Source organism: Lysinibacillus sp. NPDC056232 (assembly GCF_042267565.1).
Lineage (GTDB): Bacteria > Bacillota > Bacilli > Bacillales_A > Planococcaceae > Lysinibacillus.
The window spans coordinates 1-49,643 of record NZ_JBHJTF010000037.1 but is presented as its reverse complement, the minus strand read 5'-3'; the positions used below and the strand labels follow the sequence as shown (position 1 = coordinate 49,643).

General features: G+C 37.2%; 55 protein-coding genes, 16 tRNA genes and 1 rRNA gene. 17 read left to right on the top strand and 55 right to left on the bottom strand.

Features of this window, described 5'->3' with window-relative positions; translation table 11 throughout:
* From ACFCYJ_RS21730 to ACFCYJ_RS21720, 3 genes are all read left to right on the top strand, one after another.
* On the top strand, positions 1 to 207 hold a 207-nt coding region (locus ACFCYJ_RS21730), incomplete at its 5' end, for a hypothetical protein (protein WP_376076914.1).
* Positions 208 to 551: 344 nt separating this feature from the next.
* Positions 552 to 1,889: a hemolysin family protein gene (locus ACFCYJ_RS21725; protein WP_376076913.1), complete on the top strand. Its 1,338-nt coding sequence runs from the start codon at positions 552 to 554 to the stop codon at positions 1,887 to 1,889.
* A 302-nt stretch (positions 1,890 to 2,191) separates the two neighbouring features.
* Positions 2,192 to 3,100 carry a cation diffusion facilitator family transporter gene (locus tag ACFCYJ_RS21720; protein ID WP_376076911.1) on the top strand — a complete coding sequence of 303 codons (909 nt, stop codon included), beginning with the start codon at positions 2,192 to 2,194 and terminating at the stop codon, positions 3,098 to 3,100.
* A gap of 303 nt (positions 3,101 to 3,403) precedes the next feature.
* Here ACFCYJ_RS21720 and ACFCYJ_RS21715 read toward each other — a convergent pair whose 3' ends face one another.
* Entirely contained in the window at positions 3,404 to 4,144 is a 741-nt protein-coding gene (locus ACFCYJ_RS21715) for a zinc ribbon domain-containing protein (RefSeq protein WP_376076908.1), read from the bottom strand.
* A 79-nt stretch (positions 4,145 to 4,223) separates the two neighbouring features.
* Positions 4,224 to 5,144 (bottom strand): helix-turn-helix transcriptional regulator, encoded by a 921-nt coding sequence (locus ACFCYJ_RS21710; RefSeq protein WP_376076906.1) that lies wholly within the window; start codon positions 5,142 to 5,144, stop codon positions 4,224 to 4,226.
* A 620-nt stretch (positions 5,145 to 5,764) separates the two neighbouring features.
* Here ACFCYJ_RS21710 and ACFCYJ_RS21705 point away from each other — a divergent pair.
* Complete coding sequence (locus ACFCYJ_RS21705) at positions 5,765 to 6,883, top strand: response regulator (RefSeq protein WP_376076903.1); 1,119 nt, start codon at positions 5,765 to 5,767, stop codon at positions 6,881 to 6,883.
* A 137-nt stretch (positions 6,884 to 7,020) separates the two neighbouring features.
* Here ACFCYJ_RS21705 and ACFCYJ_RS21700 read toward each other — a convergent pair whose 3' ends face one another.
* Both ACFCYJ_RS21700 and ACFCYJ_RS21695 read right to left on the bottom strand, forming a co-directional pair.
* The gene (locus tag ACFCYJ_RS21700; protein WP_376076900.1) at positions 7,021 to 7,668 is read right to left on the bottom strand and encodes a response regulator; all 648 of its coding nucleotides are present in this window, start codon (positions 7,666 to 7,668) and stop codon (positions 7,021 to 7,023) included.
* Positions 7,669 to 7,679: 11 nt separating this feature from the next.
* Positions 7,680 to 8,795 (bottom strand): GAF domain-containing sensor histidine kinase, encoded by a 1,116-nt coding sequence (locus ACFCYJ_RS21695; protein ID WP_376076898.1) that lies wholly within the window; start codon positions 8,793 to 8,795, stop codon positions 7,680 to 7,682.
* A gap of 201 nt (positions 8,796 to 8,996) precedes the next feature.
* Between ACFCYJ_RS21695 and ACFCYJ_RS21690 the strand changes: the two genes are divergently transcribed.
* The 3 genes from ACFCYJ_RS21690 (at position 8,997) to ACFCYJ_RS21680 (ending at position 10,559) form a co-directional block, all read left to right on the top strand.
* The gene (locus ACFCYJ_RS21690; protein ID WP_376076895.1) at positions 8,997 to 9,173 is read left to right on the top strand and encodes a hypothetical protein; all 177 of its coding nucleotides are present in this window, start codon (positions 8,997 to 8,999) and stop codon (positions 9,171 to 9,173) included.
* Between the two features lie 66 nt (positions 9,174 to 9,239).
* Positions 9,240 to 9,665, top strand: a complete 426-nt coding sequence (locus tag ACFCYJ_RS21685; protein ID WP_376076892.1) for a disulfide oxidoreductase — start codon at positions 9,240 to 9,242, stop codon at positions 9,663 to 9,665.
* Positions 9,666 to 9,719: 54 nt separating this feature from the next.
* The gene (locus ACFCYJ_RS21680; RefSeq protein WP_376076890.1) at positions 9,720 to 10,559 is read left to right on the top strand and encodes an RluA family pseudouridine synthase; all 840 of its coding nucleotides are present in this window, start codon (positions 9,720 to 9,722) and stop codon (positions 10,557 to 10,559) included.
* Here the strand turns inward: ACFCYJ_RS21680 and ACFCYJ_RS21675 are convergent, their stop codons facing one another.
* Positions 10,560 to 10,793, bottom strand: coding sequence for a hypothetical protein (locus ACFCYJ_RS21675; protein ID WP_376076887.1), 234 nt, complete (start codon positions 10,791 to 10,793; stop codon positions 10,560 to 10,562).
* Between the two features lie 591 nt (positions 10,794 to 11,384).
* On the opposite strand from ACFCYJ_RS21675, the gene ACFCYJ_RS21670 reads away from it, so the two are divergent.
* Positions 11,385 to 13,562, top strand: coding sequence for a 5'-nucleotidase C-terminal domain-containing protein (locus tag ACFCYJ_RS21670; protein WP_376076884.1), 2,178 nt, complete (start codon positions 11,385 to 11,387; stop codon positions 13,560 to 13,562).
* Between the two features lie 42 nt (positions 13,563 to 13,604).
* Here the strand turns inward: ACFCYJ_RS21670 and ACFCYJ_RS21665 are convergent, their stop codons facing one another.
* Together ACFCYJ_RS21665 and ACFCYJ_RS21660 are read right to left on the bottom strand one after the other, a co-directional pair.
* Positions 13,605 to 14,435, bottom strand: a complete 831-nt coding sequence (locus tag ACFCYJ_RS21665; RefSeq protein ID WP_376076882.1) for an aldo/keto reductase — start codon at positions 14,433 to 14,435, stop codon at positions 13,605 to 13,607.
* A gap of 83 nt (positions 14,436 to 14,518) precedes the next feature.
* Positions 14,519 to 14,695: a hypothetical protein gene (locus tag ACFCYJ_RS21660; RefSeq protein WP_370046307.1), complete on the bottom strand. Its 177-nt coding sequence runs from the start codon at positions 14,693 to 14,695 to the stop codon at positions 14,519 to 14,521.
* A gap of 521 nt (positions 14,696 to 15,216) precedes the next feature.
* Between ACFCYJ_RS21660 and ACFCYJ_RS21655 the strand changes: the two genes are divergently transcribed.
* Positions 15,217 to 16,062 (top strand): VOC family protein, encoded by an 846-nt coding sequence (locus tag ACFCYJ_RS21655; RefSeq protein WP_376076880.1) that lies wholly within the window; start codon positions 15,217 to 15,219, stop codon positions 16,060 to 16,062.
* Between the two features lie 57 nt (positions 16,063 to 16,119).
* Here the strand turns inward: ACFCYJ_RS21655 and ACFCYJ_RS21650 are convergent, their stop codons facing one another.
* The 3 genes from ACFCYJ_RS21650 to queG form a co-directional block, all read right to left on the bottom strand.
* Entirely contained in the window at positions 16,120 to 16,368 is a 249-nt protein-coding gene (locus ACFCYJ_RS21650) for a hypothetical protein (protein WP_376076877.1), read from the bottom strand.
* A 111-nt stretch (positions 16,369 to 16,479) separates the two neighbouring features.
* Positions 16,480 to 16,953, bottom strand: coding sequence for a tRNA (uridine(34)/cytosine(34)/5-carboxymethylaminomethyluridine(34)-2'-O)-methyltransferase TrmL (gene trmL / locus ACFCYJ_RS21645; protein WP_053485736.1), 474 nt, complete (start codon positions 16,951 to 16,953; stop codon positions 16,480 to 16,482).
* Positions 16,954 to 16,967: 14 nt separating this feature from the next.
* Positions 16,968 to 18,098, bottom strand: coding sequence for a tRNA epoxyqueuosine(34) reductase QueG (gene queG / locus ACFCYJ_RS21640; protein WP_376076875.1), 1,131 nt, complete (start codon positions 18,096 to 18,098; stop codon positions 16,968 to 16,970).
* A gap of 59 nt (positions 18,099 to 18,157) precedes the next feature.
* On the opposite strand from queG, the gene ACFCYJ_RS21635 reads away from it, so the two are divergent.
* Positions 18,158 to 18,847: a B3/B4 domain-containing protein gene (locus ACFCYJ_RS21635; protein WP_376076872.1), complete on the top strand. Its 690-nt coding sequence runs from the start codon at positions 18,158 to 18,160 to the stop codon at positions 18,845 to 18,847.
* A 14-nt stretch (positions 18,848 to 18,861) separates the two neighbouring features.
* Positions 18,862 to 19,371, top strand: coding sequence for a hypothetical protein (locus tag ACFCYJ_RS21630; RefSeq protein WP_376076869.1), 510 nt, complete (start codon positions 18,862 to 18,864; stop codon positions 19,369 to 19,371).
* A gap of 101 nt (positions 19,372 to 19,472) precedes the next feature.
* Here the strand turns inward: ACFCYJ_RS21630 and ACFCYJ_RS21625 are convergent, their stop codons facing one another.
* Both ACFCYJ_RS21625 and ACFCYJ_RS21620 read right to left on the bottom strand, forming a co-directional pair.
* Positions 19,473 to 20,114, bottom strand: coding sequence for a hypothetical protein (locus ACFCYJ_RS21625; protein ID WP_376076867.1), 642 nt, complete (start codon positions 20,112 to 20,114; stop codon positions 19,473 to 19,475).
* Between the two features lie 746 nt (positions 20,115 to 20,860).
* The gene (locus ACFCYJ_RS21620) at positions 20,861 to 21,028 is read right to left on the bottom strand and encodes a hypothetical protein (RefSeq protein ID WP_376076864.1); all 168 of its coding nucleotides are present in this window, start codon (positions 21,026 to 21,028) and stop codon (positions 20,861 to 20,863) included.
* 287 nt (positions 21,029 to 21,315) lie between these two features.
* Between ACFCYJ_RS21620 and ACFCYJ_RS21615 the strand changes: the two genes are divergently transcribed.
* Positions 21,316 to 22,902, top strand: coding sequence for a catalase (locus tag ACFCYJ_RS21615; RefSeq protein ID WP_376076862.1), 1,587 nt, complete (start codon positions 21,316 to 21,318; stop codon positions 22,900 to 22,902).
* Positions 22,903 to 22,963: 61 nt separating this feature from the next.
* Here the strand turns inward: ACFCYJ_RS21615 and ACFCYJ_RS21610 are convergent, their stop codons facing one another.
* From ACFCYJ_RS21610 to nagB, 3 genes are all read right to left on the bottom strand, one after another.
* Positions 22,964 to 23,866: a S66 peptidase family protein gene (locus tag ACFCYJ_RS21610; protein WP_376076860.1), complete on the bottom strand. Its 903-nt coding sequence runs from the start codon at positions 23,864 to 23,866 to the stop codon at positions 22,964 to 22,966.
* A 389-nt stretch (positions 23,867 to 24,255) separates the two neighbouring features.
* Positions 24,256 to 24,378: a hypothetical protein gene (locus ACFCYJ_RS21605; RefSeq protein ID WP_376076858.1), complete on the bottom strand. Its 123-nt coding sequence runs from the start codon at positions 24,376 to 24,378 to the stop codon at positions 24,256 to 24,258.
* Between the two features lie 190 nt (positions 24,379 to 24,568).
* Positions 24,569 to 25,282, bottom strand: a complete 714-nt coding sequence (gene nagB, locus ACFCYJ_RS21600; RefSeq protein ID WP_376076917.1) for a glucosamine-6-phosphate deaminase — start codon at positions 25,280 to 25,282, stop codon at positions 24,569 to 24,571.
* 205 nt (positions 25,283 to 25,487) lie between these two features.
* Between nagB and ACFCYJ_RS21595 the strand changes: the two genes are divergently transcribed.
* Positions 25,488 to 26,231: an arylamine N-acetyltransferase family protein gene (locus ACFCYJ_RS21595; RefSeq protein ID WP_376076855.1), complete on the top strand. Its 744-nt coding sequence runs from the start codon at positions 25,488 to 25,490 to the stop codon at positions 26,229 to 26,231.
* A 64-nt stretch (positions 26,232 to 26,295) separates the two neighbouring features.
* Here ACFCYJ_RS21595 and ACFCYJ_RS21590 read toward each other — a convergent pair whose 3' ends face one another.
* Positions 26,296 to 27,387, bottom strand: a complete 1,092-nt coding sequence (locus ACFCYJ_RS21590) for an S-layer homology domain-containing protein (protein WP_376076852.1) — start codon at positions 27,385 to 27,387, stop codon at positions 26,296 to 26,298.
* A 107-nt stretch (positions 27,388 to 27,494) separates the two neighbouring features.
* Entirely contained in the window at positions 27,495 to 27,848 is a 354-nt protein-coding gene (locus tag ACFCYJ_RS21585; RefSeq protein WP_376076850.1) for a VOC family protein, read from the bottom strand.
* 259 nt (positions 27,849 to 28,107) lie between these two features.
* On the opposite strand from ACFCYJ_RS21585, the gene ACFCYJ_RS21580 reads away from it, so the two are divergent.
* The 3 genes from ACFCYJ_RS21580 to ACFCYJ_RS21570 are packed head-to-tail and all read left to right on the top strand — an operon-like array spanning position 28,108 to position 30,234.
* Positions 28,108 to 28,704, top strand: a complete 597-nt coding sequence (locus ACFCYJ_RS21580; RefSeq protein WP_376076847.1) for a TetR/AcrR family transcriptional regulator — start codon at positions 28,108 to 28,110, stop codon at positions 28,702 to 28,704.
* Positions 28,705 to 29,400 (top strand): SGNH/GDSL hydrolase family protein, encoded by a 696-nt coding sequence (locus tag ACFCYJ_RS21575; protein WP_376076845.1) that lies wholly within the window; start codon positions 28,705 to 28,707, stop codon positions 29,398 to 29,400.
* Between the two features lie 18 nt (positions 29,401 to 29,418).
* Positions 29,419 to 30,234, top strand: a complete 816-nt coding sequence (locus ACFCYJ_RS21570; RefSeq protein ID WP_376076842.1) for an SDR family NAD(P)-dependent oxidoreductase — start codon at positions 29,419 to 29,421, stop codon at positions 30,232 to 30,234.
* A gap of 225 nt (positions 30,235 to 30,459) precedes the next feature.
* On the opposite strand, the gene ACFCYJ_RS21565 is transcribed toward ACFCYJ_RS21570, so the two are convergent.
* The 19 genes from ACFCYJ_RS21565 to ACFCYJ_RS21475 form a co-directional block, all read right to left on the bottom strand.
* On the bottom strand, positions 30,460 to 30,744 hold the full coding sequence (locus tag ACFCYJ_RS21565; RefSeq protein WP_376076840.1) for a hypothetical protein: 285 nt from the start codon (positions 30,742 to 30,744) through the stop codon (positions 30,460 to 30,462).
* A 179-nt stretch (positions 30,745 to 30,923) separates the two neighbouring features.
* Positions 30,924 to 31,610, bottom strand: coding sequence for an ABC transporter ATP-binding protein (locus ACFCYJ_RS21560; protein ID WP_376076837.1), 687 nt, complete (start codon positions 31,608 to 31,610; stop codon positions 30,924 to 30,926).
* Between the two features lies 1 nt (position 31,611).
* Positions 31,612 to 32,646, bottom strand: a complete 1,035-nt coding sequence (locus ACFCYJ_RS21555) for an ABC transporter permease (RefSeq protein WP_376076834.1) — start codon at positions 32,644 to 32,646, stop codon at positions 31,612 to 31,614.
* Between the two features lie 138 nt (positions 32,647 to 32,784).
* On the bottom strand, positions 32,785 to 33,345 hold the full coding sequence (thpR, locus tag ACFCYJ_RS21550; RefSeq protein WP_376076833.1) for an RNA 2',3'-cyclic phosphodiesterase: 561 nt from the start codon (positions 33,343 to 33,345) through the stop codon (positions 32,785 to 32,787).
* A gap of 469 nt (positions 33,346 to 33,814) precedes the next feature.
* Entirely contained in the window at positions 33,815 to 34,150 is a 336-nt protein-coding gene (locus ACFCYJ_RS21545) for a hypothetical protein (RefSeq protein WP_376076830.1), read from the bottom strand.
* Between the two features lie 123 nt (positions 34,151 to 34,273).
* Positions 34,274 to 34,873, bottom strand: coding sequence for a hypothetical protein (locus ACFCYJ_RS21540; RefSeq protein WP_376076829.1), 600 nt, complete (start codon positions 34,871 to 34,873; stop codon positions 34,274 to 34,276).
* A gap of 11 nt (positions 34,874 to 34,884) precedes the next feature.
* Positions 34,885 to 35,217 (bottom strand): hypothetical protein, encoded by a 333-nt coding sequence (locus ACFCYJ_RS21535; RefSeq protein WP_376076828.1) that lies wholly within the window; start codon positions 35,215 to 35,217, stop codon positions 34,885 to 34,887.
* 235 nt (positions 35,218 to 35,452) lie between these two features.
* The gene (locus ACFCYJ_RS21530) at positions 35,453 to 35,863 is read right to left on the bottom strand and encodes a phage holin family protein (protein ID WP_376076825.1); all 411 of its coding nucleotides are present in this window, start codon (positions 35,861 to 35,863) and stop codon (positions 35,453 to 35,455) included.
* A gap of 180 nt (positions 35,864 to 36,043) precedes the next feature.
* Positions 36,044 to 37,387, bottom strand: coding sequence for a phage portal protein (locus ACFCYJ_RS21525; RefSeq protein ID WP_376076822.1), 1,344 nt, complete (start codon positions 37,385 to 37,387; stop codon positions 36,044 to 36,046).
* A gap of 16 nt (positions 37,388 to 37,403) precedes the next feature.
* The gene (locus ACFCYJ_RS21520; RefSeq protein WP_376076819.1) at positions 37,404 to 37,598 is read right to left on the bottom strand and encodes a hypothetical protein; all 195 of its coding nucleotides are present in this window, start codon (positions 37,596 to 37,598) and stop codon (positions 37,404 to 37,406) included.
* Positions 37,599 to 37,658: 60 nt separating this feature from the next.
* Entirely contained in the window at positions 37,659 to 39,248 is a 1,590-nt protein-coding gene (locus tag ACFCYJ_RS21515; protein WP_376076817.1) for a terminase large subunit domain-containing protein, read from the bottom strand.
* A gap of 2 nt (positions 39,249 to 39,250) precedes the next feature.
* Positions 39,251 to 39,646 carry a hypothetical protein gene (locus ACFCYJ_RS21510; protein WP_376076814.1) on the bottom strand — a complete coding sequence of 132 codons (396 nt, stop codon included), beginning with the start codon at positions 39,644 to 39,646 and terminating at the stop codon, positions 39,251 to 39,253.
* Positions 39,647 to 39,662: 16 nt separating this feature from the next.
* Complete coding sequence (locus tag ACFCYJ_RS21505) at positions 39,663 to 40,268, bottom strand: hypothetical protein (protein WP_376076811.1); 606 nt, start codon at positions 40,266 to 40,268, stop codon at positions 39,663 to 39,665.
* An 89-nt stretch (positions 40,269 to 40,357) separates the two neighbouring features.
* On the bottom strand, positions 40,358 to 40,642 hold the full coding sequence (locus tag ACFCYJ_RS21500) for a hypothetical protein (RefSeq protein ID WP_376076808.1): 285 nt from the start codon (positions 40,640 to 40,642) through the stop codon (positions 40,358 to 40,360).
* 86 nt (positions 40,643 to 40,728) lie between these two features.
* Positions 40,729 to 40,914, bottom strand: a complete 186-nt coding sequence (locus ACFCYJ_RS21495; RefSeq protein ID WP_376076805.1) for a DUF5659 domain-containing protein — start codon at positions 40,912 to 40,914, stop codon at positions 40,729 to 40,731.
* 61 nt (positions 40,915 to 40,975) lie between these two features.
* Positions 40,976 to 41,146 (bottom strand): helix-turn-helix domain-containing protein, encoded by a 171-nt coding sequence (locus ACFCYJ_RS21490; protein ID WP_376076802.1) that lies wholly within the window; start codon positions 41,144 to 41,146, stop codon positions 40,976 to 40,978.
* An 84-nt stretch (positions 41,147 to 41,230) separates the two neighbouring features.
* Positions 41,231 to 42,094 carry an SU10 major capsid protein gene (locus ACFCYJ_RS21485; RefSeq protein WP_376076799.1) on the bottom strand — a complete coding sequence of 288 codons (864 nt, stop codon included), beginning with the start codon at positions 42,092 to 42,094 and terminating at the stop codon, positions 41,231 to 41,233.
* Positions 42,095 to 42,125: 31 nt separating this feature from the next.
* Positions 42,126 to 42,548, bottom strand: a complete 423-nt coding sequence (locus tag ACFCYJ_RS21480) for a hypothetical protein (RefSeq protein WP_376076797.1) — start codon at positions 42,546 to 42,548, stop codon at positions 42,126 to 42,128.
* Between the two features lie 495 nt (positions 42,549 to 43,043).
* Positions 43,044 to 43,991: a hypothetical protein gene (locus tag ACFCYJ_RS21475; RefSeq protein WP_376076795.1), complete on the bottom strand. Its 948-nt coding sequence runs from the start codon at positions 43,989 to 43,991 to the stop codon at positions 43,044 to 43,046.
* A gap of 750 nt (positions 43,992 to 44,741) precedes the next feature.
* Here ACFCYJ_RS21475 and ACFCYJ_RS21470 point away from each other — a divergent pair.
* Positions 44,742 to 45,305, top strand: coding sequence for a GNAT family N-acetyltransferase (locus ACFCYJ_RS21470; protein ID WP_376076793.1), 564 nt, complete (start codon positions 44,742 to 44,744; stop codon positions 45,303 to 45,305).
* 1,425 nt (positions 45,306 to 46,730) lie between these two features.
* Here the strand turns inward: ACFCYJ_RS21470 and ACFCYJ_RS21465 are convergent.
* The 19 genes from ACFCYJ_RS21465 to rrf all read right to left on the bottom strand — a co-directional run.
* On the bottom strand, positions 46,731 to 46,925 hold the full coding sequence (locus ACFCYJ_RS21465; RefSeq protein WP_376076791.1) for a hypothetical protein: 195 nt from the start codon (positions 46,923 to 46,925) through the stop codon (positions 46,731 to 46,733).
* A gap of 13 nt (positions 46,926 to 46,938) precedes the next feature.
* Complete coding sequence (locus tag ACFCYJ_RS21460; protein ID WP_376076789.1) at positions 46,939 to 47,904, bottom strand: tyrosine-type recombinase/integrase; 966 nt, start codon at positions 47,902 to 47,904, stop codon at positions 46,939 to 46,941.
* Positions 47,905 to 48,018: 114 nt separating this feature from the next.
* A tRNA-Leu gene (locus ACFCYJ_RS21455) sits at positions 48,019 to 48,099 on the bottom strand.
* Positions 48,100 to 48,146: 47 nt separating this feature from the next.
* A tRNA-Cys gene (locus ACFCYJ_RS21450) sits at positions 48,147 to 48,220 on the bottom strand.
* Positions 48,221 to 48,230: 10 nt separating this feature from the next.
* Positions 48,231 to 48,305, bottom strand: a tRNA-Gly gene (locus tag ACFCYJ_RS21445).
* 6 nt (positions 48,306 to 48,311) lie between these two features.
* Positions 48,312 to 48,386, bottom strand: a tRNA-Gln gene (locus ACFCYJ_RS21440).
* 19 nt (positions 48,387 to 48,405) lie between these two features.
* Positions 48,406 to 48,481: transfer RNA gene (locus ACFCYJ_RS21435), tRNA-His, on the bottom strand.
* 32 nt (positions 48,482 to 48,513) lie between these two features.
* A tRNA-His gene (locus ACFCYJ_RS21430) sits at positions 48,514 to 48,589 on the bottom strand.
* A 32-nt stretch (positions 48,590 to 48,621) separates the two neighbouring features.
* Positions 48,622 to 48,695 (bottom strand) — tRNA-Trp (locus ACFCYJ_RS21425).
* A gap of 13 nt (positions 48,696 to 48,708) precedes the next feature.
* Positions 48,709 to 48,792 (bottom strand) — tRNA-Tyr (locus ACFCYJ_RS21420).
* A 10-nt stretch (positions 48,793 to 48,802) separates the two neighbouring features.
* Positions 48,803 to 48,878 (bottom strand) — tRNA-Thr (locus ACFCYJ_RS21415).
* Between the two features lie 12 nt (positions 48,879 to 48,890).
* Positions 48,891 to 48,963: transfer RNA gene (locus ACFCYJ_RS21410), tRNA-Phe, on the bottom strand.
* Positions 48,964 to 48,980: 17 nt separating this feature from the next.
* Positions 48,981 to 49,056, bottom strand: a tRNA-Asp gene (locus ACFCYJ_RS21405).
* 4 nt (positions 49,057 to 49,060) lie between these two features.
* A tRNA-Met gene (locus ACFCYJ_RS21400) sits at positions 49,061 to 49,135 on the bottom strand.
* Positions 49,136 to 49,160: 25 nt separating this feature from the next.
* Positions 49,161 to 49,236: transfer RNA gene (locus ACFCYJ_RS21395), tRNA-Val, on the bottom strand.
* A gap of 17 nt (positions 49,237 to 49,253) precedes the next feature.
* Positions 49,254 to 49,328 (bottom strand) — tRNA-Glu (locus ACFCYJ_RS21390).
* 30 nt (positions 49,329 to 49,358) lie between these two features.
* Positions 49,359 to 49,450, bottom strand: a tRNA-Ser gene (locus ACFCYJ_RS21385).
* 5 nt (positions 49,451 to 49,455) lie between these two features.
* A tRNA-Asn gene (locus tag ACFCYJ_RS21380) sits at positions 49,456 to 49,532 on the bottom strand.
* Between the two features lie 16 nt (positions 49,533 to 49,548).
* Positions 49,549 to 49,643: ribosomal RNA gene (gene rrf / locus ACFCYJ_RS21375) — 5S ribosomal RNA — on the bottom strand; the annotation flags it as partial.

Here is a 49,643-nt window from a genome sequence, read left to right as displayed (position 1 = left end):
TTTTATCTGTGCGAAAGCGTAGCGACAGCAACAATTGTTTTATCTGTGCGAAAGCGTAGCGACAGCAACAACAAAGCGCCCAGTCGGAACGGAAATCAACCCCTTGTTCTGCCGAAAAGCGATACTATGACACCATCTATTTTATTTTTCTACAATACAAAGGAGCCGCCTCATATGAATGAGACGGCTCCTTATTTGTGCTATTAAAAATAATTCATTTAAAAAAATCCGCAAGTAAGCACCTTGAGATTTTTGACGTGTCGTTTTATATGAGATGTAAATGCTTCTTTCTCTAAACAAACTATCTTCTTTGCTACATTTAAAGTTAGCATAACAAATTTTTATTTTCAATCTTTTGGTGCTTGAAATTATTTATTTTTTTAATTTACGGTTTGAAAATTAACTAAAAAAGTTGTTGTCAATATTTGTGTTTTGCAAGTAAATATTTTATGATTAAATCATTCAACAATTTTTAAAATCATAGGAGGTGTACACTTTGTTTCCTTCCCTCATTTGGGCGGGAGCAAAGGAATTATTTGGACGGAGACATAATGGAAATAACCATAAGGTTGGCGGCATTTGCCCTACTAATAATAATGACAGGATTTTTCGTTGCAACTGAATTTGCAATCGTTAAAGTAAGATCCACACGAATTGATCAATTGCTTGCCGAAGGGAATAAAAAAGCAAAAAATGCAAAACGTGTAATTTCAGATTTAGATGAATACTTATCTGCATGTCAATTAGGTATTACGATCACTGCTTTAGGTCTAGGTTGGCTTGGTGAACCTACATTTAAGATTATCTTGAATCCAGTGTTTAAATTTCTAAATTTGAGTGAAAATTTTACTACTGTCCTTTCATTTATACTTGCATTCTCAATTGTAACTTTTATGCATGTTGTAATAGGGGAATTGGCGCCAAAAACACTTGCCATCCAAAAAGCAGAATTTGTAACATTAAATCTTTCTGGCCCATTAATTTTATTCCACAACATTACGTATCCAATCATTAAGCTGTTAAACGGATCTGCACGTGGCTTAACTGGCCTTTTCGGCTTGAAAATGATGTCAGAATCAGAAGTAGCCCATACTGAAGAAGAGTTACGTATGATTTTGTCGGATAGTTTAAAGGGTGGAGAAATTAATACTTCAGAATATGAATATGTAAACAGTATTTTTGAGTTCTCTGATCGTCTTGCGAAAGAAGTCATGGTCCCACGTACTGAAATCGTCGGCATTGAAAAAGAACTAACGATTAGAGAAGTTTTCGATTTAATGGGCGTTGAGCAATATACCCGTTACCCAATTATCGATGGTGACAAAGACCATATTATCGGCTTAGTCAATATGAAGCACTTATTAACCGCCTACATTAAAGATCCAGCAAATGGCGATAAATTAGTGATTGATTATATGCAGCCAATTATTCGCGTAATGGAAACAACGCAAATTAACGAATTGTTACTAAAAATACAGCGTGAACGCATTCATATGGCCATTTTAATGGATGAATATGGCGGAACATCTGGTCTAGTTACGATTGAAGATATTATTGAGGAAATTGTCGGCGAAATTCAAGATGAATTCGATGAAGATGAAATTCCAGAGGTTCAGGAGATTGCAGAAGATCACTTTATTTTAGATGCGAAGATGCTAGTTGAAAGTGTTAATGATATGCTAGGTACCGACATAGAAGATGATGATATTGATACAATCGGTGGTTGGTTCATGACGAAGCAATTTGATGCGGTCGAAGGAGACAGTATTGAAGAACAAGGTTATGAATTTATCGCAAAAGAATTAGATGGTCACCATATTTTATACTTAGAAGTTCTGAAAATACCTGAACGTGATTTATCAAATGACAACGATGAAGTACATGACTAAAAACCAATTTTGCCTCAGCATAATTGGTTCAGATTCGGCTTTGAACTTACACAAAGCCTGAGTTCCACTATTTCAGCGGATGTTTGGACAACCGCTGAAATAGGTAATTGGCTTATCGTATTTGCCGTGATATGATTCATGTCGCGCTTGTATGATTAGGTATAAAACTAGTAGTTTGCTCACAACCTATATTGGCAAGAGCTTCTACTGAAATTAAATAAATCTATACGCAAAAAACGACTCCCTTACACGAGAAGGGAGTCGTTTTATAATGCCCGAAAGTTTTGCTAGGAGGAAACAAAATGGAGCTCTATACAAATTTACGTCAAGGGGAAAAAGGTGCCTGGTTATCTATTGGTACGTATATAATACTGAGCTCAATAAAACTAGCGATTGGCTATATCGGAACATCAGAAGCACTAAAAGCAGATGGACTTAACAATACCACTGATATTATCGCATCCATAGCGGTATTAATTGGATTACGCATTGCCCAAATACCACCTGACTCTAATCACCAATATGGCCATTTACGTGCTGAAACTATTGCTTCACTTGTTGCATCATTCATTATGCTAATTGTTGGCTTACAGGTACTCATCAATTCGATAAAAAGTCTATGGGAGCCAACTGGCACAGCACCATCATTATTAACAGCCTTTGTGGCAATCGGCAGTGCAGTCGTGATGTATATCGTGTATCGCTATAATTTGGAACTATCCCAAAAAATAAAAAGTGCTGCCGTTAAGGCTGCAGCCTATGATAATCGCTCAGATGCCCTTGTCAGTATCGGTACAGCAATCGGAATTTTTGGCGCTATTTTTGGCTTCCCCATTATCGATACAATAACAGCTCTACTCGTCGCACTTCTTATTATTAAAACAGCTGTAGAAATCTTTTGGGAGGCCGTTCAAAACCTCACAGATGCCTTTGATGTTGAAGAGGTCAAAACATTATCCGTTTTAATCCGCAATGTTGAGGGTGTAATCAATCTCATAGACTTTAAGGGCCGTGCGCATGGCAATATGCATTTTATAGACGTAACAGTGACCGTTGATCCTTACTTAAATGTCTTTGAAAGTCACCGAATCACAGAGGAGATTGAAAAAACCGTTTGTGATGAAAATTCCTTCTGCCAGGTACTCGTGCATATTGAGCCAGAAATAGAAGTAATTCCTCCAGCAAATGACGACAAGTCTCCTACCAATTGATTGGTTGGAGACTTGTTTTTTTATGTTTAGGTTTTGAACTTCAACAGCACAAAGTTTTATGGTTCACCAATTCCCATTGCTAATAGTAATAGATAAGCAAAAACCAAAACTAATACATTCGCGATTAGACCGACCCAACCAAAATACGTTTTTTAGAAATAACCAAAGAAATTACAGCAAATATAATACCGATCATTGATAAAATGCTAAAAACGGTGATAGCAAAATAAATATCAAAATCGGGCCCTTTTTAAACAAACAAGCCTCCTATTTATCATAGATAGGAGGCTTAATTTGTTTATATTATTTAATTGCAATATAAATATCGACCTGAGCTTCTTGAGGGTTGGCACAACGTTCATCGTACATTTCAAAGTCACCTGTATATGTTCGCTCTACACCTGAGCTTGCGAACCAAGCCCAGACATCCTGCCAAGCTTTCACAACAACTTCTTCAAATGGGCCTTTGTCAGAAGTAAAAACTAAGTATTTAGCAGCTGGAACTTTTTTTACAACCATAGCTTCAGGAATTTCGTCAGCAGTTAATACTTCCACTCCAAGTGTAATGGAATACTCTCCGTTAACATCCGTTTCATAATCAGAATACAAGCCATATGTTACTTGATTTACTGCATTAGCTATTTGTCCCATTACATCTTGTTGATAAAAGTTCGTCCATAATTGCGGGATTTTTGCTTGAGCGGTAATTTCATTCGCATTACTTGTTCGTGCTGAAATTCCTACAATTTGAAATAATTCTTTATTCATCACAACTGGTTCTGGTATATCATGCTTTCTCCATCTCTTTAAGCTTGGTAAAAAAGATGTCAACATTTGGCGTGCTTCCTCTTCCGCCATACCATCTCCCTTTAAATGCGGTACACAAATTCCGATCATTTCTTCAACTGTTAGATTTGGCTGTTTGAACTCTCCTACTTCATAACAATAAGTGCAATAGTCCTCACTTTTGTGTCCTTCTTTTTCTGTACCAAGTAATGCCTCATCCACTAATGGCATTCCACAGCTTTGACAATAACTTTGCATGATTAAATCCACCCTTCGTCTATTTGTTATGACTATAACAAAGGAAACCTGACAACTGTATGTCATCAATTGAAAGAAGTTAAATTTCTTTATACAACTCCACAACTTCCTGGGCTCGCTTCAATACAATTTCACGTATATGGGGTGGTTCCAAAACTTTTAAGCGATGGCCAAAGCTAAGAAGAAAGCCATATAGCCATTCATCCTCAGGCAATGCAATGTTAATAGTTGAATTCTCATTATCTACATGCTCAGCCCCAAATGATTCTTCTACTAATGTCATTATGGCAGAATCGAAAGATAACATAAGGTTTACTACATTTTGAGGGTGATGCCACACTTTATCCCATGGGAGTTCAGATAAATTGACTTCCCTGCGTTGGAAAGTCGTCATCTCTTCTTGTATATCCTTCATTCTTGAAATTTTAAATAAACGAAAATCTTCTCTTAATGTGCAATAGCCATAAACATACCAAACTTTCCCCTTTTGTACTAAAGTGTGTGGCTCTAATAATCTTCTTGTTATACAGCCATGTGTAGTAGAGTACGTAAAGCTTATACAATATTCGCGTTCAATTGCCTTTTTTAATAAAGTTATCTGTTCCTTGAAAATAACGTTTGGCCCCCAAGGACTAAGGTCAATAAACAGTTGATCAATCGATTGTTTTACTTCCTCATCCGCAACACCTGTTAATTTTTCAAGTACTGCTTCAGCATGTGAATCCTCGTATGTTGTTAATGCACTTTTAATGGCAATAGAAAGTGACGTAAGCTCGTCCTTCGTCAACACCTGCTTATCAACACGATAGCCATCAATCAAACTAATCCCACCATTAACCCCCTGCTGGCTAATAACAGGAACCCCAGCACAGCTCAATGTTTCAATATCTCGATAAATAGTACGCACTGACACAGTAAATAAATCGGCAAGCTCCTGGGCTGTCACCTTTTTACGATTTATTAAAATCATTGTCATCGTTAAAAGCCGCTCTAATTTCATATAAGTACTCCTTTACAATAAACCTTATTTTTCCCTTTGCTAATTCCGTCGTTTCACTTACTAATTCCCTATCTACTTTAAGTATTTTTTAAGTACTTTTTGAGTTTTATTTAAGTCAAATGTACTATAATAGCGCCTAACAAATTATTACATTCATTATACTATTTTTACAATATAAGAAAAAACAACTTAGGTACTTATAATCTCTACTATAACTACGTTGTTTTTAACAATAAACGCTTAATTATTTCAATTCTCTTATCACAACATATAAAACTTCTATCCTCTATATAAGGACACTGAAAACTATGAAGTAGAAAAACTTTATAGTAACTATTTGTGGAAGTCCTAATTTCTATGTAAAAAGGTTTAGCACGGAGCACGAGCCATCATCGAGAAAAAGCTAAACAGATAAATCCTGTACGAAAAGATAGCGTATAAGGAGATCCGACACTAACTTATGGAAAACGGAATACAAAGAGCTAAATTTTTTGGTGTCAAATTTTTAATTTTATGTGGAATTTACTTTTAGTGCCCACCCTATATTCGAAAAGCATTTTCAAAGACAACAAACTAGAGTTTAATGGTTTTCAATTTAATTGTAAAAAGGAGATTTTGACGTGATTCGAGCCGTTTTAATAGACAATGAACCTTTAGCTTTACACTATTTTCAAAGTAAACTACAAGCATTTCAGCAAATACAGGTAATTCAAACTTTTACAAGTGTAGAAGTATTTTTAAATGAGCTTCCAATAATAGAATTTGACGTCATTTTTTTAGAGGCAAAGCTGAATGAACTGACTGGGCTTGAATTAGCTGATATTATCAAAACTGATCGTCCACATGTTAGTGTTATTTTTATAACTTCATATAAAGAATTTGCTTTACAATCCTATGAAATCGGAGGTCTTGACTACGTACTTAAACCAATTAGTCATGGTCGCTTAGAAAAAACTATTTCTCGTATCGAGCATGAATATTCTATTCAGCAAATGATTAAAAAAGCTTCGAAAACCATGTTAAACGTACAATGCTTTAATCAATTTGCCGCATATAGCAACAACAGCTTAGTTGCCTTCAAAACCGAGAAAACAAAGGAGTTATTTGTATATTTCATATTACATCCAAACATTCCTATTCATCGTGATTATTTAATTGAAATTCTATGGCCTGATTTAGACTATGTACGAGCAAAATCGAATCTTCATACCGCACTTTCTTATTTAAGAAAAACCTTAAATAATATAGGCTATGCAAACTGTATTATTTTTTCAAATAAATACTATATCTTCGAAAAACCGAACATCCTTTGTGATTTATATGACTTTCATAGATATTATGAGGATTTCACGAAGTTAGAATTCCCACCAATTTCTTTGATCAATCAAAGTCTCTCAATTTATAAAAATGGACTACTCATTTATGATGATTATGAGTGGGCTACTGCCTATAAAGATAAGCTGACGAAATCATACATAGATTTATTAGAAAAAGGTTTTCAAGCAACATTTCTAACGGATATTGATAAGGCATTAAATTTTTTAAATAGACTATTAGAGTTTGATCCATATAATGAACAAAAACTTGAGCACTATTTACACATTTTAATAAATACGGGATTTCATGAACAGGCATACAAAGTATTTCACGCTTATGAACAGAAGCTAAAAGATGACCTATCGATTTCGCCAAGCTCTACATTAATTGATATTTCAAACAAATTTTTTGTTCAAAAATAAATAAAGGTTTCATTCATTAAAAAACGACGAGTTCATAGGAACTCGTCGTTTTTTAATAATCCAGTCTCATCATCATAACCTTGGGGTTGATTTCCGTTCCGACTCCTGGGGACGACCGATCTGATATCAATTAACTTTTATACACCACTACCCTCTGTCAGTCCGTGCTTCACTGCATAAAGAGCCGCCTGCGTACGATCCTGCACTTGTAGCTTCGTGAAAATATTAGAAATATGAGTCTTCACTGTTTTTTCTGTAACGAATAAAGAGGACGCAATTTCTCGATTACTTTTCCCTTTTGTAAGCTCTGCAAGCACATCCTGTTCACGAGGTGTTAGAGGGTTTAAAACATGAGGTGCATTTTTTGATTCTTGACGGTCCATTTCCAAAGTCGTTGTTGCTTCTGGATGTAATGTATTTTCGCCTCGCATAATACGGCGAATGGACAATACCAACTCATCAGGTTCAATATCTTTCAACTGATAGCCTGCAGCCCCTGCCTCCATAGCTGGCACCACATGATCACGGTCTGAAAAGCTTGTCAGCATTAGAATTTCTATTTGCGGAAACTTTGCTTTAATGCGCTTCGTGGCCTGAATCCCATCCATCTCAGGCATTACCAAATCCATGAGTATAATATCTGGCTGTATACTTTCCGCTAATGCTATTGCCTCTAGTCCATTTTTCGCTTCTCCTACGACTTCAATATCTTTCTGTGTTTTTAAGAAAAATAATAATCCACGACGTACTACATGATGGTCATCTGCGATTAAAACACGTATCATACTCTTCCCCCCTAATATGGCAAGCGGATTAACAGCTCTGTTCCTTTGCCAATTTCACTAACCCAGTCAGCTTTGCCACCAACTGATTTTGCACGATCCTTTATGGATTGCAAGCCTATTGAAAGTAGCTTCGTGTTATGATCGATGACGAAGCCTCGTCCCTCATCACGAATAACAAGTAAAATATCTGTAGAAGTGACCGTAATATAAAGTGCAGCTTCCAACACACCCGCGTGACGGCGAACATTATTAAGTGCTTCTTGGGCTACCCGAAATAATGTTTCTTCGATACGTGATGGGAATTGCAGTACACCAGAGACCGTTACTTGAAGCTTCAAGCCAAGCATTTCAGCATACACTTTGATTGCTTCAAGTAAACCATTTTCTAATCCTTTTGGACGGAGCTGCCAAATGAGGGCACGCATTTCTGTTAAGGCATCCTGTGTTAAGTGCTGAATCTCCTTAAATGTTTCCTTCACATCACTATCGTTTGTCATTTCAATACCAGCTCTCGCCGTTAATGTAACGGAAAAAAGTAGCTGATTGACAGAATCATGTAAATCTCGGGCTAGACGATTGCGCTCCTTCACAAGTGCCATTTCTTGTTCCTGCTTTGTCAGTAAAATACGTTTAATGGCCGACCCCATCTGAAATGCAACCGATTCAAGTAAAGCGAGCTCTTCCTCTGAAAAACGCACGGTATCCTTCGATGCAACATTTAGGACACCAAAACGCTCTTGACCTGATTGAAGCGGAACTGTTGCATGATGTGTAATGCCTTCGTGATCACCAACATTTGCTGCAATTGCACTTTCAATACGTTGACATTCAATAATATTAGAGGCTTTTTTTAATTCCTCATTACGATAACGGGAAACACACCAACAGCCTCCCTTTTCTAAATAATGACAATTTTTATGCTCCAGAGCCTCTGGTAAATTGACATGGACAACAAGCTCCGATCGCCCTTTTTCATCGATAAAAAAAATCCAGCCTGTTTCAAAATTTGTGCCATTTAAAAATTTCACAAGTGCTCCTTTTAACATCGACACAATTTCAGTTTCTTCGTTTAATAACTCCGCAATCTCTTTTAAAATACCGATATTGGAATGATCATTCTCCCTCACAAAAACACCTCTTCTTTGGCATTGCTAATTTAATGATAACATTTCAAAGTCTGGAACGTCTGCCTAAGCCATTCATACTTTAGACTGAAATTTTTCATAAGAATATACCTTATTTTGGTTCATCACCAAAAGTTGTGGATGACTTTTGCTAAAACGTATACTATGTAAATAAGTTGATTGTAGTGGAGGCTGGGCGACTCCTTGGGGATCAGCGTCACAGATGAGACCCTGGAGCGAGCAAAGCGAGTGAAGCGGCTCATCGGACGCCCCCAGGAAGCTTTGCTCTGTGCGAAAGCGAAGCGTCAGCAACAAAGCGCCCAGTCGGAACGGAAATCAACCACACGTTTTGGTGATGATACCTTATTTTGGGTAAGTTAATTTACATATAAAACTAGAACAACTATAATCGAACAAGTACATGGTTATACTAAGGAGAGAATTTATATGTCTAAAAAAGAAGAGAACGGCTTATTACTTATTTGGATTGTCTCTGTCGTTGCAACATTGGGTTCCTTATACTTTTCTGAAATCCGTCAATATGAACCTTGTAAAATGTGTTGGCTTCAACGAATTTTCATGTATCCAATTGTCATTATGACAACGATTGCCTTTATTCAAAAAAATGCACGTATTGCTGTAACAACCGCTGTTTTTTCCATTATGGGAGGCAGTATATCACTTTACCATTATGGTATTCAAAAGCTTAGTTTTTTAGCTGATACAGCCCCTTCTTGTGGTGTTGTTTCATGTACTGGTCAATATATCAACTGGTTAGGTTTTATCACAATCCCATTTTTAGCGCTAACTGCATTTATTTTAATTGCAGGGGCAAGCTTCTATGTAATGAAGGCTGCTAAAGCAGCAAATTAATTTCGAGACCGTGTTCTACAATTGGAATACGGTCTTTTCTACGGAGGAAGATATATGTTTCACTATGAAATAAATACAAATAATTTAACAGTTGAGGATCTACTACGCAATGATTGGAGACTCGGTAAAAAGCTAGTCCATGAACTGAGAATGGCGAAGGCTATCACAACAGTTGACGGAGAGCCTATTCAGTGGAATGAACCACTACAAGTAGGAACAATCATAAAATTCACATTCCCGATTCCGACATCTAATTATCAACCGACACCGGTTTGTGCAATTGATGTCGTCTATGAGGATGACCATTGCTTGATCGTTTCTAAACCAAAAGGCATGTCGACACATCCAAATGATGCGCGTGATACTCATACTTGTATGAATCATGTTATGGCTCACATTAAAGAGCAAGGCGGAACTTATGCGGAGCATGTCCATCGTTTAGATAAAGGGACACAAGGTTTGTTACTTGTAGCAAAACATCCTTTAGCAAAATCAATCTTTGACCGTATGATTGAGGAAAAATCCATTATTCGAACATACGCTGCAGAGGTGCAAGGGAATTTACGCTCTTCATCTGGCACAATTTCTGAAGCAATCGGGAAAGACCGACATCATGCAACAAGACGTGTCGTTTCTAAAACTGGACAGCATGCAGTTACACACTATGAAGTTGTAGCTCGCTATAAAAGCTCTTGTGTTGTCCATCTAATTCTTGAAACAGGGAGAACACATCAAATTCGCGTACATTTAGCACATATTGGTCATCCGATTATTGGAGATACAATGTACGGAGCAAGAGAAACGGCAAGTGATGATTACGAGCTTCATGCTATTCAATTGGAATTCGAACATCCATTTTTAAATAAGCAAATCGTTGTAAAGGATCAGCAGTAATTATCGTACTGCACCTTGAATTGTTGCACATAAGCTAACAATTCGAGGTGCAGTTTTTGTATACTCAAATTTACATTGAAGACATTGTATCTTCGAGAAAAGTATTATTCCTTTACTTATAATTGGCTCATCACCATAACGTGGAGTTGATTTCCGTTCCGACTGGGCGCTTTGTCGCTGACGCTTCGCTTTCGCGCAGATAAAACATTTGTAGCTGCCGCTTCGCTTTCGCACAGTTAAAACATTTGTAGCTGCCGCTTTGCTTTCGCTACAGAAAACATTTGTTGCTGACGCTTCGCTTTCGCACAGTTAAAACATTTGTAGCTGCCGCTTTGCTTTCGCTACAGAAAACATTTGTTGCTGACGCTTCGCTTTCGCACAGAGCAAAGCTTCCTGGGGGCGTCGGGCTAACACGATGTTGGTCACGAAGGCGTTATCACAGGACGTGATGTTTTTAGCCTTCGTTCCCCTAATCGCTTCGCTGCAGGGTCTCGGGCCAACACGATGTTGGTCACGAAGGCGTTATCACAGGACGTGATGTTTTTAGCCTTCGTTCCTCTATTGCTAATCCCCAAGGAGTCGCCCAGTCTCCACTCCAATCAACTTATATACATAGTATACGTTTCAATAAATGTCATACCCATTTTTTGTAATAATCCTTATAATTCTAAAAAAGTATAAATATATCATTTAACATTTCTTTAATATATTTTTTACAGTAATTTTAATATACATTTCCATTATTGGTAATGACGGTGGTTTTTTTTCATGATAGAATAGAGTAAATTGTCAGTCATCTGACATATTATGAGGGGGAATTTATTGATGAAATGGGTTAAAAGTATTGCAGCAACAACTCTAGTTGCGAGTTTACTAGCTACACCCGGTTTTGCCGCACATGCAGCAGAAACAACACCGGCAGCTACGAAAGATGGTTTCAAATTAACAGTTCTACACTCAAATGACACGCATGCACACGTTGAGGATGCTACAAAGCGTGCAACAAAAGTAAAAGAACTTCGTGCTGCAAATACAAATTCACTTCTTTTAGATGCTGGTGATGTCTTCTCTGGTACTTTATACTTTAACGAATTTGCTGGAGAAACAGATATGAAGTTAATGAACTTAATGGGTTATGATGCTATGACTTTTGGTAATCATGAGTTCGATTTAGGATCAAGCCCAGAAGGACATGCTGCACTTGCGAAATTTGTTAAGGGCGCAGACTTCCCATTATTAGGAAGCAACCTAGATTTTTCAAAGGATTCTTTATTTGATGGCTTACAATTCAAAACAGTCACTAAAGACTTTGAAAACGGTAAAATTTATAACGGTATTATTAAAGAAATCGCTGGAGAACAAGTAGGTATTTTCGGCTTAACAACAGAAGAAACACCATCAATTTCAAGCGTTGTAAACGTTCAATTTGCTAACTATATCAATTCTGCGAAAAAAGCAGTAGCAGAATTTGAAAAGCAAGGTGTTAACAAAATTATCGCATTAACACACTTAGGCTTCGATGATTCCGCAGATTGGGATAATGACCAATTACTAGCGAAAGCTGTAGAAGGCATTGATGTAATCGTAGGTGGCCATACACATACAAAATTAGACAAGCCTGTGAAAGCTGAAACATCATTTAAGAACCCTACAATTATCGTTCAAACGGGGCAATATAGCGAAAATTTAGGTGAACTTGACCTAACATTTGACGATAACGGTGCCGTTGTTGATTACTTCGGTCAATTGCATGCTTTAAATGATAAAGAAAAGCCTGTACAAGCTGATCCTGAAGCTGAAGCACTTTTAGCTCCATATAAAGAGAAAATTTCAAAAATATTAAATCAATCAACAGGTAATACAGCTGTGTCTCCACTAAATGGCGGTCGTAATCTTTGGGGCGTTCGTGCTGGCGAAACAAACCTTGGTAACTTAATTACTGATGGTATGCTTGCTGGTGCTAAGAAAATTGACCCAGAAGTACAATTTGCATTCCAAAACGGTGGAGGTATCCGAGCTGGTATTGACGCTGGTGATATCACTGTTGGTGAAGTTATGACAGTTATGCCATTTGGTAATGCTCTTGGTATCGTAAAATTAACAGGTGCTGAAATCTACGATACTGTTGAACATAGTGTGAAAGAGTTCCCGAAAGAATCTGGTGGCTTCCTACACTTCTCTGGTTTACAAGTAGAATTTGATGGTAAAGCACCAGCTGGTAAACGTGTAAAATCTATTAAATTAAATGGTAAAGAACTAGATAAAGCAGCCTATTATAAAGCTGCAACAAATACATTCACTGCTAAAGGTGGAGACGGCTACGATACACTGAAAAAAGTTTATGAAGACGGCCGCGTTAGTGAACCTGGTACGATTGACTATGAAATGTTTATCGAACACTTAGATACATTGAAAAAAGTTGATCCAAAAGTAGAAGGACGTATTATCGCAACAATTCCCTTTACAGATATCGTAAAAGGATCAGAAACAGAAGGCTATGTTCGTGATCTTTATTACCGTGATTTAGCAAACGGTACTTCTGCAACAACATATTCACCTAACGCAAACTTAACTCGTGCACAAGCTGCATCATTTATCGCGCGTGCCTTAAAGCTTGAAGCTAAAGGCCAAGCATCATTCTCAGATATTGCTAATGTAAATGCTGCAACACAAAAAGAAATTACCGCACTTGCTGAAGCAGGAATTGTACAAGGTGTGAATGGTGGTAAATTCAATCCTAATGCAAAAGTAACTCGTGCTCAACTTGCATTAATGTTCGCACGTGCATATAACCTACAACATGATGCAAAAACAGGTTTAAAAGCTGATTTCAGTGATATTTCTAAATATGACGCTGAAACACAAGATGCTATCGCACTTCTGAAAGACTTAAAGATTGTTAGCGGCGCAAACGGCAAATTTATGCCTGGTGACAACGCTACACGTACACATATGGCAAAAATGCTTTCTAACTACATTCCTTTTGTAAAAGAATCTAAATAATTTTTAAAATCCCGCTTCTCTAGGTAGAGAGCGGGATTTCTATTAAAAATTAAATTTAAAGTTATCTGGGTCCTGCCCAAATCGTTCATTGCGATTTAATGTAGCTATTTTATCCATTTGTGCTAGTGTTAATTCAAAATCAAAAATCTGTGCGTTTTCCTCAATTCGACTAGGTGTCACAGATTTTGGAATAACAAGTGTATCATTTTGTAAATGCCAGCGCAGCACTACTTGAGCAGCTGTCTTCCCTATTTCGCGACCAATTTCCATAATTTTTGGATTATCAAGTACCCCACCACGACCTAATGGAGACCATGCCGTAACAGCAATTTCATGCTCACTACAAAATGCTCGTAATGCGTCTTGCTGTAAATATGGATGCACCTCTACTTGATTGACCATTGGTGCAATATTTGCTTTAGCTAATAGCTTTTGTAAATGGTGCTCATGATGATTTGAGACCCCTGTTGCACGAATTAATTTTTCATCATATAAACGTTCAATTGCTCTATACGTCTCTTCAAATGTTTCTGGTACTGCCCAATGCGTTAAATATAAATCTAAATAGTCCATATTTAACTTTTTCAAAGATACTTCAAAAGCTCGTAATGTTTCATCATAACCTTGGTCATTATTCCAAACCTTTGTCGTCACAAAAATATCCTCACGTTTAACGCCTGAATGACGAATAGCTTCGCCCACCTCAGCCTCATTACCATAAAGAGAAGCCGTATCTATAGCTCGGTAGCCATATTTAACAGCTTTATCAATAGCCTGCAAAGTCTCATCACGCTTTGTCATTTTATAAACACCTAAGCCAAAGCGAGGCATTTCCACACCATTTGCTAATGTTTTTGTTGATTGTAAATTCAAGAATAACAACCCCTTTCTTTTCCTAGTTCCATTATACAAAAAATTGGTTTTAAGAAACATAAGGAAAATTTCCGGGGAATTTCTTATTGTTCGTTTGCTTCCTCTTCATAATCATCTACTTGGATAGGGTCTGGAATTCGATTGTCTTCTACAAGCTCTTGACCATCCCGTAAATGCTCCATCTGCTTCCCCAAATCCTGTAAATCTTTAAAATTTCTAGCCATTGTACCGTTTTCGATATTTGGAACCTTTTTTTCCACTATCATCACCTCTCTTATAGTTTTCCCTAAATAGTTATTTCTGAACCATTTCTGACATATTTTATTCCGCTACGTCGTTTCATTTTTATAGTAGATAGGCTATACTAAACAGAGATGTCTTTATAAACATGAGGAGGGTTCTTCCATGAGTTTAATATTAATTATTGGTGTAACTGTAGCGTTCTTAACTGCTATTTTCACTGCTGGTTATGAAGGCGACTACAGAGCAGACAAATAATATCTCAAAAAAATCACTAAGCATGAACATATGCTTAGTGATTTTTTTGTTTAAAACTATTACAGCAAAGTCATTTTAGATAAAGTTTGGTCTTTGGCAAAGCGAGTTGTTGATTTCCGTTATGACTGAGTGCTTTCCTGATGGTCCGATGAGCCACTTAGTTACTTCTCTTATTTTTTTGGATCAATATAATTACTTGACATTTTGTACTTTATAAAATAAACTTACTTACATAAAGTAAGTTGATAATTAATAATAACTTTAAATTCGGAGGTAATTTACTATGCATTTTCATGAAAAACCTAACACATATGTCTCAAATGTTGAAATTAAAGTGAGCGATTTACAACGTTCATTAACTTATTATCAGGAGGTCATTGGCTTTAAAGTTTTACATCAGGAATCTCATCGAGCAACTCTAACAGCTGATGGCCAAACAGCTTTATTGACAATCGTACAACCCGAAACAGTAGAAGAAAAAACGAGCTTAACAACTGGACTTTATCATTTTGCAATCTTATTGCCTACTCGTCGTGATTTAGCGAATATTATTACTCATTTCCATAACAATGGCGTGTACTTTGGAGCATCTGACCATGATGTAAGTGAAGCACTTTATTTAAATGATCCTGATAATAATGGTATTGAGGTTTATGCGGATCGCCCTGAAAATGAATGGACTTGGCATTTCGATCAAGTGCATATGGTGACTGAACCTCTTAAAATCCATTCTATCTTAGAGGAAGGCGATGGTAGATGGGATGGCCTACCAGCTGATACGGTTATGGGACATATTCATTTATCCGTTTCTAATTTAGCTGCCGCAGAGGAATTTTATACAAAAGGATTAGGATTTGAGATTGTCACTCGCTATGGCGCACAAGCTTTATTTATCTCAACTGGCCGCTATCACCATCATATCGGTTTAAACACTTGGCACTCTGAAAACGCACCGAAGCTTGGTGAAAATCAGGTTGGCTTACAAACATTTTCATTACGTCTAGATAATAAAGAGCAAGCAGCAACAATGAAAGAAAATCTCCGTTCAATTGGTGCACCTGTTATTGATATAGATGGTGGTTTCCAAACAGAGGATCCATCAGGTATCGTTGTTTTATTGAAATTTTAAGAGTGATGTGACGTACTATCCGTCGGGGTGAGGATTGTATCCGTCACTTGACGGGTTTTATCCGTCGCTCGCGAGGTGCTTTCCGTCGTTTGACGGGTTGTATCCGTCGTTTGCTGGGTTCTTTCCGTCTCTTGACGAGCAATCCGTCGCTTGAGAAGTTCTTTCCGTCGCCTGACGGGTTGTATCCGTCGTTTGCTGGGTTCTTTCCGTCGCTTGACGAGCAATCCGTCGCTCGAGGAGTTCTTTCCGTCGCTTGACAGGTTTTATCCGTCGTTTGCTGGGTTCTTTCCGTCTCTTGACGAGCAATCCGTCGCTGGCCGGGTTCTTTCCGTCGCTTGCGGAGTTCTAACCATCACTTTTCGAATACCTTCATGTTTAATAAAAAAGGCAGTTCTCCTCTATGGGAGAACTGCTTTTTTAATGTAACCCTGGATATCCTTGTTGACGTAATGCCTCATAAATAACTATTGCTGCTGTATTCGATAGATTGAGTGAACGAACATGCTCACTCTGTGGAATACGTAAGCACATATCGCGACGCTCATACGCAAAATCCTTTGGTAGGCCAGTCGTTTCTTTGCCAAACATAAAGTAAATATCACGATCTTTATCACTAAAATCATGTGTCGTAAATGGCTCTTCACTATATGTCTCAATTAAATAAACGTCGCCATTTTTGGATGCCTCTAAAAAATCCTCTAGCGAATCGTGATACACGACATTGACACTATGCCAATAATCTAAGCCGGCACGTTTTAGCATTTTATCGTCTGTGGAAAAGCCAAGAGGGCGAATTAAATGTAATGAAGTATTTGTTCCAGCACATGTGCGTGCAATATTTCCTGTATTCGCTGGAATTTCTGGTTGATATAAAACGATATGCAATGGCATAACGGTACACTTCCTTAACTAAAAAATTGTAAACCTTTATCAATTTCAACGAGTACTTCCTTGTCTTGTTCTTTTGCTTTTGCCTCAAGTAATGCAGATTGGGCCTGCTCCCCGCCTATCTTACCTAAAGCCCACGCTGCTGTTCCTCGAATAACTGGTCGTTCATCCTTTTCAAGAAGTGCTACTAAATCAGGTACCGCAGCTTCTTCTTTAAAGTGTGCAAGTGCCAAAATAGCATTACGTTGAATTGGCTTTTTCCCCCGCCATGAACCAGAAACATGTCCAAATTTTTCTTTAAAGTCACGATTTGAAATCGTTAAAAGTGGTACAAGTAATGGCTTTGCAAGCTCTGGATCAGGTTTAAATTCCTCATGTATCCAGTTAATCTTTCCTTTATTCTTTGGGCATACAGTCTGGCATGTATCACAGCCATACAAACGATTACCAATATGGGTACGAAACTCATCAGGTAGCATTCCCTTAGTTTGCGTTAAAAAGGCTATACAACGCTGAGAGTCTAGCTGTCCTCCCTCGATTAACGCGCCTGTTGGACAAACATCTAAACATAAGCGGCAATCCCCGCATTCATCCTCCATAGGCTGATCAGGAGCAAAAGGGATATTCGTGATTAGCTCTCCTAAATATACATAGGAACCGAACTCGGGCGTAATAATCGAGCAGTTTTTCCCGCTCCAGCCTATCCCTGCACGCTCTGCAACTGCCCTATCGACAAGTGCACCCGTATCAACCATTGATTCAATCCGAACACCTTCTATGCGCTCCTCAAGCCAGGCTGATAATAATTTCAATCGCTCACGTAATGCTGTATGATAATCGACACCCCAGGAAGCACGGCAAAAAATCCCGCGTCTTGCTCCCTTCTTGCCAACAGGTGCATTTTGCATGCGTGACGGGTAGGCTACAGCGATCGCCACAATACTCTCTGCTTCCTCTAACAATTGTAGGGGCTCGGTACGTTTTTCAATATCGCTTTCTTCAAAGCCAGACTGATAGCCAAGTTCTTGTTGACGGCGCAGTCTATTTTTTAATTCTGTAAATGGAGCTGCTGTTGTAAAGCCAATTTTGTCAACACCAATGGACATTGCATACGCCACAAATTCACGTTGTAGGTCATGTATGTTCATTTTATTTCCAACTCCTTACATGATACAATAATAGAAATAGATAAAGTAGGTGATGTTTTATGGAAATTTCAATTAATCAATCTCTATTGACACAACATCCCGAGCTAAAAATCGGCATTATTCATTATACCAAAATTGTCGTTGCAGAATCGCCTCAAATGATTAAAGGCCGCATGCAATTGTATCAGGAAAATCTTTTTTTAGAAATGCAAGATCATCCTGTAACGCAACGAGAGGGTATCGCAGAATGGCGACAGCTATGGAAAAAGCTTGGTGCAGATCCGAACCGTTATCGTCACTCAGCAGAAAGCTTAATGCGCCGAATTAGTAAGCAAAATTATTTAACACCAATTCACTCTGGTGTTGATTTAAATAATTTCTTCTCCCTCCAATATGAAATTCCAATAGGCTTATATGATGTAGCTAAACTACAAGGAAATATTGAAATTGCACTTGGCAATGAGGACACTGGCTATGAGGGCTTAAATGGTCGTTTTAATGCATTAAAAAATATCCTTTATAGCTGTGATGCTGAGGGTGCGTTTGGGTCACCATTTGTCGATTCTAAACGTACGTCTGTTACAGAGGAAACGACCGAGGCTCTACATATTTTCTATCTTCGCCCATCATTACCAGAAGAAAATGCGAAAGAGCTTCTTGCATCTGCTGGTAAGATGTTTAACCAAGTTCACGGTGGCGATTATAAAATGGCCCTATTAACAAACGCAGCACCATCTACAACACTGTAAAAGGACGTGTTTTCATGATTAATCTTGCAGAAGCCGTTAAGCTAAAAAGTATTTTAGGAAAAAAAGTTCAGGAGCTTATTGACGAATTAGAACGTAGCGCTTTTGTAACTGTTGAAAAAGGACAAGCACCTAAAACAAGTAATCGCGCAATGACAGTAATTGAAGCTGAATTGGCTCAAGTACGTCTCGATGCTCGTACATTGGATCGTTTAGTATATGAAGCAAATATAAAAAACTTAGTAGACTTTAAAGGGGAAAAACTAGCATTAGTTGAAGCGATTGAACTAGCTACACAACTCCGCGCAGATGTCGAGCTTTGCAAGGAGTTTAGTACGCATGAAAAAGAAAGTGTACGCATGGGTTATGGTGAAACTACAATGCTTTATGAAATTGCAATGTATGAGCCAGATGAGTACCGTGAACGTGCTATTACACTAGAAAAAGATGCCCATAAATTATCGAATCTTATCAATGCAAAGAATTATAGTGTTGAAATTAACTTCGATGATTCTCGTTATTTCTAATCAGATCGTAAAATACTTCAATAAAAAAAGCATCCTTTTGAACTGCACCTCCAATTGAGTTTAACAATTGGAGTGCAGCTTTGGAATGCTTTTTGTTCTACTTACTTACTTAAATCATATTTAATTTCAAATTTCCCTAAATCCCAATCAGCATAAAGAAAAGTTACATTAGTCTTAGTGTTAGGATCAGTATATGTATAATTCTCCTCATCAAAAGCTATATCACTTTCTTCGTCATATTTATCTATATTCAACCCCAGTGCATCAGCAATTGCCATAGTGGATGTGATTCCTTCTGCCCATTCTTCTCCATTTTCACTTAATTCGGTTGCGGGGATTCCTTCTATAGAAATATTATATCCAATTATTTTTTTATCCTCATTATATTTAGCGTCTATCTTATAATGACCCTTATGTTTTTTAAAATCAGTATCCAATAAGGTTTGTGAGAGAATCTTTTCCTCTTTATTCAGTTCACTAGTTATCGGTTCTGGAATTTTCGCTATTTCAATTCCTTCTTCTGGATTCTGTTTAGCTATATCAACTCTGACATTGTATTTTTTAACAAACTTTTCTACTGTAGCCTTTGATTCAGGATCAACTTCTTCAAATTTTACAGGAACGACTTTCTCTTTTTTTACTACCTCATCTTTCTTTACATCTTCCTCTTTTTTCTTCTCTGTTCCCTCTCCGGAACATCCAACTAGCATAACTGCTAGTAGTAATAATAAAGCTTTCTTCATTACCTTTTTCCCTCCAAAATGCATATCCATAAAAAATATACCTTACTAGATTCAATGAAATAGAATTATATTACAAAAAGTCCCTAAATTATTATTCCATCTCCTCCTATTACAATTCTGGCAAAACTAGTATTATATTACCATAATTATCATTCGCCATTTTTCGACATTTTGATAAAATAAAAACTTTATATTGTACATTGAAATAACTAAAACAGGTATTCTATACGCTCAATTAAACCGAAGGAAACATCTAATAAAGCCTTGTATATCAAGGTTAAGACTATAAAAACAGGAAAAGTGTGTACAGGAATAAACGAACTCATACATGAAATGATTTTGACATTTATCTACAACATGTCACTGAGAGTCTTTCGAAAATTTGTAACAAATACGAATTTTGCTCGTCATTTGAATACCAAAAGTATATAATTTATTGGTAATCACTTACATTTAATGCAACTGACAAATCAGAGCTTTTCATATCATTAGATAATGTATACAATAGGTTATGGAGTCGATGAGACTTCATATCGAATTGGATGTGCTGTTTTCAAAACTAGCTTTTTGGAGCTAACTTAAACGAAACCAATGACAAGTTACCTGTTACTGTATGACCAATGACTAATAACCAACTATAAGCAATGACCATACCTGTAAACTTAATCAATCATTCGAAAACGCCATCCAATAGCTCTCTTACACCTTGTGTGTGGGAGGGCTTTTTTCATTCCCATATAATTACCTCATCTTGCTTTAATGAATAAAGAAGCAACGTAGAAGATTACCCCTATTACAAAGGCAATTAATTGATCTAATAATATTTCATCATGAAGAAACCATCTTAGCAAAAAGACTTCACCGAAAATTAACATAATTAAAAACCCAATATATTTTAATCCAGTATGTAGCATTTTCTATCTCCTTTTTTAAGTCTTCTATAAACTCTCTTAATAATAAGCAAAAAAGAGTGTTAACTTTCACTAAAGTAAAAATGTCGCTGTAATCTCCAGATATCATAAAATACTAACAAGAATTTCAAAACAGTCAAATCAACTTTTTCCGATTTTTAAGTATATTTTGAATTTCCTTTAGAAGGGATCTAAAGAACCTTAAAGATATCACATGCAGGAGGTTTTTTCATGACTAGTTCTCCCCTAATATGGACAGAATCGCTATATAAAAAGAAAGGGGCTATACAATGACAAAACAACATGATTCGACAGACGAGCATGACATGACTTTGACAAATCGACAGGGGCACCCTATTACTAACAATCAAAATATACGAACTGTTAGTAATCGAGGACCTGCAACCCTTGAAAACTACGATTTTATAGAAAAAATAAGTCACTTTGACCGTGAAAGAGTTCCTGAGCGTGTTGTTCATGCGCGAGGTGCAGGGGCACATGGCTATTTTGCGACATACGGTGTTGTCGGGGATGATCCTATTTCTAAGTATACAAGGGCAAAAGTATTTCAGGATAAGGGTAAGCAGACGCCTGTTTTTGTGCGCTTCTCAACAGTTATTCATGGTGGTCATTCACCAGAGACATTACGTGATCCACGAGGCTTTGCTGTAAAATTCTATACTGAGGATGGCAACTGGGATTTAGTCGGCAATAATTTAAAAATATTCTTTATCCGCGATGCTATGAAATTCCCTGATATGATTCACGCCTTTAAGCCTGATCCCATTACAAATATTCAGGACGTTGAACGCTTTTTTGATTTTTGTGCAAGCTCACCAGAATCCTTCCATATGGTGACATTCGTTTATTCACCATGGGGTATTCCCGCTAATTATCGAATGATGCAAGGCTCTGGCGTCAATACGTATAAATGGGTCAATAATGAAGGCAAAGCCGTCCTTGTAAAATATCATTGGGAACCTTTACAGGGCATTAAAAACTTAACACAAAAAGAAGCGGAAGACATCCAAAAGAAAAACTTCAATCATGCCACACAAGATTTATATGATGCAATTAAAAATGGTGATTATCCTGAATGGGAGCTTAACGTCCAAATTATGGAGGATGGTCCACATCCAGAGCTTGATTTTGATCCATTAGATGATACGAAGCTTTGGCCTAATGATCAATTCCCGTGGTATCCAGTTGGTAAGATGGTGTTAAATAAAAATCCAGAAGATTATTTTGCTGAGGTTGAACAGGCTGCTTTCGGAACAGGTGTGCTTGTGGACGGATTGGATTTCTCGGACGATAAAATGCTACAGGGGCGTACCTTCTCTTATTCTGATACACAGCGCCATCGTGTAGGTGCAAACTATTTACAGCTTCCTATCAATGCTCCTAAAAAACGAGTAGCAACCAATCAAAATGGTGGTCAAATGCTGTATAAGCGTGATTTAGCTCCAGGGCAGAATCCTCATATAAACTATGAGCCTTCGATGTTAAATGGTTTAAAAGAAGCTACTCAAACGGGTAAAGAATATACACCACTCGTGGAAGGCAATCTCGTTCGGGAATCCATTGATCGTCAAAGCAATACGAAGCAAGCTGGAGAAACATATCGCAATTTTGAGCAATGGGAGCGAGATGAGCTGCTTGAAAATTTAATTCGTGATTTAGCAGTCTGTAATAAAGCCATTCAAGAAGCGATGATTGCATTAGCAGAGGAAGCAGATGAAGAATACGGTCGTTTGTTAAAAGAAGGATTACAAAAAGCTCGAAATGATTCATCTTCATCAAAGCCACTTGGCAATATTGATGGTGATGAAGCACCTAAAAAGGCTGTAGATAAAGGTCATGACGCAGAGCCTTATTAATAACCTAAACGTTCCTATAAAATAAAGCGCTCAGCACAATATAAAGTGCTGAGCGCTTCTTTTAATGCACACCAGGCAAAATCCTTAGTACCTTTTCCTGTGCATCTAAAATAGCATCTACGCCTAATGGAATTGCAATATTCGTTGAATCATGGCCGATTTTAAAGCCAGCTACAACCGGAATGCCTAAATCCGCAAAATAATCCTTCATTAAAGCAAATAGTGCCGCTTCATCCGCTTCTGTTTGCGTAAAAGAACCGATAACAACACCGGCTAACTCCTCAAGCTTTCTCGCCTGCTTTAATTGCTGCAGCATCGAATCGATTGTTGGAATAGTTTCTCCAAGCTCCTCAATCAATAAAATGCGTCCTTCCGTGCGAACTTCAAATTTTGTACCCAATGTGTTAACAAGACGACGTAAATTTCCACCAATAATCTCACCGCGAGCTACACCAGGTGCAATCGTTGTTAATGGAGAAATATCCTCCGTATACTGTAATTCCATCGGTGAAAATAGCTGTAAAAACATTTTCTTTGATAAATCATCTATTCTATCTACAGACATAAGGAGCGGTCCATGAAACGTCACTAAATTCGCATACTCATTAATCGCGCAATGTAAATATGTAAGATCTGAGAAGCCCCAGAAGATTTTCGGATTTTCCTCAAGTAGTCCGTAGTCAATCTTTTCCGCAATTCGTGCAGAGCCATAGCCCCCCTTAACACAAAAAATTGCCTTCACCTCTGGATTTCTCACCATCTCATGAAAATCAGCCAGACGCTCCTCATCACTACCTGCCAGATAGTCGTTTTTTGCCTGAATCGTATCCCCAATTATATAGTTAAGACCTAACTCTTCAAGAAAGGCTATTGCATCTCCTAGCTTTTCGGGCTTTACTTGACTTGATAAAGCCACAAGACCAACTGTATCGCCCTTTTCTAAATGTGGTACGGTGCTTTTCACCCTAACCCCTCCTATTGTTTTTCTCATTCTAGCATATAGATAATATTGTAGCATTGATTAATGGCGAAGCTAATGCCTATGACATCTAAATTTCTGAGGGAATGCTCCTCCCTTTTTACGTTCTATCCATCACTTTGAGGGTTCTATCCACGATTTTGTGGGTTCTATCCACGATTTTGACTACTCTATCCGTCGCTTGGACCATTCTTTCCGTCGCTCAGATTTCTATCCGTCACCTTGGCTCTTTTATCCGTCGCTTCCATCCTCATTTCCGTCGCTTGGACCATACCTTCCGTCACTCTGATTTCTATCCGTCACCTTGGCTCTTCTTTCCGTCACTTCCGTCCTCCTTTCCGTCGCTCTGATTTCTACCCGTCACCTTGGCTCTTTTATCCGTCGCTTCCATCCTCATTTCCGTCGCTTGGACCATTCTTTCCGTCGCTCTGATTTCTATCCGTCACCTTGGCTCTTTTATCCGTCGCTTCCATCCCCATTTCCGTCGCTTGGACCATTCTTTCCGTCGCTCTGATTTCTATCCGTCACCTTGGCTCTTCTTTCCGTCACTTCCTTCCTCATTTCCGTCGCTTGGACCATACTTTCCGTCGCTCTGATTTCTATCCGTCACCTTGGCTCTTCTTTCGAATTCAAAAAAAATAAGCGCAGACTTCAAATCAGATAAAGTCTACGCTTAACGCTTAATTTCTATTTTGTTCCGCCGTAAATAACCGTTACATTCGGATGGTTTAATAATTGGCTTGCTGGGAAATCTTCAGTGATGAACCCACTTTTTAATTTTTCCATAGCCTCTAGTTTTTTTTCACCAAATGCAATTAGAACGATTTCTTTGGCATTCATAATAGATTGAATGCCCATTGTAATAGCATGCGTCGGTACATCCTTAGAGTCATCAAAATAGATGGCATTTTCTGTGCGTGTAGATTCTGTTAACTCTACAATATTTGTCAGAGATTCGAAAGATGTGCCGGGTTCGTTAAAGCCAATATGTCCGTTAACGCCGATGCCTAATAGCTGAAGGTCAACTCCTCCCGCTTCCTTGATTCGAGCATCATAAGCGACACACTCAGCATCTAAATTCTCTGCCTTACCATTTGGTAAATGTATATTTTCTTCCTTAATATCTACATGATTGAATAAATTCTCATGCATAAATGTCCAATAACTTGCGGGACTTGATTGATCGAGACCTACATATTCGTCTAGGTTAAAAGTAATCACGTCGTTAAAAGATATATTTCCAGCTTGCTGGCGTTTTACTAATTCCTTATACATCCCTACAGGAGAACCACCAGTTGCTAATCCTAAAATACTTGCTGGCTTTGCTTGTAATTGTTTAGTGAAAATATCCGCTGCTACTTCGCTCATTTCATCGTATGAGTTTACTTCTATCCATTTCATTTCGCATTTAATTTCGCTTGTCATTCGTATACCTACCTTACAATCATTATTATTAACTAAAATAATAGGAAATATTTTTCTTTATAGTAGCTAATATTTTAATTTTACAAGTTATTTACCTATTTTTCTATTATTTTCTTCCCAATATTCACGTGTATTCTTTAGCCATTTCGGTTATGTTATTTATAAGGAGTGAGGCGATATTATGAATTCACAAATACAGCAATATTTAAAGCTTATTCAATTTCAAGGATCTTTAGAGCCCTCTATTAAGCTACTTGGTCAGCTCCAAACAAGACATCTACATACAATTCCTTATGAGAACCTTGATGTTGCCTTGAAATATGGCATCTCCTTCGCTATCCCTGACCTTTTTCAAAAAATCATTATTCAACATCGTGGAGGCAATTGCTTTGAACTAAATATTTTATTTAGTTGGCTACTTCGCGAGCTTGGCTTTTCTGTAACCAATCGCTATGCACAGTTTTGGCGCAATGTTGAAGCAGATACTCCTGTAGAGGATGTACCTATGCACCAGCTATTGCTTGTCCATTTTGCTGGTCAATCATATATTTCAGATGTTGGGGTAGGTGCAGTAGCTCCTTGTAAGCCAGTGCCACTAATAGCTGGGCATCAACACCGTGAAGGTAATGAACTTTATAAAATTGAACGAGATGAAGCGACTGGCTGGATGCTGTACGAAGAAACCAAACATGATTGGCGTTTACTTTATAGTTTTTTCGATGACGCTAACGATGCAAAGTTTGCACCAAGGCTTTCTAAACAAAAAAATAAAATCGCTATGATTCGTACCCCTCGCGGACGACACACAATGCTTAACAATGAATTCCGAATATACGAGGGACAATCCCTAACGATCTATTCAACTCATAACGAAAAAGATTGGCGACAAGCACTTCATCGTTTTTTTCATATTACATTAGATTAGATGCTTCATGACAAAAAGCAAGCCTCCTCATTAATAGGAGACTTGCTTTTCATGTGGCTAACATTTAATTGGCTGTACGTTCAAGCAACTCATAAATAACAACATCATTGTAAAGCTCCTTCACTAAACCGATACCATCGACAAAGTAATATGTTGAAACTCCATCCCTGTATATGGACATTTCTTCTAGAACAATTACATTATTATAATTGACACCACCTGCTTGAACAGTGCCATCTGTTGTTTTAACAGTAAGACGGACTCCTGAAATTATCCCGCCATCATCCTCATGTTGAATCACGCCAATTCTAAGGGGTAATCTGAAGTATAAATCGTAAAATAAATCATAATCACGGTCTTCGCCTTGACCAAAAATATCACCATCGCTAAATAAAAGCTCACTATTAAATGCTTTATTAGAATTCAAATCTCTTACTGCCCACACATCATTCTTATCGTCATAATGACTATACTGATAGTTTAATGTGTACTGTTTTTTATCTTCCAACGAATAATGCGCATACGTATAGTCATACGCCGTATCTTTTAATAGATTCGGATTCGATAACGTTAATGCACGAGCTAAAAATGCTGAAAAATGAGCTCGCGTTAAAGGTACATTTGGCTTAAATGAACCATCATCATATCCTCTTGTTATATTATTACTATAAATTATCGAGATTTCCTTATAGCCCCTTGTCTTCTCTGAAACATCTGTAAAATAGCTTGTCTCAGATCCCTTTATTTTAAATGCTCTTTGCAGCACAATCGCCATGTCCCCTCTTGAAAGAGTTGTATTCGGATTAAATTTCTGTGCCGCATCGAAAATCCCAGCATTTTGCATTGCAGCAATTTCTTTATAATAGGGATGTGTAGTAGGTACATCCTGATACTTTGGATCTTTGACATTCGTCGTTTGCAATCCTAAAGCACGTGTTAACATGACAGCTACCTGCGCTCTCGTTACATATGTATCTGGTTTAAATAGGTTATTAGGATAGCCATTAATAATTCCTTTTTCCACTAAGTAATCAATTTCCGTAATCAATGTATTATCCTTGGACACATCTTTGAAGCTCGCTGCATGTACACTTTCAATCGGTATTAACCAAACAGCTAATAATAGTGCACATACTATTTTTAACATCTTTTTCATGTCTTTCCCTCTCTTTCTCCACTATTCATAATATACTTTTTTGGTATAATTTCCAATATAGTTTTTAACAAAAAAAGCCTCTGCAATCGTTCGCAGAGACTTGTTAATTAGAATTTGTTTTGAATTAAGCCAAAGCCAAGTCCAGTTGGATCTACCAAATAGGCAAGATAAAACTCGTCGAACTCCATTTTGTCACGTACCATGACGGCGCCATTCTTTTTAGCTTTAGAAATGGCTTCATCGATAGAATCCACTTCAATTTGAATACGTGTTCCAAAAGGATAGTCATGTGGCCCCTTACCAATACTGCCGTTAATCCCTGGTTTTTTATCATCCCCGGTTGTTACAGCCCAATATTCCCAATTAGGTGCAGCTACCTGCCAACCAAAAACCTTGGCATAAAACTCAGCAGCTTTTTCAGGTTCCTGACTATTCAATTCAAATCCTATTACTCTCCCCATCTAATTCCCCTCCTAATTTTTAAATCATTATTTATAGTTCAACAATTTGATGGATATTTCCTCCATTTTCTTCATCAACATAACGTTAGGTTGATTTCCGTTGCGACTTATATACATTGAATCATCCCAAACTTCATCTGAATTGGTAGTACGGAATTGTGACAGCATGATGACTTAGGTATTTAACTATTTATTAATTAGTAAAATATTGTATAATTAAATTAGAACGATCGTTCAAATTCAAAAAAGAGGTAAATCATTGAACAAAAGACGTTATGATAGCGAGAAAGCAAAAATTGAAATTATGGAACATGCGGTTAGTTTGTTTTCTCAAAAAGGCTATAATCAAACATCAGTTGGAGATATTTCAACCGCTTCAGGCTACAGCAAGGGACATATTTATTACCATTTTGAAAACAAAGAAAAGCTATTCGTTCTTTTAGCGCAACAAACAATGCAAGACTGGAACAACAAATGGCTGCAAAAAGAATGTACCTACTCCACTGCAACAGAAAAATTATATGGCATGGCCATGCACGTTCTCTATCATTACCAAACACCTTTATTAAGATCAGGGCAAGAGCTAGCTTCCAATCCAAAATCGAGCCCTGAATCAGTGCAACAGCTACACAATTTAGCGATCGTACCGATGAGTGCTTATCGTGCGATTCTGCAAGAAGGAATTGATAAAGGGGAATTTGTTCATGGAAATATTGAAGAGTGGACGGTTCTACTTGGCACATGGCTAGGGGGATTATGTCAGCTTACAAATAATCAGGAGCTGAAAGCACTTGAGCCACTCTTTTACCAAGCAATAACCATTTTTTTAAAGGAGATAAAAAAAGGTGGGATATAAATGGAAATTGCATGTATAGGAGACAGCTTAACAGAAGGTCGACCAGGTGTTTCATTTTTTAAATTACTAACAACAAAACATCAACAAATCGAATTTGACAATCTCGGTAAACCAGGTGAGACAGTAAAAAGCTTACACACTCGTTTGGAAAAATCGAAGCTAGCTACTTATTATGACCTTAGCTTTCTTTGGATTGGTGTCAATGATGTCTACTCTAAACTTTTGAAAGTACAGGCACAGCCAGTTACAAAAGATCATCAAGAATTTAAAGATTACTATGTAAATTGTTTAGAAATGATTTTAGCATCCTCTAAACATGTCGTTTTAGTAACACCAGCTTTAATAGGAGAGACAATAAAAAACACTACTAATAAGGAATTAAAAGAGCTCTCCTCCATTATTCAATCCATCTCCTCTAAATATGCAAATGTTAGCTTTTTAAATATGCAAGAGGTGTTTGAGCATCACTTGGAACAAGTTAATAGTTCGGATTATATGAACACCAATTTTATGCGAGTAATGAAAGATGTATTGTTTTATAAAAATCCTTTGCGAATTGACCGATTGTCCAAAAAGAGAGGGCTACATTTAACGTTAGATGGCGTTCATTTAAATAGTAAAGGAGCAGAACTTGTCGCGGAAGAATACACAGCTGTCATTGAACAGTTTAAATTGCAGGAAGCTACCGTCCATTAGGAAGTCATACGAGAGGTGATGAATATGAGAAAGGTTGCGATTGTTACTGGTGGTGTATCAGGTATAGGGAAGGCTATCTGCAAAGAATTAATAGGTCGTCATGTATTTGTCATTATTGCAGATATCAACGAACATGATGGGCGTCTTCTCGAGGCAGAACTAAATAAAGATGCTTCAAATGCTAGATTTGTTGAATTAAATGTAACCGATTACAAAAGTGTTGAATGTGTCATTACAAATGTCTATGAGGAATTTCAAAGATTAGATTATTTATTCAATAATGCTGGTATAGCTATGTATGGTGAAATGTATGATATGTCGATGGACGAATGGAAAAACATTGTGGATCTTAATTTATGGGGCGTTATATATGGTACTCAAGTTGGCTATCGAATCATGAAGGAACAAGGTTTTGGACATATCATCAATACCTCATCAGCAGCAGGGTTGGGGCCAGCTCCTATATCTGCGGCATATTCAACTACGAAGCATGCTGTTGTGGGCTTAACGACATCACTACACTATGAGGCTGAGGAATTTGGCATCAAGGTAAGTACGCTATGTCCGACTTTTGTTGATACACCTATTTTCGATAAAGCAACCGCTATTAATATCGATAAATCAGTGATGTCCAAACAATTGAAAAAGCAAAAAATGATGTCTCCACAGCAACTAGCAAAAATCACTATTGCAGGTGTACACAAAAATAAACCTATTATCTGTCCTATGCCAATGCGTAAAACAATGGATGTTATCTTTACGATCTTCCCTTCGTTGCACAGGGCTTTAATGAGAATGGTCTGTAAAGTAAGTCGAAAAGCTCGATTAACATAAACATTCTAGATGGTAAAAAACCGCTATGCTTTTCCGCCGGCAAGGCGCGAGCCGCATCAGGGCAAGAAATAGGCTGTTGGACACGAAGGCATATGTCTCCTTCGCTACATTTCATTTACACTTCATCTCAAAAACAATTTGTAGGAGTCTTGCGGCTTTTTACCTTTATATTAAGATAACTAAAACACTGAACGGAACAACCCCTTGTCAGAGACAAATAGCTAGTTATTTATGCTTTCCTCCATCATTTTTATAAATACCTAAAAGTAATATAATTAACCCTATAACAAAAATTAAAGGAGATAAAAACATCATAATCGATGTTGCCCAACTATTTTTAACCACTATTCCATACATTACGCCAATTACAAAAGATAAGAACGGTGCAAACGCTATCATTGTAATGATACCCCAAATGATGTAATTCCCTTTCTCGGACCTTCCTTCGGTTAATTGGAATCCCGCTATTAAACCAACTAATACTATCAATAAAGCAATGACAAACGCCATTTCAAATCACCTCCCTCTTTCCTTCTATAATATGCTTCATTAGTTTAGTGGTTTGGTAACATAACACTAGGCTTAAGAAAATATCTATAAATCGCGCCCAGACAGAACGGAAAATCAGCTTAGCCGTTTAATCAAAAAAACCACAACCAGCAATAAATGTGGTTGTGGTTTTTTACGATTCAAATGACATCTTGTAAAATGACACCATCGCTCATTTTAATAATACGATCAGTATAAGCAAGCATTTCTTCATCGTGTGTCACCATTAAAGTAGTAATGTTTAACGCTTTAGTCAAATCTCTAATTAGTAACATAACCTCTTTTGATCTTTGTGAATCTAAGCTTGCTGTTGGTTCATCTGCGAATAGAACTTTCGGTTTATGAATGATCGCCCGGGCAATGGCTACACGTTGCTTCTCTCCACCAGACAATGATTGAGGATAAGCCATTTTTCGATGATCCATCCCTACTAATTTTAGTATGCGATCAACTTCATTTTTTTGTTCATGCTTCTTTAATTTTAATTCAGAAACATCTAACATTAGTAGAAGTTGTTCCTCTACTGTAAGAAAAGGTACAAGGTGTGCAAATTGAAAGACAAACCCGAATTTACTTGCTCGTACTTTTCGAACCTCTTCAGCGTTCATGATAGACAAGTTTTTTCCCTCAAATGTAACATATCCATCTGTTGCAGGCTGAAGTCCCGCGGCAATTGTCAAAAGCGTACTTTTACCAGATCCAGATGCACCTACCAATGCTGTTATTTCTCCTTCTTTTAAAGAGAGATCGATCCCTTTAAGTATTTCTTCCTCTACTTCGCCATTCGTAAACGTTTTTCTAACTTTATCGATTTTAAATAAAGTCATATTAAGCCTCTCCTTGCTGTATCGCTTGTAATGGTTCAATTTTTCTAATTTGTAGTCCTGAAATTGTAGCCCCAATAAATCCAATAATAAGGAATACGATCGATAATTGCGTCGTTGTCGCGATTGTTAACGTGAAAGGCATCCCTTTTGGCGCTATCAGATTAAAGGCTTGGCTAAAGGTTACCGATAAAATAAGTGAAATAACTGTAATGATGGCCATCTGTGTCCATATCATTTTAAATAACTTACTTGTTTTCAAACCAATAGCTTTTAAAATTCCGTATAAGCCGATTTTTTGGACATTCATCATATAGAAGAAGATCGCAAACAGCATCCCACTAATGACTACTAAAAACCAAACAATCATATTTAAAGACATTTGTTCTGCATTATAGCTTGGAATTGTATTAAGAAACTCTTTATTTGAAAATGATTCTAATCCAGCAAATTCTTTTGAAGAATCTCCGTCTGGTACAAAAATCATCTGCATTTCATCCACACGGTAAATTTCTTTATAATCCTCTTTATTAATATAGGCAACAGGTGCATGACTATATTTCTTTTGGTCAACAAATCCCTTTACTACAAACTTGCCACTAAATTGATTGTTCGTTAATGTATCTCCTACATTAATTCCTTTATCTTTCATTGAGCTATCTAATATGACTTCCTCATGTTTCACATTTTCAAATAACTCTGAATCGGTCGATGTAACAAACGCAACACTTTGCTGCTTATTATCCTTATCATTTAAAAAGCCCATTTGTAGTGAAAAAGCTACTGCATCCTTTTCATTACTCATTATTTTATTTTGAGTACTGCTATCTATTTTTGACAGATTATAAGTTTGATCTGCATCTTCATTCATATAAAATTGTCCTTCGGGTAAGTCTTTAATTAAAGCGGCATTATCTTGTGATAACCCATTCGCCAAACCAGAAATAATAAAAGTTAATAAACTAACAAGAAAAACAATGGAACCTAATATTAAAAATCGTACTTTATTTTTCTTAATTTCTTTCCAGGCTAGATTCATCGTGAACTCCTCCATTCCTTTTTACACCCTTAGCATAAAATCCTTAAATGAACGGAACATGAACTAATCATTACAAATGGTTTTAAACAAAAAAACTCATAAACCTTTTCATTTTAGGTTTACGAGCTGCTTGTAATATTATTGGCCATCTAAACGAATGACCGCTTTTCTATGATATTTTGGCATTTCCTCTATTTTTGATTCGTACAAAATCACTTCTTCTACTAGAAATTTCGGAAGCTGAAAATTTTCTTCCATTAATGCTTCGTACGGAATTTTCCCGCATGCCTCATCCCATTTTCTCGCAACAGTTATATGTGGTGTAAAGGGCTTTTTATCTAATTCAAAACCAGCCTTCATACAATCACGGTATATTATGTCTCTCACTAAATTTATTTGCTGCGATTCGAGCAGATCAACCCATAAAATTCTTGGATATTCCTTTCTGCCAAAAGTATTGAACCCCTGAATTTTTAATTCGAATGGAGAAACATTCAAAAGATTTTTTTTTGCTTTATCCATTACAGCCTGTAATTGCTCTTCATCCGCATGACCTAAAAAAGCCAATGTGATGTGATAATCTTCCTGATGCACCCATCGTTTAAAATGAAAATCTGTTTTCATTTTTTCACATCTTACTTTAAGAGCTGCTTTAATGTCTGAAGGAAGTGGAACTGCAATAAAAAAGTGTCTGTTCATAATCATACCCTCTCTATTCATCGTAATTGCTACTTAACAGGCATTATGTCTATTCTCTACAATAATCAACCATTACTGCTTCACGCTAAAGATTGGTGTTCTAATCTATATATGAAAGACTCTCCAGATAAAAGAAAAATATGCCTTCCATTTAAATAACCCACTTTGCTTTTTAGCAGAGTGGGCCTTATTATCTTTGATTACAAAAAAAGACTCCAACATAATCGTTGAAGTCTTTCATTCTATGATACCGGTGGTCGGGGTCGAACCGACACTCCAAAGGAACACGATTTTGAGTCGCTATTAAGGTACTATATACTATAAAAAAACAGACGTTTGTTAGTTATCATCAACTTTACTAAATAAAAATATCCAAATTCGGACGACCTATATTATGTATCATTATAGACTAATTGGAAAAGGAAGGCAATCAAAAAAAGAGAGCTATTTCTAGCTCCCTACTCAACTCCTAATCCCAACTTATTCGTTGTAGGTCTAAGAGTTCTAATTGTTTCTCAAACTCTGCAAACTTATCATTCATACGCTCTATATCTTCCTGCGTGAAGGTAAACAGATTTGGAAGCTTAGCAATACGCTCTAAAGCAATTTCAAATACACCTAACTGACGCTCAATGCCCTCTTTATCCTCTCTGATTCTATCCTTGATAGGAATACCCTCATAAATTCTTAGTGCATTGGAACAACCGTTAATACACATTTGAACATCTTCATCTGAATTGATATTGCGCCAAATTTTACTTTTCTCATGAAAATCATAGTATTTGTTAACGTACTTATAAGCCATTAAGCTCCCCCTAGCATTATGTCCTTCTATCCATTAAGACCATATTATACCATTTTTAAGTGCGTGTGAAAAATGACATGGTATAATAGAAGAAACACACATAGGGGTATCATCAATCATCTATTATATAGGAAGTAATACATCTTCTGACTGTACCTTTAGCTCAATCAATCCAACCTTCACAATTTCAGAATTAATAACCTTGTATGACCTTCCATAGAGCGCTATAGCTTCATTTACTTGGAAGCTCTTTCGATTCTTGATAGTGTCCTGTACGTTGATAACAAGCGTTTTAGTAGCTGTTACAATGGCATCTTCATCAACTGTCATTTCCTTATAGCTCACCACAGCAGGCTCTTGACGGTCTACAACTGTTTCTGTCTTATAGATAGGTCTACCCATATTGTCAGTACCCACTTTGATTTTTACCATCTTAGTCAGCTCTAGGATATAGTTGCAATACTGTACTAAAGCTTTGTATTTGAACCCTCTCTGAGCTACTACATCGGTCATTACAAGGTAGTAACTACCATCAATACTGATATAGTCACCACGCTTAAACTCACTCAAGGAATGGAAATGAAAGGTGCTGTCAGGCGTTAGCATTGCATTGGTTACAAAGCCATTTACGGTGCTTGGTGTGTCTGTCAGTTCATTCATCACATATGGTTCAACAACGCCTGAGAAAGCTTCTGTAAGCGTCTGAGCATCAAATAAATTCATCTACTTCACTCCTAAATATACAAAATGAAAATCTCAGAATTGTTATTTTCAGTTTTCATTTTTCTTACTTTATTAGTTAATTGGTCAATACGCTTCATTAGGTTCTCATGGAACTCACTGACGGTCATATCATCAATCTTAATAGCTTTCATCGTTGTCGGATTGTTAGCTACTGACTCAAGCATACTGAGAGCTGTAGCATAGATTGCCTTCTTGTCTGTCATAGACTGTGGATTGTACTCAGCATGAGCATCAAGAGCATTCTCAGCAAGGTACACAATCAACTCAGCTTCTTGGAAATCAATTCCCTTTGTTTCCATTTGTAATCTTTGTAAATTGTTCATTTTTTAGTTATCACTCCAATTATTATGATTTGTATAAATATTCACTCCTAGCTTCCCATAATAAAATATTATGTAAACTAAAAGTATCCACAAACCATTGATATAACAACATTCTTCAACTTACATCAAAATGCGATTATACATTTTCTATACATCGTTGATATATCAGGGTTTATAGCACCTGCAAAATTTATTCAAGCTCGGAATCTTGCATAAAAAACAGCGATTTTATACATTAGTATTTTTCTTTTGTTTCTTCCTCATTTGCTAACTGTAAAAGCCGTTCCTTCACACCTCTAGGTAATGGCACACCAATCCTAGCTAGATTCTCAGTGATAGACAACCCTTCCATACCAATATAGAAGTAAATTGCCATCGTCCTAAAGACAGGAACACCTGACGCTGTGAGTACGTCTAAGAGGTTCGCTAAGACTATTACAATCATGATAGTAGCTTTCTTTAAGAAGCCGACAAAAGCAATCTTTGAGGATAGACGCTTTTGCACAAGTGACATAAGGACACCTGTAACAATATCAATAATCATAAACGCAACAAGAACAGTCAATGATACATGCCACCCTCCAATAAGGAAGGATAATGACGTTCCTGATAGCGCTAGGATAGTGAATAAGCTCATTTTCTCCATTTGCTCATCACCTCCAATACAACAGTTGTAACAGGCGTGAAAAATTGAATATATACACTCCAACCTCTCACACCCGAAAAACCACTAATTTACACCAAAAATAAAAAGCCTACGTTTAACCAAAATCCCTAAGATTTCAGTAAACATTAGACTTATCTTTTATCCCTGTATTATCCATCTTTACGATACCTTTTCTGTATCATCACTATAACCAACATTATTCCCTTGATTCATCTGCTCAAATGGCTTCACATCTAGTATGCGATTCATCTCAAGGGTAATATCATTTACATAAGGTGACTGCTCAAGGATAGTTTCAACGCTTAAAGCTCCCATTGCATGTTGCTTGCTCATGTTGTCAATAATCTCAGCATGGTTAGATGGTGTATTGTATTGGAAGTTAAATTCAAGCGTCATAAAATCATCTTCTGTGATATGAACACCTTTGTATTTCAACAGCTCACAAACTTTCTCCCAACGCTCATAGAAGCCCTTCTTCAAGTATGTTTCATTCAGACCTGCTTTGGTATCTGCAAGTGAGAACAACAGCTTGATACTAACCTCTGATAGATTGCTCACATCAGTTTTGTTCATTGATACAGCAGGTGTCGAGCTTACATCTAATAGAGCTTGTTGAAGTGTCTTATAGACCAATTCAAATGACTTAGAATCCAATTGATTAGTTACCATCTTGAAGTCTGCTCCATCATCAAGATTTAAGCCACCCCCAACAATTTCACTAGGTAGAGAATCTTTAAGTTGCTGACCAACTGCAACAGGAATAGGATTCATAAACTTGTACATTGAATCAACATACTTAGAAAGCACATCTTCCATGTTGTCTAAGATTCCCATGTAATCATCTAGCTCTGAGCGCCCTTCTGTGTTGCTAAATTCATTGTCAGTCCTGTACAAGATAGGTAAACCACTTAAATTAACGTGTTGAGCAGCGAGTTTTAATTCGCCACCTTCATTACTCCACTCTTGGACTAATTTGTCTGTGTAGACTGTATAATAAGTAATTCCATCAAAGACATAATGCTCAACGAAAGCAATCATTTCTCCATGATGATTGAATACAGGTGTTCCATCCTCAGCATTAATAATTTTTGAATCAATGCGACCTTTAGCATTAATGAAAAGATACTCAGCAACTTGACCAAACTTCATCAGCTTGCTAAGGATAATAACATTCTTGTCATCAAAGCGACCAAGCTTATTGACCTTCAAGAACTGCTCAACCATTTTCTCAGCTCCAATGATATTGACACTGTTCTTCAATAGGTATTGCGTTTGGAAGTTCAGAATGGTCTTAGCCATCTGAATGACAATCTTTCTTGGCTCAATGACTTGACCATTGTATTTGAATGAACCACGCTGTAAAATCTTGTGCTGACCATCTAAATACTTCTTCTTCTCAAGCACTCCCTGCAATCGCTCTTGGTTGTCATAAGAGCTTACTTCCTCTAAGAACCAATGAGCGCTACCTTTGTGCTTTACTTGTAAATATCTTTCTAAATTCATCGTTTTAATTCCTTTCTTACTTCGAATCTTGAATCATCATTATTGTTACTTCATGCAACAACAATTCTTTAGCTTTTAGCTCTCGATTGAGTTCTTTAATATCAAGCTCTAAGGTTCTCTTTTTTGTAGCAAGGTCAATATTAGATTGCCCCACATTATTTAACTGTTCTTCTTCCATTGCCAATACTCTTTTTCTATACGCTTCTAACATTTACTTAGCTCCATTCTTTTGTTATTCAGTGATACCCCTTCCTTTAAGGAAGGACTATCTCTATACATACCATTTGTTTGTTTTCATGCCTTGAATCGCTAGAGCTGTTGAAATAACACTATCATCATGGTGCAAGTCACTATTCCCACGCTTGTTCCCTAAGCGCCCATTTGTTTCAATGAACATCTGCATCTGTTGCAAGGTGGTCTTACACTCAAGGTTAATAAGACCAAGCTCAAACTGTTCCTTCATGTCTGAAATCATGATTGCCTTTGTTTTCTCAGAAGTCACGAAACCAATTTGAAGCTTCTTCTTTCCTCGTTCATCAAAGGTTTTCATCTTATACATATTGAGGTAGCCACGTTCTTTTCGTAGGCGCTCAATGATTGGAAGACCATAGCTGTTACGCTCCACTGTTAAAAATGCGTAGTTATAAAAAATACCCAAGTCATAAATGACCTGAGCAAATTCATAGACTGCAATTTTGTTGTGATAGAAACTCATTACCTGTTGTCCATCTGAATCAAAAGCTGTGATTGTTGAATAGTCATTTCCTGAGCCACTTGCTGTATCGACACCAAAGTAATATTTCTTTGAGCGCTCAGGCAATTCGAAAAGGTCTAAGCCCTTACCAATGTATTTTCGAACGCTCTCAGGCGCTTCTGACAGCACATCATTTTTAGGAAGTGGGTCAATAGCATAAGAAAGCCTAGTTAATACCTTACTTTGATCAAACACACTTTTCCCTGTACTAATAAAGGATTCTAATGGATTGGAAGGATACTCCTGCATAAACTGCTGTTCATTCTCCATATCTTGAATCTTCCACCTGCGCCACATAAGTTGCTTTAAAGTTGCGCCTGTATTATGTAGAGCTACTTCATCATCTTCTAAATCATCTGACGCAAGGCGCTTGCCACTATTGGTTGCTTTGTACCAACGCTCAGCTTCATCATAGTCATGAGCAAATTGTTTTTTGTATAGCTTGTGATAGAAAGGAATGAAATAAGGAATATACTTTGACTTACCTTTGAGGGCTTGCATGTAAAGGCGATAGAAGTGGTTACTTGTACCATTTGAGGTTGTTTCAATCGTCAGTTGGCTCTCAGCGCCTTTTGCAAGGGACTGTTCAACTGACAGCAATTGAGTTTCTTGTGAAGCGTAGAAAGCAAACTCAGATAGATGAACATAGGTATAAGTAGAACCACGCCCAATATCTTTATTACCTGCTGTGACAGAACTGATTCTTGAGCCATTGGTAAACAACAGCTCGCTTCTGTTATCCCTGCGAACCTTTGGAAACACATTAGGGAATTTTTCTCTTGGCACAGCATCATTCATCTGTTTAAGCTTTTCAAATAACGCTTTAGCTGAATCACCTTTATAGGAAACAATCAAAATGTTTTCATTGGGCTTTGTCAATGCTCGCCACAATGCTCTAGCAAGCACAAAAGTTGAAATACCTGCTTGCCTTGCTTTACCAATCACCACAAAGCGATTGTCTAGCATCAAGCTTTCAATTTCCTGCTGAGCTTCATTAATTTCAAATTTGATAACCTCATTTTCGTTATCTGTAATAAAAATAAAGTTCTTAGCGAATAGTGGAAATTCACTCAGAACTTTGGTCAGTTTATTAACTTTAGTTACCATTTTTAAGACAACTCCAATTCATCATAAGCACCATCGTTTTCAGTTGGCTCATAGACCTTAGTTGTCTTAGCTTCCTTGTTAAATGCTCTGACCTGCTTTTGAAGGTCTAGTAATAGCTTAATAGCCTTCTCATCGCCTGTGAGAGCTTTCTGTGCTGTGACTTGATAAATTTGTTCCAAGTCATTTGCCATGCGTGACTCAAGATACAAATTAGTCAACATTAGATACTCAGAAGATTTCTCCCACTTCTTCATATGGTTCAATGTTTTCACATCTAGCTTTTGACATAGTTCTTCTTCTGTTTGTTTTTCTGTGCGATTGACATATAAGTCAAATTTCCATTTGAAGTATTCTTGTTTTTTATATGGAACTGCTTCAAGTGCTTTGTAAATATCCATTAATATCATTCCTTTCTTAGTGGTGGTTAGCGTTTACTTCATCTCTATATTCAATAGCAAGTTTGGCTTGCTCAATACATCTATCAACCACTTTATACTCTTCATATGTTTCTTTATCTATTAAAGGTTTTTGCTTTTTCAGCTTCTTAATGCGATTCTCCATTGCTCTAAAAACTCTTATTTCAAAGTCAGTTAAGCCCATTTCCCTCTTTTGTTTTTGCAAGTCTAAAAATGCAATATAATCCTTTTCAACAGGAAACGCATCTTTGCCATTTTCATTCTTAAATGTGTTGAAGCTCTGTTCTGCTTCTTTAAGTTGCTCAACATTAAAATGCTTTAGGTTTGTTTCTTCCTCTATTTCCTTTTCAACATATTTCTTGTTGAATGAATGATATGTGATTTCATCATCTTTAAATGGTGTTGTTCTATATTGGTTGGTATTTTGCTTACCTGTCTCATTGTAATCACCAATATTTTTATGAATCAGACCTACTTCAACAGCTTCATTGACTCCTATGATTGCTGTTGATTCTGAGCATTTTAAAATGTTTGCCCAACGTGACTTAGAGCACCCAAATGTGCCATCACCACTGTTAGCCCACTTAAAAACAGCAAGATACACATGTAAATGGCGAACCTCTTTTATTTCATCGAAAACCTCAAAATGAAGCTGTGTGTGTCCCTCAGTGTCATCAAATTCTGATAGCTCAACTATAAAGTATCATTCGCTTTAAAATCATCTGTAAGCTCACCATCTGCATTTGTAAATCTGATAACCTTTTTATCTCTCAAGCTAATCAATGTGTCCTTAATGGCTTGAACTCCTCGCTTTTTGCTACTAGCTAACTTGATATGACCCATGTCGTGGATAGTCGATGGTGTTATTAATATTTTATCTCTCCAATTTCTACTCATTGATAATAGCGAGTAGATATATAGCTCATTCGATGTAAGATGAAGCTCAGTTCTTTCATCTAGTAGTTGATTGTTAATCATAATAAATTTGAAAAATTCCATTGGTAAAAACTCCTGTGTGATTGTATTTTTGTATGAAAAAAAGAAGTCACCTTCTTGGTAACTCCCTAATTGATTTCCTTGTATTTGTCTAAAGCTCGCTGTAGTTCATCATTTTTTTGGTAGACTGTATAAATCGCATTGTCCTTAATGCTTTTAGCTTTAAAAATGTATGAGATTCCTTCTGATTTCAAAAAGATTGAAAGTTTCTTTGTGAAACAAAAGAAGAAATCTTGTTCAGTTAGCTGTTTCATATGTAAAGCTCCTTTTCTATTCTTTGCTGTTCTGTTCTGCTCTGCTCTGCTCCATTGTGCGCTAGTTATTTAGGATATAGTCTTTGTATTGGTTAACTTTGTTTGAGTCCATTGCTACTTTGTTATGCTCATACTTTGACAATAGAGCAATTGAGCAACCAATTGTTTTAGCAATTTGATTTAACTTAATGCCCTTTTGTCTACGCATCAAAAATAATTCTGTTTGTGTCATGGTCTTACTTCCTTTCTTTCTCAGTTAAAAATTTTCATGAAATGAATTGAAAAAGGCACTCCCATAATCGAGAGTGCCAATAGATTAAATTTTAGTTAAAACTGCAACCGCTTTAGTTGAACCTACTTTTAATGTAGCTTCTGCAACAACCTGACCTTTTACTGAATCACCTGTTTTAGCAAGTGGCTCAAAATGTGGTTCACGCAAGTATGCTAAATCAACATAAGCGTCATTGAAGAACACCACTTTGTCAGCAGGCACATGTTTAGATAGAACAAATTTCACCGAACCATAGTTTGTGTTGATTTCATCTACTAGTAGACCAAATGAAGTTGTCACATGGTTGTAAGAGTAGTTGTCCTTGTAGATTGCGTCAATTTCTTCTTTAATGTCAGCGTTAACAAAAGCGTACACTTGACCCTCTGCTAAATTTTGACCCCATAGATTACGCATAATTTGCTTAATAGCTGCTTCATCAATTGTAGCTGTAACTTCATTAGAAGCATCAGCCATTTCAATCAATCCTGATAATTGACGTTTGAAAGGTGCTGTTGAACCATCAGCCTTTAGACCATTGATAAATTTCTTTTCCATGTTCACTTTAAGCTCTAGCAAACGGTCAGCAACTTCTGCTGAGAACTGCGTTGATTGCATTGCTTCTGCTGTACCTGATACTTGTACACCTTTCTTGAAAATCTCAAGAATGTTGTTTAGCTCAGCTCTAGCGCTCTCATAAAATACTGTTGTGTCTGCGCCCTCTACCGCTGAAATATCATCATCGTTTGATAGTGATTTTTCTCTCCATGTGTAGACTGTGCTAAGAGCTTTTTCGATATTGCCTTTTGACATTAGTAATGATGTTAACGGTGTTGCTTGCACTCCAATAACTGCGATTTCGTTCGCTAGTGAAATGCGTTCTGATTCTGTGAATGATTGTGATTTAAACATAAATAAATTCCTTCTTCCTGTTTGTTTTGTTTTACTTAAATAACTTTGAGAACTTGCTGGCAATCATGCCTTTAGCGTCACCTTTTTGTTGGTGAGCTGTATAATCATCTTGCTTAGCAACTTCTTTTGGCTTGAAGCCCAAATCAAGTTTTACTTCATTGATTAATTCCGCTAAAGCGTCTATTCTTTCTACTGGTGTTTTAGCAAAGCCATACTTCTCTACAAATTCCTTTGCAAAACCAAACCCTCGTTCTTCGAGCTGTAACTGCAATCTCAGATTTTCATATTGAACCTTTTCTTGCTCTAAGCGTTCAACCTCTTTTAGAAGCTCCTGTTTTTCCTGCTTCAATGATTCAAGTCTTCGCTCCTGCTGAGGTACTTCGATTGTTTCAGCAACCTCAATAGACTCCATTTCAGTTACTTCTGCAACTTCTGCTGTTTGTAAGTTTTCCATTAATAAATCTCCTTCTGATTAGATTTTCCGTATTTCTACAGAACAAAAAAAGCCTATAAGCAGATTGCTCATGGCTTGATATTCCATCATCCTGTGCAAGCTCTTAGAACGCTCGGTAACGTGTTTGGATTGCTTAACTCATAAATTCTTCAAGTGAATCATCAAAACAGTTCATAGGCGCTACTCGAGCTTGACAGGTGGTGTCCTGAGCGTCCGTACATTCATATAGAAGAAATGACCACGCTCAGTTAAAAAGTTGAATAAAACTCAATAAAAAAAGGACTACAATATAAGTAGCCCTGTCTTGCATTGTCAATAGCAAAACAATTACGCTCAAATAAAAGTAAGCTTAGACAATATCTAATGGGATTACGCTCAGGTACTAGTAAGACCTAAGCATAAATATGATTTTAATTTTGGTGAGAGCGATATATTACCGCCCTCACAACAACATTATATACACAAAAAGTGTTACTCATTTTTTTGAACAAAATATCAATTCCTATAATCTTGATATTTTGCTTGTATTCTAGCTAACGTATTTTTGAAGTTACTCTCTTTGAGTTCCATTCTTTCAGAATAATGCCGCTTATTGATGCCACTAATAAACCCATCTTCATCAAAGATAAAATTATCGGTCAATCCATTATTAAAATCTACTTGCACCTCTAGCAACAACTTTTCAGCAAATTCCTTTTGGTGTTTATTCAAATTTAAGAAATCAATTTCCAACACCTTTTGAGCGATAAATTGCTTAGGTCTTAGCTTCATCTTGCCTTTGCTGATATAATAGCTTTTACCCTTGCGATTGATGAATCTTGTACCATTCTCCCTGTTTAGCTCTCTCGGTGTGCGTTTTAATAAAGCTTCATTAATAAACTTAACAATCTCTTTGTCGCTTTTAGTTAAATCAACCAAAGGCAAAATATCATTTAGCACCCTTGTGATAGCATTATCTGCTTCTGCAAATAGCCTTGTTCGTTCGGCTTTGATGTTTGGTAAAACTTTTTTAATTTCATCTAAACAGTAAGCTAATTCCCCGTCAAAGTGTGGGAACATGTCCATTTCAACCTTATCAAACTCATATACATCATATGCTTGACCAATTTCCATTAGGCTTGAATGGACAACCTCAGTCAACTTAGTTTCCTCATATAATGATTTATATTCGTTAAGCTTGCTTAGATGCAAAGTGTAGGCATACCTAGCGTAAACCTCTTTGATTGACCTAACCCTAATAGCAATATACTCTATCGAACTATTAATAATCGGCTCTCTTACTATCTTGTGGTATTTGTAAGCAACATGACCATCAATATAATCATCTACTTCAACAATCTCATATGATTTATTGTATTTGATGCCATTGCTCAACTTAATGATTGACTTGATAAATGCTTGCTTATCATTAATTTGTTGCCTTATGTTTGTTGTTTCTTCCATGCTAAATTTCCCTTCAATTTATATAGTGTAGCTGTCACCAACTTTTCTTCTAGCTGATTTTTAGCCCTATATTATTAATTATATGTCATTTCCCCATCTTTGCTAAGGATTTACTAAAAATAAATATCAAAAATTTATTATTTTTGGAAATATCCTTATTTAACACGCAAAAAAACACCTATTCAGCTCAACAGGTGCTTTAATCATCATTTTGTTCTTCTATCACGACACCAAACCATAAGCTCTCACACCCAACTCTAATCCACCTAGCAGGCTCACAGGGAGGTCTTAAACTCATTCACTAACATAGAATCATTTAATCTGCATATCTCGCTACAGCGTCCTTAGAATCGTTTTTAAAGCAGGTGTCTATTTTCCATTGTTGTTGAAGTGTGATTTTTTCTCCTATCTGCTCATTAAGGCAAACTTAATACAGCTTAAACATCAAATTCTATAGGTTACGTTTAGGTATGGCTATCTACTTAGTGTATTTATATTATATTTATTAGTATTTTAATATATATAAATATGCTAAGTAGAATGATGTACCTTAGCGTAACCTTTTGAAATAAAAGTAGGAAAGCATATTGGAACAGCTTCTATTATAATTACACCAAATAACAGTGAGCTACCGCAATCTCAGTATACCTTGCTTTATAAGCTCACTTTTCCATACACCAATATTTGTAAGTGTGTTACACTATACCAAACGACTGATTTTTCAGTTAAATTCAAAAAGGGGGATATATTTTGGGTAAATTGGAAACAGAAAGATTATTATTAAGACCATTAAGTACTGATGACTCGGGGAGAATTGAAGAATTGGCTGGGGATTATGATGTAGCTAAATCTACTTTAAATATTCCTCACCCATACCCTAAAGGTTCTGCAATACAATTTATTGAAAGTATCCTTAGTTCAGAAAGAAATAATAAAATCGTAATGTTTGCGATAACAGAGAAAGAATCACAACTTCTAATTGGTCTTATTAACTTGAATTTGTCTGCACCACATAAACGAGGGGAATTAGCGTATTGGGTTGGAAAGGAATATTGGGGTAAAGGTTATGGCACTGAAGCCACTAAAGTGTTACTGGAGTATGGCTTTAATCATCTAAATCTAAACAAGATTTTTGCAGCATCATTTACTTCTAATCCTGGTTCGTGGAGAATAATGGAGAAAGTGGGACTAAAATACGAAGGTACTTTAAAGCAACACGTAGCTCGGTTTGGTCTATTTTACGATTTAGCTTACTATGGATTGTTAAAAGAAGAATTTGAAACAGAATCACAAAATGCAAATATAGATAAATAACGACTTTTGGTTACCTTCCTCCACTAACGTGTGTTTAGTTTAATAAGAACAGGACTTGTGTGCATGATAGATAATTTGTCATATATACAAGTCCTTTTGTTATGCTTTCAATACAATCACAAGAAAGCTCTATAGAATCGACCTGTGAGATGAATCCACATGACCAACTATCCACTTAAACGAATCTCGATGCGTTAGAATCCTGTTATGCGGAGCTTCAAAGTACCCACCTTAGAAACTAAACCTTTTAATACCTTTTAAATACTTTTAAATACTTTTAAAAGAACCTTAAACTATTTCAAATTGTTTTATATGCTCTAAAGGTCTTGTAAAGCATTTCAGATTGTTTTATACGCTATTAAAAACTTTTAAACCTTTTTAAATACTTCAATAACCTTTTAAACCATATTAAATTGTTTAATTTCGCAAGCTTCAAGATTGCTAACAGTAATAAGCTCTCGTGACTAGCAGATTCTTAGGTTTAATCTTGAAAATAAACAAGGGCGCAAGCCCGTCCATAGTTTATTTCTTTATCCCTATTTATTTCTTTAATAGGTTTCTTTCTTTAAACTTGTCAAGATGTGTTCCAAATCAGCACACAATTAACACCCCCCTATGTAAATAATGTCCTTTTTGGTACACATTTAACATGGGCATGGGTCTTAATTTTGTCCTTTTTGGTTCATAATCTACATAGCTACTTTTCGAGTATAAATTAATATTATTTACGCCCTTAGAATACTTTAAGCTTGACAATTGTTTACGCCCTTCCAATCATGAAGCCAGAATTGAGGAAAACGGCTTGGAGCAAAAATGCCTTGCCTTGTTCTCAATAAAACTATAAATAGAATTAAAGGAACAAGACAAGACATTTGCAATCGTACATGAATCCGTCATTTGAGGTATCCGTATATGTATGCCCTTGTTAAATGCGTCCTCTCGAACAATACATCTACTAATCTACTTCTGCCCCCGATAGTTGTTGTAATCCTTATACGTGCCTTACACGTAGCGTAAATGCCTATTCTACTGCTATGAGAAACTCAGCAACAATTACAATATATGATGTATCCTGTGTGACCGTAGCCACTCAGACCTTCCACTCCTGACCTTTAATGGTAGTCAACACCATTCAGACACCCAAGCAAACAAGGAAGCTTGTAGTGGTATCCTAGACTTAATTCATGCGTTGGCTAAGTCATAACCTGTCAAGTTTAGATTCAATTGGTGTTACTAGGTTTCCACCAACGAGCCAACATGACCTCATGCTACCTAAAAAAGACAATAGGAAACTAGACCTTTGCATTTTCACTTTTATTGAAGTAAAATGAAGGCATGTTAAACGCTCATATTTAGTTGTATTTGGGTATTGCTAATTTGAGTTCCGAGGGTAGCATTGCGAGTGCTAACCCTCTTTTTTATTACCTATTTCTCTAATTCATCAAAGTAAGCTAACATAGCTTGTACATCTTCTTTCCTCAAAGTCATTCGACTTATATTGAAGCTTCTACCATCATGAAGCACCGTATTTTCCTCAAACCTTACTGAGTTGAACTTTGGATTGTATTCAGCTTTGATTTGACGCATACCGTTGATAGTTTCTACAATTACTTTCTCCATCGAATAAGCTCCCTCATATGTTCAAATCCTGCAATGGACTAAACTTCTCGTGCTTCTTAATCACATCATTGCTAAATAAATTTACATAGGTTAAAACTTGGTCAAGTGTAGAGTGTCCTAGAATAGCCTGCAATTCAAATGGATTAGCACCACGCTCCACAGCCATACGAGCAAACGTATGTCTAAACTTATGGCAATTCGCCCTAATATCTAGCTCTTTCCCATAGTTGCACATGATTTGTTGCCATGAGTGACGTGCTAATGCCCCATCGTCATGATTAATCCATAAGTGCGTACAATCAACATCTCCACGTATTTTTAAGTAACGCTTTAGCTGCTCTTGCATTTCCTTTTGCACAGGCACATAGCGTTGACGATGACCTTTGGGTGAAGCAATCAATACTCGACTATTAGGCATGTCTACATGATGAATATGGATGTTTACAAGCTCATTCACCCTAACACCTGTTTCCAACATAAAGAGCATCATCGTGTAATCACGTAGACCTGTCATTGTTCGCATGTTAGGAAGCTTTAATAGCTTATTTATTTCTGCTTTAGTAAAGGTTTCCATAATTTGTTTATTGTCTTTTAGTAACTTCAAATTCTTAACAGGATTATTGTCAGAAGAAATGTGCTTTTCACGCTCAAGGAAATTGAAGAAAGTACGAATGGCTCTTAAACGAGTATTAATCGTTACAGACTTCAATTTTCTTTCTTGTTGCATAAATTTAATAATTGATTTTAAATCCTCACGAGAAAATTCACTCATATCTGTAGTAGTGCCTGTTTCTCGTAAATAGATATAGAATTGTTTTAGCTCTTTGTGATAGTAAGCTATTGTAAAAGGACGTAGATTTCTTACCTCACAGTCTTCTATAAACCATTTCAAAGCATATTTGTAAGGTAAGTCATCTATAAGCTTCTTCTCTACCATCTCAATTTGGGAAGCTGACAATTCATTGATTCTCCTTGCCACTTAACCACCTCCAATAATGAAAGGTCGTTCGATTAGACGACTGTTTTAGTGTTTTAGACAACAAAAAAAGAGCTCTCAAATTAATGAGAACTCTTGATACGTCTGCGTTTTAGATACCGGTGGTCGGGGTCGAACCGACACTCCAAAGGAACACGATTTTGAGTCGTGCGCGTCTGCCAATTCCGCCACACCGGCATAATGGAGATAAAAAAAATCGGATAAACCGATTGAGTAATAAAATATGGAGGCGGCAACCGGATTTGAACCGGTGATAAAGGTGTTGCAGACCTGTGCCTTACCACTTGGCTATGCCGCCATAAAATAATTGGAGCGGAAGACGAGGTTCGAACTCGCGACCCCCACCTTGGCAAGGTGGTGTTCTACCACTGAACTACTTCCGCAATAAATGGCTGGGGTACCTGGATTCGAACCAGGGCGTGACGGAATCAAAATCCGTTGCCTTACCGCTTGGCTATACCCCAAAAGTTAAATATATATAAATGGGGCGACTGATGGGAATCGAACCCACGAATGCCTGAACCACAATCAGGTGCGTTAACCACTTCGCCACAACCGCCATATTATTATATTTTATTATTTTAAATTAAATGGGGCGACTGATGGGAATCGAACCCACGAATGCCTGAACCACAATCAGGTGCGTTAACCACTTCGCCACAACCGCCATATTATCATATTTTATTATTTTAAATTAATTGGCAGGGGCAGTAGGAATCGAACCCACACCAAAGGTTTTGGAGACCTCTATTCTACCGTTGAACTATGCCCCTATTAAATTAAAACTGGTGGAGGGGGACGGATTCGAACCGCCGAACCCTAAGGAGCGGATTTACAGTCCGCCGCGTTTAGCCACTTCGCTACCCCTCCGGGAAAGTCATGGTGCCGGCGATAGGAGTCGAACCCACGACCTACTGATTACAAGTCAGTTGCTCTACCAACTGAGCTACACCGGCAAAAAAATGTGATGGGTCAGGACGGAATCGAACCGCCGACACTTAGAGCTTCAATCTAATGCTCTACCAACTGAGCTACTGACCCATATTCTTTTAAAAAAATGGCGGTCCCGACCGGGATCGAACCGGCGATCTCCTGCGTGACAGGCAGGCATGTTAACCGCTACACCACGGGACCATTTTGGTTGCGGGGGCCGGATTTGAACCAACGACCTTCGGGTTATGAGCCCGACGAGCTACCACTGCTCCACCCCGCGATAATAAGGTGATTTATTTAAATAATGGTGGAGGATGACGGGCTCGAACCGCCGACCCTCTGCTTGTAAGGCAGATGCTCTCCCAGCTGAGCTAATCCTCCATCTGGGTATTGAAAAATGGTGACCCCTACGGGATTCGAACCCGTGTTACCGCCGTGAAAGGGCGGTGTCTTAACCACTTGACCAAGGGGCCATCGTTTGGAATGATAAATCCTTAAAGTGCTGGCGGAGAGTAAGGGATTTGAACCCTTGAGACAGTGTTAACCGCCTACACGATTTCCAATCGTGCTCCTTCGGCCACTCGGACAACTCTCCAAGAATGGCTCCGAAGGCAGGACTCGAACCTGCGACAACCTGATTAACAGTCAGGTGCTACTACCAACTGAGCTACTTCGGAATAATTTTATCATGTAGCCTAGCGACGTCCTACTCTCACAGGGGGAAGCCCCCAACTACCATCGGCGCTAAAGAGCTTAACTTCCGTGTTCGGTATGGGAACGGGTGTGAC

What these genes read in the sequence shown, in the direction of transcription:
- ACFCYJ_RS21725 (WP_376076913.1), top strand. Translation starts at nt 552, where the DNA reads ATGGAAATAACCATAAGGTTGGCGGCATTTGCCCTACTAATAATAATG.
- ACFCYJ_RS21720 (WP_376076911.1), top strand. Translation starts at nt 2,192, where the DNA reads ATGGAGCTCTATACAAATTTACGTCAAGGGGAAAAAGGTGCCTGGTTA.
- ACFCYJ_RS21715 (WP_376076908.1), bottom strand. Translation starts at nt 4,144, where the DNA reads ATGCAAAGTTATTGTCAAAGCTGTGGAATGCCATTAGTGGATGAGGCA.
- ACFCYJ_RS21710 (WP_376076906.1), bottom strand. Translation starts at nt 5,144, where the DNA reads ATGAAATTAGAGCGGCTTTTAACGATGACAATGATTTTAATAAATCGT.
- ACFCYJ_RS21700 (WP_376076900.1), bottom strand. Translation starts at nt 7,668, where the DNA reads ATGATACGTGTTTTAATCGCAGATGACCATCATGTAGTACGTCGTGGA.
- ACFCYJ_RS21685 (WP_376076892.1), top strand. Translation starts at nt 9,240, where the DNA reads ATGTCTAAAAAAGAAGAGAACGGCTTATTACTTATTTGGATTGTCTCT.
- ACFCYJ_RS21680 (WP_376076890.1), top strand. Translation starts at nt 9,720, where the DNA reads ATGTTTCACTATGAAATAAATACAAATAATTTAACAGTTGAGGATCTA.
- ACFCYJ_RS21670 (WP_376076884.1), top strand. Translation starts at nt 11,385, where the DNA reads ATGAAATGGGTTAAAAGTATTGCAGCAACAACTCTAGTTGCGAGTTTA.
- ACFCYJ_RS21655 (WP_376076880.1), top strand. Translation starts at nt 15,217, where the DNA reads ATGCATTTTCATGAAAAACCTAACACATATGTCTCAAATGTTGAAATT.
- trmL (WP_053485736.1), bottom strand. Translation starts at nt 16,953, where the DNA reads ATGCCATTGCATATCGTTTTATATCAACCAGAAATTCCAGCGAATACA.
- queG (WP_376076875.1), bottom strand. Translation starts at nt 18,098, where the DNA reads ATGAACATACATGACCTACAACGTGAATTTGTGGCGTATGCAATGTCC.
- ACFCYJ_RS21635 (WP_376076872.1), top strand. Translation starts at nt 18,158, where the DNA reads ATGGAAATTTCAATTAATCAATCTCTATTGACACAACATCCCGAGCTA.
- ACFCYJ_RS21630 (WP_376076869.1), top strand. Translation starts at nt 18,862, where the DNA reads ATGATTAATCTTGCAGAAGCCGTTAAGCTAAAAAGTATTTTAGGAAAA.
- ACFCYJ_RS21625 (WP_376076867.1), bottom strand. Translation starts at nt 20,114, where the DNA reads ATGAAGAAAGCTTTATTATTACTACTAGCAGTTATGCTAGTTGGATGT.
- ACFCYJ_RS21620 (WP_376076864.1), bottom strand. Translation starts at nt 21,028, where the DNA reads ATGCTACATACTGGATTAAAATATATTGGGTTTTTAATTATGTTAATT.
- ACFCYJ_RS21615 (WP_376076862.1), top strand. Translation starts at nt 21,316, where the DNA reads ATGACAAAACAACATGATTCGACAGACGAGCATGACATGACTTTGACA.
- ACFCYJ_RS21605 (WP_376076858.1), bottom strand. Translation starts at nt 24,378, where the DNA reads ATGGTCCAAGCGACGGAAATGGGGATGGAAGCGACGGATAAAAGAGCC.
- nagB (WP_376076917.1), bottom strand. Translation starts at nt 25,282, where the DNA reads ATGAAATGGATAGAAGTAAACTCATACGATGAAATGAGCGAAGTAGCA.
- ACFCYJ_RS21595 (WP_376076855.1), top strand. Translation starts at nt 25,488, where the DNA reads ATGAATTCACAAATACAGCAATATTTAAAGCTTATTCAATTTCAAGGA.
- ACFCYJ_RS21590 (WP_376076852.1), bottom strand. Translation starts at nt 27,387, where the DNA reads ATGAAAAAGATGTTAAAAATAGTATGTGCACTATTATTAGCTGTTTGG.
- ACFCYJ_RS21585 (WP_376076850.1), bottom strand. Translation starts at nt 27,848, where the DNA reads ATGGGGAGAGTAATAGGATTTGAATTGAATAGTCAGGAACCTGAAAAA.
- ACFCYJ_RS21575 (WP_376076845.1), top strand. Translation starts at nt 28,705, where the DNA reads ATGGAAATTGCATGTATAGGAGACAGCTTAACAGAAGGTCGACCAGGT.
- ACFCYJ_RS21570 (WP_376076842.1), top strand. Translation starts at nt 29,419, where the DNA reads ATGAATATGAGAAAGGTTGCGATTGTTACTGGTGGTGTATCAGGTATA.
- ACFCYJ_RS21565 (WP_376076840.1), bottom strand. Translation starts at nt 30,744, where the DNA reads ATGGCGTTTGTCATTGCTTTATTGATAGTATTAGTTGGTTTAATAGCG.
- ACFCYJ_RS21560 (WP_376076837.1), bottom strand. Translation starts at nt 31,610, where the DNA reads ATGACTTTATTTAAAATCGATAAAGTTAGAAAAACGTTTACGAATGGC.
- ACFCYJ_RS21555 (WP_376076834.1), bottom strand. Translation starts at nt 32,646, where the DNA reads ATGAATCTAGCCTGGAAAGAAATTAAGAAAAATAAAGTACGATTTTTA.
- thpR (WP_376076833.1), bottom strand. Translation starts at nt 33,345, where the DNA reads ATGAACAGACACTTTTTTATTGCAGTTCCACTTCCTTCAGACATTAAA.
- ACFCYJ_RS21545 (WP_376076830.1), bottom strand. Translation starts at nt 34,150, where the DNA reads ATGGCTTATAAGTACGTTAACAAATACTATGATTTTCATGAGAAAAGT.
- ACFCYJ_RS21540 (WP_376076829.1), bottom strand. Translation starts at nt 34,873, where the DNA reads ATGAATTTATTTGATGCTCAGACGCTTACAGAAGCTTTCTCAGGCGTT.
- ACFCYJ_RS21535 (WP_376076828.1), bottom strand. Translation starts at nt 35,217, where the DNA reads ATGAACAATTTACAAAGATTACAAATGGAAACAAAGGGAATTGATTTC.
- ACFCYJ_RS21530 (WP_376076825.1), bottom strand. Translation starts at nt 35,863, where the DNA reads ATGGAGAAAATGAGCTTATTCACTATCCTAGCGCTATCAGGAACGTCA.
- ACFCYJ_RS21525 (WP_376076822.1), bottom strand. Translation starts at nt 37,387, where the DNA reads ATGAATTTAGAAAGATATTTACAAGTAAAGCACAAAGGTAGCGCTCAT.
- ACFCYJ_RS21520 (WP_376076819.1), bottom strand. Translation starts at nt 37,598, where the DNA reads ATGTTAGAAGCGTATAGAAAAAGAGTATTGGCAATGGAAGAAGAACAG.
- ACFCYJ_RS21515 (WP_376076817.1), bottom strand. Translation starts at nt 39,248, where the DNA reads ATGGTAACTAAAGTTAATAAACTGACCAAAGTTCTGAGTGAATTTCCA.
- ACFCYJ_RS21510 (WP_376076814.1), bottom strand. Translation starts at nt 39,646, where the DNA reads ATGGATATTTACAAAGCACTTGAAGCAGTTCCATATAAAAAACAAGAA.
- ACFCYJ_RS21500 (WP_376076808.1), bottom strand. Translation starts at nt 40,642, where the DNA reads ATGATTAACAATCAACTACTAGATGAAAGAACTGAGCTTCATCTTACA.
- ACFCYJ_RS21495 (WP_376076805.1), bottom strand. Translation starts at nt 40,914, where the DNA reads ATGAAACAGCTAACTGAACAAGATTTCTTCTTTTGTTTCACAAAGAAA.
- ACFCYJ_RS21490 (WP_376076802.1), bottom strand. Translation starts at nt 41,146, where the DNA reads ATGACACAAACAGAATTATTTTTGATGCGTAGACAAAAGGGCATTAAG.
- ACFCYJ_RS21485 (WP_376076799.1), bottom strand. Translation starts at nt 42,094, where the DNA reads ATGTTTAAATCACAATCATTCACAGAATCAGAACGCATTTCACTAGCG.
- ACFCYJ_RS21480 (WP_376076797.1), bottom strand. Translation starts at nt 42,548, where the DNA reads ATGGAAAACTTACAAACAGCAGAAGTTGCAGAAGTAACTGAAATGGAG.
- ACFCYJ_RS21475 (WP_376076795.1), bottom strand. Translation starts at nt 43,991, where the DNA reads ATGGAAGAAACAACAAACATAAGGCAACAAATTAATGATAAGCAAGCA.
- ACFCYJ_RS21465 (WP_376076791.1), bottom strand. Translation starts at nt 46,925, where the DNA reads ATGGAGAAAGTAATTGTAGAAACTATCAACGGTATGCGTCAAATCAAA.